46 protein-coding genes, 1 tRNA gene, 1 rRNA gene, 1 pseudogene and 1 riboswitch (1 of these 50 running past the window's edge) are annotated in these 57,671 nt (G+C 59.6%); of the genes and pseudogenes, 40 read left to right on the forward strand and 9 right to left on the reverse strand.

The window, feature by feature from the left end:
• The first annotated feature begins 19 nt into the window (after positions 1 to 19).
• From rrf to BLW36_RS00065, 13 genes are all read left to right on the forward strand, one after another.
• A 5S ribosomal RNA gene (gene rrf, locus BLW36_RS00005) occupies positions 20 to 135 on the forward strand.
• A gap of 477 nt (positions 136 to 612) precedes the next feature.
• Entirely contained in the window at positions 613 to 1,365 is a 753-nt protein-coding gene (locus BLW36_RS00010; RefSeq protein WP_170833066.1) for a sulfite exporter TauE/SafE family protein, read from the forward strand.
• A 10-nt stretch (positions 1,366 to 1,375) separates the two neighbouring features.
• A complete protein-coding gene (gene safD / locus BLW36_RS00015; protein WP_091383736.1) occupies positions 1,376 to 2,743 on the forward strand; it encodes a sulfoacetaldehyde dehydrogenase SafD in 1,368 nt (455 codons plus the stop codon).
• 82 nt (positions 2,744 to 2,825) lie between these two features.
• Positions 2,826 to 2,924, forward strand: a riboswitch (TPP riboswitch).
• A 157-nt stretch (positions 2,925 to 3,081) separates the two neighbouring features.
• Positions 3,082 to 5,007 carry a phosphomethylpyrimidine synthase ThiC gene (thiC, locus tag BLW36_RS00020; RefSeq protein ID WP_091383738.1) on the forward strand — a complete coding sequence of 642 codons (1,926 nt, stop codon included), beginning with the start codon at positions 3,082 to 3,084 and terminating at the stop codon, positions 5,005 to 5,007.
• A gap of 85 nt (positions 5,008 to 5,092) precedes the next feature.
• Positions 5,093 to 6,166 (forward strand): glycine oxidase ThiO, encoded by a 1,074-nt coding sequence (gene thiO, locus BLW36_RS00025; protein ID WP_091383740.1) that lies wholly within the window; start codon positions 5,093 to 5,095, stop codon positions 6,164 to 6,166.
• The gene (thiS, locus tag BLW36_RS00030; RefSeq protein ID WP_091383741.1) at positions 6,166 to 6,366 is read left to right on the forward strand and encodes a sulfur carrier protein ThiS; all 201 of its coding nucleotides are present in this window, start codon (positions 6,166 to 6,168) and stop codon (positions 6,364 to 6,366) included. The genes thiO and thiS overlap by 1 nt, the downstream gene beginning before the upstream one ends.
• Positions 6,367 to 6,382: 16 nt before the next feature.
• Entirely contained in the window at positions 6,383 to 7,192 is an 810-nt protein-coding gene (locus BLW36_RS00035; RefSeq protein WP_091383742.1) for a thiazole synthase, read from the forward strand.
• A 7-nt stretch (positions 7,193 to 7,199) separates the two neighbouring features.
• Positions 7,200 to 8,738 (forward strand): thiamine phosphate synthase, encoded by a 1,539-nt coding sequence (gene thiE / locus BLW36_RS00040; protein WP_091383743.1) that lies wholly within the window; start codon positions 7,200 to 7,202, stop codon positions 8,736 to 8,738.
• Positions 8,739 to 8,741: 3 nt separating this feature from the next.
• The gene (locus tag BLW36_RS00045; protein ID WP_091383744.1) at positions 8,742 to 9,494 is read left to right on the forward strand and encodes a HesA/MoeB/ThiF family protein; all 753 of its coding nucleotides are present in this window, start codon (positions 8,742 to 8,744) and stop codon (positions 9,492 to 9,494) included.
• Positions 9,495 to 9,499: 5 nt separating this feature from the next.
• A complete protein-coding gene (locus BLW36_RS00050; protein ID WP_211567107.1) occupies positions 9,500 to 9,886 on the forward strand; it encodes a c-type cytochrome in 387 nt (128 codons plus the stop codon).
• Positions 9,887 to 9,914: 28 nt separating this feature from the next.
• Positions 9,915 to 10,934, forward strand: a complete 1,020-nt coding sequence (locus BLW36_RS00055) for a Vgb family protein (protein ID WP_091383746.1) — start codon at positions 9,915 to 9,917, stop codon at positions 10,932 to 10,934.
• A 157-nt stretch (positions 10,935 to 11,091) separates the two neighbouring features.
• Positions 11,092 to 11,562, forward strand: coding sequence for a Dps family protein (locus BLW36_RS00060; RefSeq protein WP_091383747.1), 471 nt, complete (start codon positions 11,092 to 11,094; stop codon positions 11,560 to 11,562).
• A 174-nt stretch (positions 11,563 to 11,736) separates the two neighbouring features.
• On the forward strand, positions 11,737 to 13,314 hold the full coding sequence (locus BLW36_RS00065; protein ID WP_170833067.1) for a phytoene desaturase family protein: 1,578 nt from the start codon (positions 11,737 to 11,739) through the stop codon (positions 13,312 to 13,314).
• Between the two features lie 12 nt (positions 13,315 to 13,326).
• Here BLW36_RS00065 and BLW36_RS00070 read toward each other — a convergent pair whose 3' ends face one another.
• Positions 13,327 to 14,220, reverse strand: coding sequence for a LysR family transcriptional regulator (locus tag BLW36_RS00070; protein ID WP_091383749.1), 894 nt, complete (start codon positions 14,218 to 14,220; stop codon positions 13,327 to 13,329).
• Positions 14,221 to 14,426: 206 nt separating this feature from the next.
• On the opposite strand from BLW36_RS00070, the gene BLW36_RS00075 reads away from it, so the two are divergent.
• The 9 genes and pseudogenes from BLW36_RS00075 to BLW36_RS17440 all read left to right on the forward strand — a co-directional run.
• Positions 14,427 to 16,403 carry an acetoacetate--CoA ligase gene (locus BLW36_RS00075; protein ID WP_091383750.1) on the forward strand — a complete coding sequence of 659 codons (1,977 nt, stop codon included), beginning with the start codon at positions 14,427 to 14,429 and terminating at the stop codon, positions 16,401 to 16,403.
• A 158-nt stretch (positions 16,404 to 16,561) separates the two neighbouring features.
• Positions 16,562 to 16,936 (forward strand): hypothetical protein, encoded by a 375-nt coding sequence (locus BLW36_RS00080; protein ID WP_091383751.1) that lies wholly within the window; start codon positions 16,562 to 16,564, stop codon positions 16,934 to 16,936.
• A gap of 94 nt (positions 16,937 to 17,030) precedes the next feature.
• Complete coding sequence (locus BLW36_RS00085; protein WP_091383752.1) at positions 17,031 to 18,833, forward strand: autotransporter assembly complex protein TamA; 1,803 nt, start codon at positions 17,031 to 17,033, stop codon at positions 18,831 to 18,833.
• Positions 18,833 to 22,831: a translocation/assembly module TamB domain-containing protein gene (locus tag BLW36_RS00090; protein WP_091383753.1), complete on the forward strand. Its 3,999-nt coding sequence runs from the start codon at positions 18,833 to 18,835 to the stop codon at positions 22,829 to 22,831. The genes BLW36_RS00085 and BLW36_RS00090 overlap by 1 nt, the downstream gene beginning before the upstream one ends.
• 257 nt (positions 22,832 to 23,088) lie before the next feature.
• A complete protein-coding gene (locus BLW36_RS00095) occupies positions 23,089 to 24,156 on the forward strand; it encodes a polysaccharide deacetylase family protein (RefSeq protein ID WP_091383754.1) in 1,068 nt (355 codons plus the stop codon).
• On the forward strand, positions 24,153 to 25,070 hold the full coding sequence (locus BLW36_RS00100; protein ID WP_091383755.1) for a glycosyltransferase family 2 protein: 918 nt from the start codon (positions 24,153 to 24,155) through the stop codon (positions 25,068 to 25,070). Before BLW36_RS00095 ends, BLW36_RS00100 begins: the two co-directional genes overlap by 4 nt.
• Positions 25,067 to 26,140: a GNAT family N-acetyltransferase gene (locus BLW36_RS00105; RefSeq protein ID WP_091383757.1), complete on the forward strand. Its 1,074-nt coding sequence runs from the start codon at positions 25,067 to 25,069 to the stop codon at positions 26,138 to 26,140. The genes BLW36_RS00100 and BLW36_RS00105 overlap by 4 nt, the downstream gene beginning before the upstream one ends.
• Before the next feature lie 281 nt (positions 26,141 to 26,421).
• Complete coding sequence (locus BLW36_RS00110; RefSeq protein WP_170833068.1) at positions 26,422 to 28,608, forward strand: glycosyltransferase; 2,187 nt, start codon at positions 26,422 to 26,424, stop codon at positions 28,606 to 28,608.
• 43 nt (positions 28,609 to 28,651) lie between these two features.
• Positions 28,652 to 29,161, forward strand: a pseudogene (locus tag BLW36_RS17440) (nucleotidyltransferase family protein); the annotation flags it as partial.
• Positions 29,162 to 29,210: 49 nt separating this feature from the next.
• Here BLW36_RS17440 and BLW36_RS00120 read toward each other — a convergent pair.
• The gene (locus BLW36_RS00120) at positions 29,211 to 30,071 is read right to left on the reverse strand and encodes a M90 family metallopeptidase (protein WP_091383763.1); all 861 of its coding nucleotides are present in this window, start codon (positions 30,069 to 30,071) and stop codon (positions 29,211 to 29,213) included.
• 42 nt (positions 30,072 to 30,113) lie between these two features.
• Positions 30,114 to 30,797, reverse strand: a complete 684-nt coding sequence (locus BLW36_RS17045) for a hypothetical protein (RefSeq protein ID WP_139304775.1) — start codon at positions 30,795 to 30,797, stop codon at positions 30,114 to 30,116.
• Between the two features lie 210 nt (positions 30,798 to 31,007).
• Between BLW36_RS17045 and BLW36_RS00130 the strand changes: the two genes are divergently transcribed.
• From BLW36_RS00130 to ftsH, 3 genes are all read left to right on the forward strand, one after another.
• Positions 31,008 to 31,310, forward strand: a complete 303-nt coding sequence (locus BLW36_RS00130) for a hypothetical protein (RefSeq protein WP_091383766.1) — start codon at positions 31,008 to 31,010, stop codon at positions 31,308 to 31,310.
• Between the two features lie 301 nt (positions 31,311 to 31,611).
• Positions 31,612 to 31,688 (forward strand) — tRNA-Arg (locus tag BLW36_RS00135).
• A gap of 574 nt (positions 31,689 to 32,262) precedes the next feature.
• Entirely contained in the window at positions 32,263 to 34,170 is a 1,908-nt protein-coding gene (ftsH, locus tag BLW36_RS00140; protein WP_091383768.1) for an ATP-dependent zinc metalloprotease FtsH, read from the forward strand.
• Between the two features lie 147 nt (positions 34,171 to 34,317).
• On the opposite strand, the gene BLW36_RS00145 is transcribed toward ftsH, so the two are convergent.
• The 4 genes from BLW36_RS00145 to BLW36_RS00160 all read right to left on the reverse strand — a co-directional run bounded on the left by BLW36_RS00145 (position 34,318) and on the right by BLW36_RS00160 (position 40,459).
• The gene (locus BLW36_RS00145; RefSeq protein ID WP_091383769.1) at positions 34,318 to 35,103 is read right to left on the reverse strand and encodes an Fpg/Nei family DNA glycosylase; all 786 of its coding nucleotides are present in this window, start codon (positions 35,101 to 35,103) and stop codon (positions 34,318 to 34,320) included.
• Between the two features lie 3 nt (positions 35,104 to 35,106).
• Positions 35,107 to 36,825 carry a DNA polymerase/3'-5' exonuclease PolX gene (polX, locus tag BLW36_RS00150; protein ID WP_091383771.1) on the reverse strand — a complete coding sequence of 573 codons (1,719 nt, stop codon included), beginning with the start codon at positions 36,823 to 36,825 and terminating at the stop codon, positions 35,107 to 35,109.
• A 149-nt stretch (positions 36,826 to 36,974) separates the two neighbouring features.
• A complete protein-coding gene (gene ligA / locus BLW36_RS00155) occupies positions 36,975 to 39,065 on the reverse strand; it encodes an NAD-dependent DNA ligase LigA (RefSeq protein ID WP_091383773.1) in 2,091 nt (696 codons plus the stop codon).
• A 389-nt stretch (positions 39,066 to 39,454) separates the two neighbouring features.
• On the reverse strand, positions 39,455 to 40,459 hold the full coding sequence (locus tag BLW36_RS00160) for a tRNA dihydrouridine synthase (protein WP_091383774.1): 1,005 nt from the start codon (positions 40,457 to 40,459) through the stop codon (positions 39,455 to 39,457).
• A gap of 434 nt (positions 40,460 to 40,893) precedes the next feature.
• Here BLW36_RS00160 and BLW36_RS00165 point away from each other — a divergent pair, with 434 nt between their 5' ends.
• From BLW36_RS00165 to BLW36_RS00175, 3 genes are read left to right on the forward strand one after another with little or no spacing between them, the layout of a single operon-like run.
• Positions 40,894 to 41,127, forward strand: a complete 234-nt coding sequence (locus BLW36_RS00165; protein WP_091383776.1) for an OadG family protein — start codon at positions 40,894 to 40,896, stop codon at positions 41,125 to 41,127.
• A gap of 55 nt (positions 41,128 to 41,182) precedes the next feature.
• Positions 41,183 to 42,973 (forward strand): sodium-extruding oxaloacetate decarboxylase subunit alpha, encoded by a 1,791-nt coding sequence (gene oadA, locus BLW36_RS00170; protein ID WP_091383778.1) that lies wholly within the window; start codon positions 41,183 to 41,185, stop codon positions 42,971 to 42,973.
• Between the two features lie 20 nt (positions 42,974 to 42,993).
• Positions 42,994 to 44,307, forward strand: a complete 1,314-nt coding sequence (locus BLW36_RS00175) for a sodium ion-translocating decarboxylase subunit beta (protein ID WP_091383780.1) — start codon at positions 42,994 to 42,996, stop codon at positions 44,305 to 44,307.
• Positions 44,308 to 44,425: 118 nt separating this feature from the next.
• On the opposite strand, the gene BLW36_RS00180 is transcribed toward BLW36_RS00175, so the two are convergent.
• Together BLW36_RS00180 and BLW36_RS00185 are read right to left on the reverse strand one after the other, a co-directional pair.
• Positions 44,426 to 45,712 carry an alginate export family protein gene (locus BLW36_RS00180; protein ID WP_091383782.1) on the reverse strand — a complete coding sequence of 429 codons (1,287 nt, stop codon included), beginning with the start codon at positions 45,710 to 45,712 and terminating at the stop codon, positions 44,426 to 44,428.
• A 527-nt stretch (positions 45,713 to 46,239) separates the two neighbouring features.
• On the reverse strand, positions 46,240 to 46,941 hold the full coding sequence (locus BLW36_RS00185) for a type 1 glutamine amidotransferase (RefSeq protein WP_091383783.1): 702 nt from the start codon (positions 46,939 to 46,941) through the stop codon (positions 46,240 to 46,242).
• Positions 46,942 to 47,186: 245 nt separating this feature from the next.
• Between BLW36_RS00185 and BLW36_RS00190 the strand changes: the two genes are divergently transcribed.
• The 12 genes from BLW36_RS00190 to BLW36_RS00240 form a co-directional block, all read left to right on the forward strand.
• Positions 47,187 to 48,071 (forward strand): LysR family transcriptional regulator, encoded by an 885-nt coding sequence (locus BLW36_RS00190; protein WP_091383785.1) that lies wholly within the window; start codon positions 47,187 to 47,189, stop codon positions 48,069 to 48,071.
• A 294-nt stretch (positions 48,072 to 48,365) separates the two neighbouring features.
• Complete coding sequence (djlA, locus tag BLW36_RS00195; protein ID WP_091383787.1) at positions 48,366 to 49,148, forward strand: co-chaperone DjlA; 783 nt, start codon at positions 48,366 to 48,368, stop codon at positions 49,146 to 49,148.
• A 35-nt stretch (positions 49,149 to 49,183) separates the two neighbouring features.
• Complete coding sequence (locus BLW36_RS00200) at positions 49,184 to 49,489, forward strand: BolA family protein (RefSeq protein WP_091383788.1); 306 nt, start codon at positions 49,184 to 49,186, stop codon at positions 49,487 to 49,489.
• A gap of 310 nt (positions 49,490 to 49,799) precedes the next feature.
• Entirely contained in the window at positions 49,800 to 50,609 is an 810-nt protein-coding gene (locus BLW36_RS00205; RefSeq protein ID WP_091383790.1) for an OmpW/AlkL family protein, read from the forward strand.
• A 414-nt stretch (positions 50,610 to 51,023) separates the two neighbouring features.
• Positions 51,024 to 51,836 carry an OmpW/AlkL family protein gene (locus BLW36_RS00210; protein ID WP_425286745.1) on the forward strand — a complete coding sequence of 271 codons (813 nt, stop codon included), beginning with the start codon at positions 51,024 to 51,026 and terminating at the stop codon, positions 51,834 to 51,836.
• Positions 51,837 to 51,854: 18 nt separating this feature from the next.
• Positions 51,855 to 52,001 carry a hypothetical protein gene (locus BLW36_RS17295; protein WP_170833070.1) on the forward strand — a complete coding sequence of 49 codons (147 nt, stop codon included), beginning with the start codon at positions 51,855 to 51,857 and terminating at the stop codon, positions 51,999 to 52,001.
• Between the two features lie 175 nt (positions 52,002 to 52,176).
• A complete protein-coding gene (locus BLW36_RS00215; protein WP_170833071.1) occupies positions 52,177 to 52,983 on the forward strand; it encodes an OmpW/AlkL family protein in 807 nt (268 codons plus the stop codon).
• A 26-nt stretch (positions 52,984 to 53,009) separates the two neighbouring features.
• Entirely contained in the window at positions 53,010 to 53,411 is a 402-nt protein-coding gene (locus BLW36_RS00220) for a CDGSH iron-sulfur domain-containing protein (protein WP_211567152.1), read from the forward strand.
• A gap of 127 nt (positions 53,412 to 53,538) precedes the next feature.
• Complete coding sequence (locus BLW36_RS00225) at positions 53,539 to 55,266, forward strand: diguanylate cyclase (protein WP_091383796.1); 1,728 nt, start codon at positions 53,539 to 53,541, stop codon at positions 55,264 to 55,266.
• Positions 55,267 to 55,543: 277 nt separating this feature from the next.
• Positions 55,544 to 56,479 carry a hypothetical protein gene (locus BLW36_RS00230; RefSeq protein ID WP_091383798.1) on the forward strand — a complete coding sequence of 312 codons (936 nt, stop codon included), beginning with the start codon at positions 55,544 to 55,546 and terminating at the stop codon, positions 56,477 to 56,479.
• 70 nt (positions 56,480 to 56,549) lie between these two features.
• Positions 56,550 to 57,047 carry a nucleoside deaminase gene (locus BLW36_RS00235; protein WP_091383800.1) on the forward strand — a complete coding sequence of 166 codons (498 nt, stop codon included), beginning with the start codon at positions 56,550 to 56,552 and terminating at the stop codon, positions 57,045 to 57,047.
• Between the two features lie 245 nt (positions 57,048 to 57,292).
• On the forward strand, positions 57,293 to 57,671 hold the 5' portion of the coding sequence (locus BLW36_RS00240; RefSeq protein ID WP_170833072.1) for a hypothetical protein. The gene runs 302 nt beyond the window's last position; 379 of the gene's 681 nt are visible here — the first part of the coding sequence; it begins with the start codon at positions 57,293 to 57,295; the stop codon falls past the right edge of the window.

Here is a 57,671-nt window from a genome sequence, read left to right on the forward strand (position 1 = left end):
GCCAACCCAAGCCAGTTTGCCTGACGACAATAGAGTTGTGGAACCACCTGATCCCTTGCCGAACTCAGAAGTGAAACGCAACATCGCCGATGGTAGTGTGGGGTTTCCCCATGTGAGAGTAGGTCATCGTCAGGCTTCTATTCCAAAAGCCCTGATCGCTAACGCGGTCAGGGCTTTTTTCATTCCAGCCTGCCGATGACCTACCGCTGCGCGGTACGGTCATGGTGATTCGAGCCTACGGCTCTCCCCCTCCGGGCTGCCTGTGTCAGTCCAAACGGCGTAGCCGTTTGTCAGGCTGGAGCGCCAGCCCGGTTCAAATAAAAGAAAGGACCACTCAAATGGGTGGCCCCTTCTATTTTTTCTCTCCCGTGCCGTATCTTTAACTGCAAATGTCGATTCAGGACATTACTTTTCCTATTGAGTCTTGTTCATCTCATCCTTAGACAATGGGCCTATTTTTAAGAGGCCAGTTTGAGCATCCCCAATCGGTGTCCGGCAGCTCTTGCCTGTTATGACCTAAATTAACCGCCAACCGGCCGGTGGATACTAGGTCTCCGGAATCCTTCCAGCTAGACTGCCCTGAATAAAAATCCAACAGTAATGAGGTCTGGCTTGGCGGAGCTTGGGGAAATTTCCAGTCTGACACTGGCGCTACTGCTGTTGGTCTGTGTCGTCAGTGCATTTATCTCCGCCGTTACCGGCGGTGCCGGCGGTGTGCTGATGTTTGCGGCCCTGAACACGGCGATTCCGCTGCGTATGCTGGTGCCAATCCACGGTGCGGTGCAGCTGATGAACAATCTCGCGCGGATTTACTATGTGCGCGAATACATCCGCTGGGATTTGTGTGGCCCGTTTTTTGTTGGTTGTACCCTGGGTGCCACGGCCATGACCCTTGGCCTCGCCAGTATGAGTTGGCAGCAATTGCCGATGGCGCTACTGGTGCTGCTGATCTTTTACACTGTATTCAAGCCCAAGAGGTTGCCAGAAATTCGCCTGGCACCGCGTAGTTATTTCTGGGTCGGCCTGGCAACCGGTACGCTCGGCATTCTGGCCGGTGCTGTGGACCCTCTGCTGGCGGCTTTCTTTGTGCGAAAAGACCTGAGCCCCAAGGAAGTGGTTGCCAACAAGTCAGTGATGCAGGCCTGGTGCCACGCGCTGAAGATTCCTGCATTTATCTATCTTGGCTTCGCCTTTTCCGAGCACTTGGGGTTGATTTTGTTGCTGACACTGGCTGCGGTCATCGGCACCCGGGTCGGCGTGGCATTGTTGAACAAGCTGAACAACGAAGTGTTTTTCAAATTGATGCGGATAGCCCTGCTGATTGCCGGTCTGCGGCTTGTCTATCAGCTGGTTGTCGCACAGTAAGGTATATGAAATGGCTGACTACCAAATCCTGAATCCCTACAGCGGGGCCCTGATCGAGGAATATGATTTTGCCAGTCGTGAACAGGTCGAAAATTCGCTGGCACAGCTGGTGCAGGGCAGGGAGGTGCAGCAGGCTACACCGGCTTTTGAGCGCTCGAATGTTCTGTTGCGTCTTGCCCAGCTGTTACAGGAAAGAAAAGAGGAACTGGCCGCGCTGATAACCGAAGAGACCGGCAAGACGATCAGCGACAGCCGCGTGGAAATTGACCGTGCCTACAACACCGCCCTGGCGAGTGCGATGGAGGCGCGGGGGATCAGTGGGGAGGCGCTGGATTCCGATGCTTTCCCGCCGCAGCGGGAAAAGATTGGCGTGGTATTGTGGAAGCCGCTCGGCACGGTGCTGTGTATTACGCCGTTCAACTTTCCGATCAATATTGCGGTGCACAAGATAGGCCCGGCCTTCGCGGCCGGCAACACCATCTTGTTCAAGCCGGGCCCGCAAAACAAGCGATCGGCAGAATTGTTGGTGGAACTGTGTTACGCCGCAGGCATGGATTCATCGGTACTGCAGATGCTGATTCCTGACATAGACGCGACCAGCTTTGCGGTCGCACACCCGCAGGTGCACGCTGTCAACTTTACCGGGGGCACTGCGGCGGCCAACGCCATTGCGGCGCGGGCCGGCTACAAGAAGCTCTTGTTTGAGTTGGGGGGCAACGACCCGCTAATCGTAATGCCCGATGGCGATCTGGACGCCGCGGTCCACGCGGCGATCAATCAGCGCTTTGCGACCGCAGGCCAGCGCTGTACCGCAGCCAAGCGCTTGTTTGTGCACCGGGAAGTCTTCGATTCGTTTGCCGCAAAACTGGTGGCTGCGGCGGAAAAGCTGAAAGTCGGGAATCCGTCCGAGGACGATACCTTTGTCGGCCCGTTGATTCACGCTGCGGCAGCGGATGAGGTTGAGGAGCGCATCCACAGCGCCGTCGCCGGTGGTGCACGGGTGCTGCTGGGCAATCGGCGTGAAGGCAATATCATCTGGCCAACCATTCTCGATAATGTGCCCGACGAGGCCGCGCTGGTGGCCGAGGAGACTTTCGGCCCAGTCATGCCGTTGCGTGCCTTCGATACGGTCGACGAGCTGGTGAAGCTGGTCAACAACTCCCCGTTTGGCCTGCAGGCCGGTGTCTTCACTCAGAACTTGGCACTGGCCAAACAGCTGTTCAATCGGCTCGAAGTAGGCTTGTTGGCGGTCAACGATGGCCCTGGGTTTCGCGCCGAGCACTTCCCGTTCGGCGGGGTGAAAGAGAGCGGTGTCGGCCGGGAAGGGGTGCGCTACGCGATTCGGGAGATGAGCTACCAGAAGGCCCTGGTGATTTAGCACCCGCGAACGAAATGAGGTATTCCATCACAGATACGCGGCACATTCTTGTTCACAGCGGTGACCCTCGACTATACTCCGGCACAACTTGTCGGAGTGCCTGTGGGCTGAGATCGCTGTCGCGAGATCCGTTGAACCTGATCGGGGTAACCCCCGCGTAGGGAACAAGATCTGAAGTCGCCTGTGGACACCTCTAAAATCTACTACGCGTGCGCCTAGCGGCGTCCGCTCGCTACGATTTAAGAGGCGCCCACTCTCTATAGAAATTGTGCGACTTTTCTCTATTTTCCCGCCCTGGGCGCTGCGGCATCATTTTTCCGCAAGCTACAGGGATTAGCATGTCTGATATCACCGATCAGCCCAGCCGCACCGCGAAAGCACTCCGCACTTCCAGCCGTGACTCCGCCAAGTCGTTCCTCGACAACCTCACTGCACAGTCCTTTCCGAATTCCCGCAAGATCTATCTGCAGGGCGAGACACCGGACATACGTGTAGGGGTCCGGGAGATCTGTCTCGGCGACAGCGTTGTAGGTGGCGACGAAAACAATCCGCTGCTGGAGCCGAACGCGCCGCTGCGGATCTACGATACCGCCGGTCCCTATTCGGATCCCGACTACACGATCAATGTCCGCGAGGGACTGCCCAAGCTACGCCAGCCCTGGATCAACGCGCGCGGTGATACCGAGGAATTGACGTCCCGCCAGGCGGTTTACAGCCAGAAGCGTATGGCAGATCAGGGGCTGGATCATATCCGCTTCGAAAATCTGCCATCCCCACGCCGCGCCAGAGCGGGGCAGAACGTGTCGCAGATGCACTATGCGCGCCGCGGCATTATCACTCCGGAGATGGAATTTATTGCCATTCGCGAGAACATGGGGCGCGCGCGGCTCGTCGATGCGCTGACGGATTCTCACTATCAGAAGGCGCGCGACGGTATCTACATTCCGGAGCAGATCACACCGGAGTTCGTGCGTCGCGAAGTGGCCGAGGGCCGCGCGATCATCCCGGCCAATATCAATCACCCGGAGCTGGAGCCGATGATTATCGGCCGCAATTTCCTATGCAAGGTGAACGCCAATATCGGTAACTCGGCAGTGACCTCTTCCATCGAGGAGGAAGTGGAGAAGCTGGTCTGGTCCACCAAATGGGGCGCGGACACGGTGATGGACCTCTCTACAGGAGCGAATATTCACGAGACCCGCGAGTGGATTTTGCGTAATTCGCCGGTACCGATCGGCACCGTGCCCATTTACCAGGCGCTGGAGAAGGTAGATGGCATCGCCGAGGAACTCACCTGGGAGGTGTTCCGCGACACGCTGATCGAGCAGGCGGAGCAGGGAGTGGATTATTTCACCATTCACGCCGGGGTTTTGTTGCGCTATGTGCCGCTGACCGCGAAGCGGATGACCGGTATCGTCTCACGCGGCGGTTCCATCATGGCCAAGTGGTGCCTGGCGCATCATCGGGAGAATTTCCTCTACACCCACTTCGAGGAAATCTGCGAAATCATGAAAGCCTACGATGTGAGTTTCAGTCTCGGCGACGGGCTGCGTCCGGGATCCATTGCCGACGCCAACGATGAGGCGCAGTTCGGTGAGCTGCGCACCCTCGGCGAACTGACCGAGATCGCCTGGCAGCACGATGTGCAGACGATGATCGAAGGCCCCGGCCATGTGGCGATTCACAAGATCAAAGAGAACATGGACGAGCAGTTGCGACACTGTCACGGCGCGCCTTTCTACACGCTCGGGCCGTTGACCACGGATATTGCGCCCGGCTATGACCACATCACCTCCGGTATCGGCGCGGCGCTGATTGGCACCTATGGGTGTGCGATGCTTTGTTACGTGACGCCGAAGGAACATCTGGGCCTACCTAACAAGGAGGATGTCAAAGAAGGCCTGATGGCCTATAAGATCGCAGCACATGCGGCGGATCTGGCCAAGGGCCACCCGCGTGCACAGCAGCGTGATGATGCGCTGTCCAAAGCGCGTTTCGAGTTCCGCTGGGAAGACCAGTTCAATCTGGGCCTGGACCCCGAGCGCGCGCGCGCCTACCACGACGAAACCCTGCCCAAGGAATCCGGCAAAGTTGCGCATTTCTGCTCCATGTGTGGTCCAAAGTTCTGTTCCATGAAAATTACCCAGGACGTGCGCGCCTATTCGGCAGAGTTGGAGGCGGCGAAGCAGGAAGCGGAACAGGGCATGGAAGAGATGGCCATCAAGTTCAAGGACATGGGCAGTGAGATCTACCACAAGGGTTAAGGTCCCCGCCGGACAGTTCCACCGGCTGCCCGGTAGCATATTGCTCCCTCATGGATTCGTAGCGGAAAGTTAAGAAAAAGTGCCAGTGACTAGCGAAATAAAGCCAAGCGTCGCCATCGCCGGCGGCGGCCTGATTGGCCGCCTGCTGGCGTGGCGGCTGTCGTTGCAACAGTTTGATGTCACCCTGTACGAGGCAGGCGATCTGTCGACACCCGGCGGCGCCTGTTGGGCCGCTGCCGGTATGATCTCGCCACTGTCGGAGCTGGTGCACAGCGAAGCGGAAATCTATCGGTTGGGAGTGCAAAGCCTGGCCCTGTGGCCAAGTTGGGCGGAACAACTCGAGCAGCAGAGTGGCCGCCAAGTGCAATTTCGCCATGCGGGGAGTCTGCTGGTGGCGCATGCCCAGGACAAGAGCGAATTGTTGCAGTTCCAACGGGAGCTGCAGGGCAAGCTCAACGACGATATTTCGGCCCACGTTCAGGCGCTCGATGGCGAACAGCTGCGACAACTTGAGCCGGCGCTGGAAAATTTTGAGCAGGGCCTCTACCTGCGCGATGAAGGCGATATCAACAATCGCCGCTTGTTGCCGGTATTGCTCAGCGTCCTGCGTCAACAGGACGTTGCCCTCAGAGAGCGCACCCCCGTGTCCTGTAGCGGTTACCAGGTGGAACATCAGGAGGGCAGGGTGCGATTCGACTGCGTGATCGATTGTCGCGGCCTGGGTGCGCAACAGCAAATCCAGGGGCTGCGCGGTGTACGCGGCGAAGTGCTGGTGGTGCAGACCCGCGAGGTGGAGCTGCAGCGGCCGGTGCGCCTGCTGCACCCGCGCTACAAACTCTACGCGGTGCCGCGCCCCGACGGTCGCACCGTGATCGGGGCGACGGAAATAGAGAGCGAGGATATGTCGCCGATCTCGGTGCGCTCGACGATGGAACTCTCATCGGCCCTCTATTCGCTGCACCCGGCATTCGCCGAAGCGCGCATCGTGGAGACCCGCGTGCACTGTCGCCCGGCGACCATGGACAATATGCCCTATATCCACAGCGAGCCAGGTTTAGTACGCGTCAACGGCCTGCACCGGCACGGTTATCTGCTGGCGCCGGCGCTCGCGGAAAAGGTTGAAAAACTGGTGACCAAACAAGTTTTACAGGTGGCTTAATGCAGATCTTCGTCAACGGCCAGGCGCAGAGTGTCGAGTGCCCGAATGACCTCAAAAGTCTGCTACAGCAACTGGGTTACCGTGGTGAAACCTTCGCTGTAGCGCTGAATGGGGATTTTGTCCCGCGGGAAAACTATTTGCACATTGAGCTCAAGGACGGCGACGCCCTGGATGTGGTGGCGCCGGTGGTCGGTGGATGACAGCAAACGGTTAATAATGAACGAACAATTGAACCTTTACGGCAAGAATTTCAATAGCCGGTTGCTGGTCGGCACCGCTCTCTATCCATCCCCGGCGATTATGCGGGAGTCGGTCGAGGCATCCGGTGCAGAAATCATCACCCTCTCCCTGCGCCGCCAGAGTCCCGAACAACAGCAGGGCAAGATGATCTGGGACTATATCCGCGAGTCGGGCTGTCAGCTGCTGCCGAATACTGCCGGCTGCAGGACGCCGCGGGAAGTAATTGCGCTGGCAGAAATGTCGCGGGAAATTTTCCAGACCGACTGGCTCAAGCTGGAAGTGATCGGCGACGATTACAATCTGCAGCCGGACCCCTACGGGCTGATCGAGGCGGCGCGGGAGCTGGTCAAGCGCGGTTTCAAGGTGTTGCCCTATTGCACCGACGACCTGGTGGTGTGTCGCAGGCTGCTCGATGTCGGCTGTGAAGTGTTGATGCCCTGGGGCGCGCCCATTGGCACCGGTCAGGGACTGCTGAACAAATACAACCTGCAGACATTGCGCGAGCGCCTGCCGGATGTCCCGCTGATCATCGATGCCGGTATCGGAGCCCCTTCGCAGGCGGCGGAGGCAATGGAAATGGGCTTCGATGCCGTGCTGCTGAACACCGCCATTGCCAAAGCACAGAATCCGGTGGTGATGGCGCAGTCATTCAGGTTGGCCGTCGAGGCGGGGCGCAGTGCCCATGCCGCCGGTCTGATGGTGAAGCGCCAGACCGCCAGCCCCAGTACGCCGACGCTCGACATGCCTTTCTGGCAGCAATCCAGCTCCAAGGCTCTGCAGGACTAGATCATTGATGCAAGACGATTCTTCCAGCCGCAAGCCAATAGCCTGGTCGATCGCGGGCAGCGATTCCGGTGGTGGCGCGGGCATTCAGGCGGATCTGCTGACCTTTGCCGATCTCGGCTGTCACGGCTGTACCGCAATCACCGCCAATACCGCACAGAACACGATGGAAGTGGCAGCCATTAATGCGGTACCGGTGGGTGTACTCACTTCGCAACTGCAGGCACTGCAGCGGGATCTGTTCCCGGCCGCCATCAAGATTGGCCTGCTGGCCAACGCCGAACAGGTCGATACGGTAGCGGAATTCCTGCGTGCGCTGCGGCAGATCGAAAAGGTCCCCGTCGTGTACGACCCTGTCGCGGTGGCCTCCAGCGGTGCCGTGCTCACCGAGGGCAGTACTGCTGAGGCAGTGATCGAAAAGTTATTGCCGCTTTGCGACCTGGTAACGCCCAACCTGCACGAACTGGAATGGCTCGCCCGCGCCCCGGTGAACAGTGGCGGGCAGATTGCCGATGCGGCACAGCAGCTGTGTGGGGCCGGCTGTAACGCGGTGCTGGTCACCGGCGGGCACGCGGAACTGGCCGCGGGCGAGATCGCCGATTTTCTGTGGGATGGCTACAGGGGCGACTGGTTTGTCGGCCGAAAAGTGTCCAGTGCGAATAACCACGGTACTGGCTGCACCCTGTCGTCGGCAACTGCTGCCTGCCTGGCTCTGGGCTATCCGTTGCGCGATGCCTGCGTCGTGGCAAAAGCCTACGTGCAGCGTGGCCTGCGCCTCGGCAGTGATAGAATGGTGGGGGCCGGCGCAGGACCGGTAGGGCACCGCGGCTGGCCGACGGAGCTGGAGGATTTTCCCGAGATACTGTTGCCCGGCGAGAAACGGGCAGCTGCTTACGACTATTTGCCGACGGCAAGCGGCAGTTCTTTTGTGCAGGGTTTTGCCGCGCCCGACTCTGTCTCGCTGGGGCTCTATCCGGTGGTGGATTCGGTGGAGTGGTTGCAGAAGCTGGCCGAGTTGGGCGTGCGCACGCTACAGTTGCGTATCAAGAATCCCGGCAGCGACCTTCGCCAGCAGATAGCACGGGCCGTCACAGTCGGCGAGAAGTACGATCTGCGCCTGTTTATCAACGACTACTGGCAACTCGCGATAGAATGCGGCGCCTATGGTGTGCACCTGGGGCAGGAAGATCTGCAGTCCGCCGATCTGGATGCGATCAAAAATGCTGGCCTGAAGCTGGGCATCAGCACTCATGGCTTCTATGAGTTACTGCGCGCCTACCGCTACCGCCCCAGCTACCTGGCCATCGGTGCTATTTTTGCCACCGACACCAAAGACATGCGCGATCAGTTGCAGGGCACGGCAAAGCTAGCGCGAATGGCCGCGCTGCTGCCGGAATATCCGCTGGTTGCCATAGGCGGTATCAACCTGGAGCGTGCGCCGGCCGTGGCGGCCACCGGCGTGGGCAGTATTGCCGTAGTCAGTGCCATTACCAAGGCCGGCGACTGTGCAGCAGCCGTCGGCGAGTTTAAGCGAATACTGGAAAACTGATACATGCTGAGCCGTAAAGAACTACAGCGCTATAGTCGCCAGATCATGTTGCCCCAAGTCGGTGAGGAGGGGCAGGAAAAACTGGCGGCGGCGCGTGTGATGATCGTCGGCCTTGGCGGGCTTGGCAGTCCCGTCGCACTTTACCTGGCTGCGGCGGGCATTGGCGAACTGCATCTGGTAGATGGAGATCAGGTCGACATTTCCAATCTGCAACGGCAGATTCTCTATAAGACTAATCATCGCGACAAATCCAAGGCACAGGTGGCTGCGCAGCAACTGACCGCTGCCAACCCGGAGATCCGCGTCCACGCCCACCCGTGTATGGCGGAGGAGTCCTGGCTGCGGGACCAGGTGCCGGAAGTGGATCTCGTGCTCGACTGCACCGACAACCTGGAAATTCGCCATGCCATCAACCGCGTGTGCCGTGAGGTGCAGCGGCCGGTGGTCATGGCCTCCGTACTGGGATTTTCCGGGCAGTTGATCAGTTTCGATTTTTCCTCGCAGCAATCCCCCTGTTATGCCTGCCTGTTTCCGCCGGGGCAGCAGCGCGAAGTGCAGAACTGTTCCACCGCGGGCGTAATCGGCCCGGCACTGGGGGTTATTGGCAGTATGCAGGCGCTCGAGGGTATCAAGATATTGCTGGGGCTGCCTGTAGCTAGTCGCGGAAAATTACACTTGTTCGAGGCGGAGACCCTGGAGTTGCGGGCGCTGCAATTGCAGGGTAATAATGGCTGTCCGGTTTGTGGCCATGAATAATAAGAATGCAGGCAGCTAAAGCGATTTCAGTGCCGGCAGCGATGCTGGCAGCAGTATTAACGGCGGCGTGCTCGCCGAATGATCCGGCGCAACACACGGCGGCTGACACCAGCGCGGACGCGGTTGCCGATCCGCTGAGTGCGGAGGCAATCGAGCAGATTTACTGGCGCAGTTGTCACAGTTGTCACGGCGGCGGGGTCAACGGCGCTCCGCGCACCGGGGACAGCGCGGCCTGGGCGCCGCGATTGGCAAAGGGCATGGATACCCTGGTGGCTAACGCGATCAACGGCTATAAAGCGATGCCGCCGCGCGGTCTGTGCTTTGATTGTAGTGAAGCGCAGTTTGCCGGTTTGATTCGTTATATGGCAGCGGAGCAGCCAAAGCCCGAGTAAACAGGCAGCAGAATACTGGAGTCAGCCGATGCGCGCTTTTCCCCAGTGGTACCGTCTCGTTTTTTCCGTCTTCTTTCTATCTATTTTTCTACTGTCTTCTGCGGCCGGCGCTGTGGCGCAGCAGATTTCCCTGCCGGACAAACTGTCCCTAAACGAATGGAGAGTACCCTGGCAGGGACGGCCGCGGGATCCTCACGTGGACGGCAAGGGCGACGTGTGGTTTTGCGGTCAGGCCGGCAACTATATCGGCCGCTTTGCGCCGGTCAGCGGCATCTTCAAGCAGTTCTCGCTGCCGGCGGGCACGCACCCACACAATCTGATTGTCGACCGCAGAAACCGCGTCTGGTACGCGGGCAACCGCAATGCGCATATCGGTCGCCTGCATCCGACCAGTGGCGAGATCAAACAGTTTGCGCTGCCGGACGACGTGAAGGACCCGCATACGCTGGTGTTCAACAGCGTCGGCAATATCTGGTTCACCGCCCAGAACAGCAACCGTATCGGCCTGCTGGACATTAGCAGTGGCAGTGTGCGCGTGGCGGTGCCGGAAACACCCGACGCGCGCCCTTATGGCATCAAGATGGATGCCGAGGACCGCCCCTGGATAGCGCTATTCGGCACCAACAAGCTGGCCTGGGTGGATCCGCAGAGCATGGCGGTGACGGAAATAGCGCTACCGCGCGCCGACGCCCGCCCGCGCCGGCTGGAGATCGATGCTGCCGGCAATATATGGTATGTGGACTACCCCGGAGGTTATCTGGGGCGCTATGTGCCGGCGTCCGGAAAATTCACCGAGTGGAAGCTCCCCGGCGAGTCGCCGCGCCCCTACGGCACGGCGCTGGACGACAAGCGGCGGCTGTGGGTCGCGGACACCGGTATTATCCCCAATCGCATCATGGCTTTTGATCTGGCGCAGGAAAAGTTTGTCAGTGCGAGTGAGGTGCCGAGCGGTGGCAATATACGGCATATGTACTTCAACGACGAGGACGGCAGTTTCTGGTTCGGTGTCGATACGGGATTTCTGGCGCAGGGAATACCCGGGCAATAAACTGCCCGCTACCGCACGGGTGGCCTTTGCTATAGTCTTTTTCAATGTTTTCAATTTACTAAATAAATTTTAAATCCAGTGCAGTGAACTTATGGTGATTGGCAGGAAGTTATTCTGACTTCAGAAAATTTCGTAAAACAAAAGGATGAGGTTATCTATGAGCAAGATTGATATCGGTATCGGCGAGAAGGATCGAGAGAAAATTGCCGGTGGGCTCAAGCACCTGCTGGCAGACAGTTACACGCTGTACCTGCAGACTCATAATTTCCACTGGAATGTCACCGGCCCACTGTTTCGCGAGCTGCACCTGATGTTTGAAGAGCAGTACATGGAGCTGGCAGAGGCGGTGGACGATATCGCCGAACGGATTCGCACCCTGGGGGTTCCCGCGCCCGGTACCTATCAGGCGTTTGCTCAGCTCAGCTCCATCAAGGAAGTGGTCGAGATTCCACCCGCGGAAGATATGGTGGAGATACTGACGCGCGGTCACGAGCAGGTAGTCAAGACCTGCCGCGATGTACTCAAGGCGGCTCAGGAAGGGGACGATGAGTCCACCGTGGCGCTGGTGTCCGACCGCATGCGGGTCCACGAAAAAACCGCTTGGATGCTGCGGGCGACCTCCCGCTAACCCTTTCGGGCCAGCCACACTTGAGCGGCCCGCGTGAGTGGCGCCATAGCGGCGCCGCTCACCCGCAATCCCCCCGCCCGTATACAGCACTTGTTTCGACACTGTGGCGCTTATATTCTACTGCCTTCACCTGCCTCCAGTGCAGTCAAGCAGTAGTACATAATAAGAATTCCCATGTCCCACAACATCATTATCGGCGGCGGCCACAACGGCCTGGTCTGCGCCTGTTACCTGGCCCGCGCTGGCAAACAAGTCACAGTTCTGGAGCGGCGTTCGATTGTCGGCGGTGCTGCGGTCACCGAAGAGTTCCACCCCGGCTTCCGCAACTCGGTGGCCAGCTACACCGTCAGCCTGCTGAATCCGAAAATCATCGACGACCTGAATCTGCGCGATCACGGCCTGCGGGTGAAACTGCGTCCGCAATCGAATTTTTTCCCGCTCTCCGACAGCGAGAGCCTTTCATTCCACCGCGACTTTGCCGCAACACAGGCGGAAATCGCCCGCTTTTCCACGACGGACGCCGCCGCATTGCCGGAATTCTACGCAATGCTGGAAGATGTGGCGGATATATTGCGCGGAGAGTTGCTGCGTACACCGCCCAATGTCGGTGGCGGGCTGGCCGACCTGATTCGCGCCGGCAGCTTCGGTCTGCGCGCGAAAAAGCTGACGATGAGCCAGCGGCGCGACGCGCTGGACCTGTTCACCAAGAGTGCCACCGACGTGCTGGACGCCTGGTTTGAAAACGACCATGTGAAAGCCGCGTTTGCGTTCGATTCCATTGTCGGTAATTACGGTGCACCGAGTACGCCGGGCTCTGCCTACGTTTTGCTGCACCATGTGTTTGGCGAGGTGAACGGTGAGAAGGGTGCCTGGGGGCACGCGATCGGCGGCATGGGCGCCATCACCCAGGCCATGCTGAAGGAGGCCGAACGGCTGGGGGTGGATGTACGCACCGATGCCGAGGTGGAGGAAGTGCTGGTCGAGAACGGGCGGGCCGTCGGCGTTCGCCTGGCAGATGGTGAGCGCCTCAGCGGCGACAAGGTGATTTCCAACGTCGGTCCCAAGCTACTATACACCAAGCTGGTCGCTGCACAGCACCTGAGCGACGAGTTCCAGCGTCGCGTGCGCGGCTACAAAGTGGGGTCCGGTACCTTCCGCATGAATGTGGCGCTGTCCGAGCTGCCGGATTTCACCTGCCGCCCGGGCACGGAGCTGCAGCGACACCACCAGTCGGGAATCGTGATCGGCCCGACGATGGACTACCTGGAACAGGCCTATCTGGATGCCAAGCAGTTCGGCTGGTCGCGGCAGCCCATCGTGGAGATTCTGATTCCATCCACCGTCGACGATTCACTGGCGCCGGCCGGACAGCATGTGGCGAGCCTGTTCTGCCAGCAGTTTGCGCCGCAGTTGCCCGATGGTGCCAGCTGGGATGAACACCGCGAAGCGGCGGCAGATGCGATCATCGACACGGTCACGCGCTATGCGCCCAATTTCAAAGATGCGGTGATTGCCCGGCAGATTCACTCGCCGCTGGACCTGGAGCGGAAGTTCGGGCTGATGGGCGGCGATATCTTTCACGGCGCCCTGGGGCTGGACCAGCTCTGGAGCAATCGACCCTTCATGGGCCACGCCGACTACCGCACCCCCGTCGCAGGGCTCTATATCTGCGGCTCTGGCACCCATCCCGGCGGTGGCGTTACCGGTGTGCCCGGGCACAACGCCGCGCGGGAAATTCTCAAGGACCGCTGACGGGCGAGAGGCTCAGGATTCCAGGGCATCCGGAGCCATCAGGGCGAGAAATGCCCGGGCGGGCGCGGACAGTCCGCCCCGGCCTTTCACCAGCGCCCCCACATCCTGCGCCACCACCGGCGTTGTCAGCGGCAGGCACCTGAGCCCCTGGTCGCGCATCTGCGGCTCACACAGGCTGGGCACCGCGCTGACCCCCAGTCCCACCTTTACCAGCTGGCCGATGGTGCTGAGCTGATTCGCCTCGCACAGCTTGCGCACGGGTTTACTGCACTGGGCGAAGGCCTTGTCGGTCCAGCGGCGCACTGCCGATCCGCGGTTCATGGAAATAAAGGGCTCTGCGGCCAGGTCGCTCCAGCGCAGGGATTTCCTCTGCGCCAGCGGGTGATCCGGCGCTACCACGGCAACAAAGCGGTCCCGGTCGAACGGCAGGAAATCGAGTCCGGCGAGGTCGTCCGGGCGGAAGCTGATGCCCAGCTCCGCGCGCCCATCCTGGACCGCCTGCATGACCCTCTCCATGACGATATCTTCCAGCGCGATATTGATTTCCGGGTGTGCACGGTGGAATTCCGCCAGCAGGACCGGCAGGCGATTGAGGGCAAAGGCCGGAATTACCGCCAGCGACAGCTGCCCGCGCTGCAGCCGGAAGCGCTGCTGTATCGCGTCGAGGGACTGGTCCCAGCTGTGCAGTAGTTGTTCGGCGCGGGCGAGAAACTCGCGCCCCTCCGGGGTCAGAACCAGCTGGCGGCCGTCGCGGCTGAACAGCGGGCCGCCGGCAGCGGTCTCCAGGTTGCGGATCGCCACGGATAGCGCCGGTTGGGAGATATGCAGCTGGGCGCTGGCCTCCGCGAGGCTGCGTGTGCGCGCTACGGCAACGAAGGCGCGGAATTGTTTGATAGTGGCGCTCAATGGGGCTCCGCTAAGTTGTCGGGCGTTCAGTATCCGACTTCGTCGGAGATGCTTATATTAACTAAAATTTAATAAATATAAGAAAGTTTAAAATAGTTTAAAGTGTCCGACCAAGGCATTATTGCCCAGATCGCGCTTACGCGAATAATGGTCAACCATTGAGAACAATAACCATCGAGTACCAGCCAAGTACAAGGTCAGCCGAGATGAGCAATAACAACGCCCAGCCCCTGTGGCAGCCCACCCCCGAGGCCATCGCCGCCACCCAGATGGACCAGTTCCGCCGCCGGGTCAACGACCGGCACCAGCTGAATCTGGCGGACTACGCCGAGCTTTATCAGTGGTCCGTGGATCAGCGCGAGCAATTCTGGAGCGATCTGTGGGATTACGCCGAGGTGATCGCCAGTGAGCGCGGTGAACAGGTTCTGGGCAAGGACACCATGCCGGGCGCCGAGTGGTTCCCGGGCGCGCGCCTGAACTTTGCCGAAAACCTGCTGCGCTACCGCGACGACAAGGTCGCGCTGGTGGAGCGCCTGGAGAACGGCAGTCGTCGCCAGCTCAGCTATGCCGAACTCTACGCCCGGGTTGAGCGTGTCGCCGCGGCACTCGTTGCCGAAGGCGTGGAGCAGGGCGACCGCGTCGCCGGCTTTATGCCCAATATCATCGACACGGTGGTGGCCATGCTGGCGACCACCAGCATCGGTGCCATCTGGACTTCCTGCTCGCCGGATTTCGGTATCAACGGTGTGTTTGACCGCTTCGGCCAGGTGCAGCCCAAGGTGCTGTTCGCCTGCGAGGGCTATTTCTACAACGGCAAGACCATCGACTCGCTGCCGCGCCTGCAGGAGATTGTCGCGCGTATCGAGTCCATCGAAAAAATGGTGGTGGTACCGGTGGCGCGCTCGGCGGAAGACACCCGGGCGGCCATTGCCTCGCTGGACAAGGCGGTGACCCTCGATGACTTCGTGCGCACGGCTCCTGAGCGGGCGCTCAGCTTTGCCCAGACGGAATTCAACCATCCCCTCTACATCATGTATTCGTCCGGCACGACCGGTGTGCCCAAGTGCATAGTGCACGGCGTCGGCGGCACGCTGCTGCAGCACCTGAAAGAGCACCGGCTGCACTGCGACCTGAAACGGGACGACACACTGTTCTATTTCACCACCTGCGGCTGGATGATGTGGAACTGGCTGGTGAGTGGCCTTGCCTGCGGCGCCACCCTGGTACTGTTCGACGGCTCACCGTTTTATCCGGCGGCGGAGAGCCTGTGGGATATGGCCGACGAAGAGGGCATCAGCGTATTCGGCACCAGCGCCAAATATATCGCCGCGCTGGAAAAGTCCGGGCGCAAGCCGCGCGAGAGCCACAAGCTGGAGAAGCTCCGCGCGGTGCTGTCCACCGGTTCCCCGCTCGCGCACGAGGGCTTCCGCTACGTGTATCGGGATATTAAGGAAGACGTCTGCCTGTCATCGATATCCGGCGGTACCGATATCGTCTCCTGCTTCGCGCTGGGTAACCCGACCTTACCGGTGTACGCCGGCGAGCTGCAGTGTCGCGGCCTGGGCATGGCTGTGGAGGTGTGGAACGACGATGGCCAGGCGGTAGTCGGTGAAAAAGGCGAACTGGTGTGCGCCAAGTCATTCCCCTGCATGCCGATCGGCTTCTGGAACGATGACGACGGCGCCAAATACCGCGGCGCCTATTTCGAAAACTGGCCCGGGGTCTGGGCGCACGGCGACTATGCGGAGGTGACCGAGCACGGCGGCGTGATCATCTACGGTCGCTCGGATGCGGTGCTGAATCCCGGCGGCGTGCGCATCGGCACTGCCGAGATCTACCGCCAGGTCGAGAAAGTGGAAGAGGTGCTGGACAGTATCTGTATTGGGCAGGATTGGCGCGACGATGTGCGGGTGGTGCTGTTCGTGGTATTGCGCGAGGGGGTGGAGCTGGACGACGCCCTGATACAGAAGATCCGCGCCACCATCCGTGCCAATACGACGCCGCGCCATGTGCCGGCCAAGGTGATCCAGGTGGCGGATATTCCCCGTACGATCAGCGGCAAAATTGTCGAACTGGCGGTGCGCAATGTGGTGCACGGCAAGCCGGTGAAGAACCAGGAGGCGCTGGCCAACCCGGAAGCGCTCAAACTCTACGAAAACCTGCCGGAACTGGCGGAGGACTGACCTTAGCGGACATCCTTACGCCTGCCGGCAATCCTCCCGGGCGAACTTCCGTTTCGCCCGGGTACCTCCCCTGAACATCCAAACGCCATTTAGTTGACGGTCAATCTGCGCTACCCTTTCCAGTCACAAGCTTTAATAATTGTCACGGAAGAGCACGCATGGTTACTTACCTCTACTGGGCGGCAGTGATCGCCCTGGTCGTTTTATCCCTCTTTGTTGGCAGCCGCCTCGGCAGTCTCAAGCTGGGCGCCATTGCCGCCGCCATTTTCTTCGTGACCGGCTGGCTGGCTTACTACTTCCACTACGAACAGGTGTTCGTAAAGCGCTTCGGCGGCGTTATGCGCATTTCGGTGCCGGATGGCCATCGCCATATCGGCGCCACCTGGAAGGAGGACAACCTGTGGATCGAGAATTACGATCCGCAGACCAACCAATGTATTTTCACCGAGTACTCCAAGGGCAATTTGCTGGAGGGCCGGGTGATTATTCGCGACTGTAACCCACTGCAGGGGCAGTCGGCTCCACGCCCTTAGGCCTCCATCTGGCAACTTATATCAAAAGAAGGGATCGGAGTTGGTGCCCGGTCCCCTAAGGCTGGGCACCAGTCGCTGACAACGGATAACTCCTTTGCGCATTTTCATCGGTATCCTGCTGGCCGCCTTGTTACTGTCGCCATTACCCAGGGCACAGGCCATTCCTTTTTTTGATCAGCTGCCCGACTTCAAGGTGCGGGTTGAGGACGACCGCCAGCTGCAGGACTGGCTGCGCGAGCAGATGAAGGAACAACGGAAGGGCAGCAGCGTACTGAAAAGCTACGATGATCCGCGCGATGTCGCCCGCTACGAGCGCGGTACGCTGGAGAAACTGTTGCGCTCGCGCGGTTACTACGACGCCAGCGTGCGCCAGACTGTGACCGATGACGAGATTCTCTATCGCGTCAGTCCCGGCCCCCAATACCATATCAAGAGCATTTTTCTCGACATGCCGGAGTACCTGCGCCAGGGGTTTAGCGGCCTACCGTTGCGTGTCGGGGACCCCCTGATCGCAAGTAAGGTGCTCGATGGCGTGAAGGTGATTGAGAAATACCTGAACGAGAACGCCTGCCTGCTAAATGTCGATGTCAGCTATGAGGCGACGGCGATTCACAGCGAAGCCGCTGCGCGGCTGGAATACCGAGTAGCGCCCAGCCCGGAAGTCAATGTCGGCGAAGTGCGTATGGAGGGACTCACCACTATTGAGGCGGACTACCTGCAGGACAAGCTGAAGATAAACACCGGTGATTGCTTCAGTCGCGAGAAAATAGATGCTGCGCGACTGCGGCTGCTGCGCACCAACCTGATTGCCAGCGCCAACAGCGAAGTGTCGGAGCCGTATCAGGGGTTGGTCGATATTACTTTCGTGGTACAGGAACGCAGCCACCGCACCGTGAAGCTGGGGGTAGGGTACACCTCCGACCAGGGCGCCGGTGTCTCCGCTGGCTGGGAGCACCGCAATGTCTTCCATCGCGGCGAGAAAGTCGAAGTCGAAAGCAAGGTGAACCCGGCGCTGCAATCGCTCAAAGGCAAATTGCTCATACCGCGCTTCCTGAGTGCCAAGCAGAGCTTATCCGGGAGTGTCGAACTGGCCAACGAAGACCGCGATTCCTACCGCGCTAAGTCCCTGAAACTGGGAGCTACCGTTCAGCGCGAATTGAGCCGCAATCGGACGGCCAGTGCCGGTGTCGAACTGAAGTTCAGCCGCGTCGACGAGGAAGTGGATGTCTTGCAGGATGAGAACAAGAACAAGAACTTCAACCTGCTGGCTTTCCCGCTGGGCCTGAAATGGGATACCACGGACAATCCACTCGACGCGCGGCGCGGGGCGACGATAGCGCTGGAGGTAAAACCCTACGTCGACCTGAAAAATTCCAATACCTCGTTTGTCAGGAACACCCTGGTACTGACCGGATACAAGACGGCCAGCCAGATGCGTTACGAGCCCACCGTGGCGCTGCGCGTCAAGGCAGGTGCCATCTCCGGCGTGCCCAATCTGGAATTGCCGGCAGACGAGCGCTTTTACGCCGGTGGTGGCGGCTCGGTGCGCGGCTACGGCTATCAGGAGCTGGGACCGCGGGTGCTGGTGCCGCCGACGGAGCCGGGTGAGGCGCCGACCCTGTCCGACTCGATCGGTGGACGCGGGCTCGGTGAAATATCGCTGGAGGGCCGCTTTCGTTTCACCGACACCTGGGGCGGTGTGTTGTTTGTCGATGGCGGCAACGCCTATGTAGACCCCCGGCCGAAATTCTCCGATCTCTTTTGGGGCGCCGGGATCGGCGTGCGCTATTTCACTTCCTTTGCGCCCCTGCGCCTGGATATCGCTGTTCCGCTCGACAAGCGGGAGGGTATCGACAGCAACTACCAGATCTACGTCAGTCTGGGGCAGGCCTTCTGATGAAAGCATTGGCCGATCTCGCCGCTGGATATGTGCGCGCGCTGGGTGTCGTGCTGAAGAGCCTGTGGCATTCATTGAGTGGGCGCGGATCTCTGCTGTTCAGTCTGTTTCTCGTCATCCTGCTGGCGCTGTTATATCTGCTCGGCACCGAGCAGGGGCGGATAAACCTGACCCGTGGTGCGATTTACGGTGCAGAGCGGTTTGTGCCGGATCTGGCGATTCAGGCAGAGGGTATCGGCAGCGAGCATCTGGGAGCCTGGTATTTTTCCCACCTGAAAATCGATTACGGAGCCAGCACCCTGGCGCAGGGTCGCGACTTCGCCGTCGATGTCGACCTCGGGGCCCTGCTGGGCAACCGCATCGATATCGAGACGATTAATGCTGCGGAGCTGATCGTCAGTATCGACGTGCTGAACGAAATGATCGAAGCCCAGGCCCAGGCGGCAGCGGACGCCGCGGACAAGCCGCAGGAACCCCTGTCGATGCCGCAAACGCGGCTCGGCTCCCTGCGCGTCGATCGCCTGCAAGTCGTCGACAAGCGCGTACCGGACTTGCCCATTGTGGCGGTGACGTCGAACGTCCGCTATCTGTGGCCCGGTGAGGCGGCACAGTTATTTCTGGAAATCCGCGAACTCGATGGTGCGGGACTGCACCTGCGGCTCGACGGCAATGAGGTGGACAGCGGCCGCTTCGTGCTGGAACTCTCCGCCAGTGAAAAAGCGGCGGGCTTCGCCGGAAACTACCTGCAGCTGCCCGAGGGACAGGCGCTGGATGCGCGTGGCAAGATTTCTCTGCAGCAGCCGGAGGACAACCGGTTACTGGTGGATATCGAGAGTCTTTCCCTGCCGTTGGTACAGCATCAATTTTCACTCTCCGGGCGCGCCACCGTCACACTGTCACCCTGGCAGGTGGTCACGGACGGACTGGTGCTCGAAGTGGATGACAGCCGTCATCAGATCTCCGGGTCGGTCAGCGCCGACGAGGTCGATGCGGAAATCGACTTCAACCGGCTGCCGGTTGCCATTTCCCAGCCCTGGCAGGACTTCCTCGTCGGCGGCTGGCTCAGTGCCGACCTGAGCGTGCGCGGCCCGCTGTCGTTGCCTTCGGTGTCGGGCATTGTCGATCTCAACAGCACCTATCGCGAGCGGCCGCTGCGCTTGCAGGGCCGCGTGCAGACCCGCGACCAGGTGATACAGATAGAGTCCGCCAGTCTCGACTACGCAGACAGCCGCCTGGATGCCGAGGGCAGTGTCGATATCGGCGGCGAGGCGATCGATCTGCATGGCGAAATACAACACATGTCCGTCGATGATATCCGCAGTCTGCTCAAGGCCCTGCCCGGTACCGGCGATGTCGAGATACCGGAAGACCTGCAGGGGACCGTAGACAGGCTCCAGGTTGTCGCCAAGGGGCCGTGGAACAATCCCGGGTTGAACGCGACCCTGCAAGCCAGTCCCAGCTACCGGCAGCTGGATGCCAGCCTGAATGCCGCCGTCAAAGGAAATCTGAAAAACCTGACCATTTCCGAATTCCGGCTGCACAGCGAGCGCCTCAGTGTCAGCGGTGTCGGCGCGGTGGCCATTGCGAAGGAATCGCTGGATCTGCAACTGGACGTCGACGCTCAGGACTTCCGCCCAGCGCGGGAACTGGGGGTGGCCGCTGCCGAGGGCGTGGTTGTGGATCTGCAGGCGGCGGTGGGTGTCAGTGGCCCCTGGGCGAATCCGCTGCTGGATGCGCAGATTCAATCCGGTGGCAGCTATCGCGACCAGCACTTCACCCTGCGCGGTGGCGCCGCCGGCAATCTGGACAAGATCACCCTCGATCAACTGCGCCTGGAACTGTCGGCCGACAAGGGTCCCGGCCAGTTCGATCTGCAGCAGTTGCGTGGCCCCCAGTCGTTGATTCCGCGAAAGGATACCCGCGACGGCAAGCCGCGGCCGCAGCAGAATGGCAGCCGCGCGGCGGAACTGGCCGAGGAAGCCCGGCGCCTCGCTCGCCGCGGCGGCGCCTGGCTCGAAGTCGACGGCATAATAGAGCCGAAGGCAGGCAGGGCTCAGGGCAAGGTGGCCGGACGCAATATTCCGCTGTCGCTGGCAGAAATGGCCGGCGTGCAGTTGCCGCCGACGCTGGAGGGGGAAATCAGTATTGACGGGGAATTCTCCGGGCCCTTTGCCAGTCCCCGGGCGAAGGCAAACCTGTTGGCTGTGGGCAATTTCCGCGGCGAGCCCTGGCAACTGATGGGCGATGTCGGTTATGGCGGTGGCCGAGTGGATCTGGCCGGCGTGGAGTTGGTGTGGGCGGAGCGCAACCAGTTGTCGGCCCACGGCAGCCTGAATCCACAGCAACTCGACCTGGAAATACGCGGCCGGGCCAGGCTGGCGGATCTCGATATCGGTTTGCCGGCGGATATTGCCGAGCGCGGGGAGATCACGCTGCGCGCCACGGCGGCGGGAAGTCCGGAACGGCCGCAGCTGGAGGGCGAACTGAAAATTACCAGCGAGGCGCCGGGACTCGCGCGCCAGCGGGTTGAAATCAAGCCCCTCAGCCTGGTGCTGGACTGGCACACCCAGCAACGGGACCTGCAAATTTCCCTGGCCGCCCATCACGGCGCACGCCAGGCCGTCGATGCCAGTGCAATCCTGGCGATAGCGCCGATCCTGGAGCAACTGTTTGCCGAGCGCGCCGAGGGCGAACAGGTACCGCCATTACCGCTACAGCTGCGCAGCCGCGGCAGCGCCGACCTGGCAGTGGTCGCGGAATTTGTCGATCCGGAAATCCACGCCATGCGCGGCCAGCTGAATTTTGCCGTCGATGCTGACGGCACGCTGGCAAAGCCGGTGTTCGATGGCCGTATCGAATTGCAGGGTGGTAGCTACGAGCACCGGCCGAGCAACACCCGTCTGCGCCGTATCGACTTCCTGGCGCGCCTTACCCCGTCGGAGTGGCGTATTGAACGCGCGCGCGCGGACGACGGTGAGCGTGGCACGCTCAATCTCAGCGGCGCGGTTCGGTTTGCCCCGCAGGCGCCGCCGTCGTTGAACTTCGAATTACGCGTCGACAAGGCCCACCTGCTCAGCACCCCGGCGGTGCGCGGTGCCATCTCCGGCGCCATTGCCCTGACCGGAACCACCGAGGACGCAAAGCTGGCCGGCAAGCTGACGCTGCGGCCGCTGGCCGTGCAGATAGAGCAGCTGTTCGGCAGCAGCGTGCCAGAAATAGAAGTGACCGAGGTGGATGTGGACGGTCCGCAGGTTGAGCGGGCGCCGCCACTACTGCAAAAGATGGCCCTGGATGTCGAAGTGGTGCTGGACAAACAGTCCTACGTGCGCGGACTCGGGCTCAACTCCCAGCTGCGCGGCCAGGTGGATATCGGTGGCACCGCGGCCAAACCCGATGCTTCCGGCAAGCTGCGCATCATTCGCGGTAGCTTCGACCTGCTCGGCAAGAAATTCGAACTGCAGGAAGGCGAAGTGCAATTCGAGAACAACAAGGCTGCCATTTACGTCAAGGGATTGCACGAGTACAGCGAAGGCGAGATTACCGCGGAAATATCCGGCACCACCGACGATCTGGACGTCACCTTCAGTTCGTCGCCGGCGGCGGCCCAGGACGAAATTTTCGCCCAGCTGCTGTTCGGCAAGTCGCTGTCGGACATTTCACCGTTACAGGCGGTGCGTATGGTCAGTGTGGTCAGGAGCCTGCAGGGCGGCGGTTCGGCGTTCGATCCCGTGGCCAAGACCCGGGAGCTTCTCGGTGTCGACACGCTGGATATCGAGACGGAAGAGTCGGACGAAGGCGACAGGTATGCCCTCAGCCTGGGTAAATACATTACCAATCGTATCTACATCGAGTTACAGCGCAGCACGGATCCGCTCAATCCCTGGCAGGCGGAAATGCAGATAGAGCTGCGCCGCAACCTGAACCTGCAAATCAAGTCTGCCCAAGAAGGCGAAAGCGGCGCCGGCAGTGTGGAGCTGCAGTGGAAGAAAGACTATTAATAGAGAACCTTGATTCCACCTTGCGCATTCACGCTGGAGCGCCGGCCGCGACGAGACCGGCGCCCAGGCCATATTTGACTGTTGAGCAGAAACTTGTTGGTTCGGTTGTGATCTGGTCTGCTCCTTTTCCCAAACCGAGTCATTCGTTACTGTCCAGATGTCACTGCTGGCGGCTGCGCTGAATTTAATTTTCCCGGGCCGGCATTCGCGAGCGAAGAGCAGCTTTGTCCGAGCTTTGCGGCCGGGGAGGGCAGTAGATGCACGACACCACTTTCTCTCGCCCGCTGACGTTTGCGCCGATGCGCCTGCGCCGGCAAGTGCTTGCCGCCCTGCAGTGCGGCATGGCGCTTTCCGGAATCGGAGCGGCTTACGTTCGCATGCGCGGCGTCAGCGGCGCCGTCATTCTGATGTATCACGGCATCACCGACCGGGAAGACGAAAACTGGATAGACCCCCGGTTTGCCGTCCCCGTTTCAGTATTCGAGCGCCAGATGCGTTTCCTCGCGAGACATCGCCGGGTTATCTCGCTGGATGAACTGTTGTCACTGATCGCCGCGGGCAGCTCGCCCCCGCCAGGCACGGTGGTGATAACATTTGACGACGGCTATCGCGGCGTTTTTACCAAGGCCGCGCCGATTCTCAAGCGCTATAACCTGCCCGCAACCCTGTACCTGGCAACCGGACAGGTGACCCGGGTCGAAGCACAGTGGATTGATACTCTCTACTCGCTATTTAACGCGCGCAGTTGCGACCTGCTCCATCTAGCGGAGGAAAATTTGGGGCCGGTTAATCTGGCCGATCCCGGGAACGCCCGAGCTAGCTACCTGGCGCTGGCAGATCGGCTGTTGCCGGCCTCCCAGGGCCAGCGTGAAAAAATATTGACGGAAATCGCGCAGCAGCTGCGTCCGCTACGCGCACCGCCACCGCTTACCCTGTCGTGGGAGGAGGTGCGGCAGTTGCGCCGGCTCTTCCCCGGCATCGAAATCGGCGTGCACACCCGGGATCATATCGATCTTACCGCCTGCGAGCCGCAGGTTGCCGTTGAAGAAGTCGCGGCATCGGTCGCCGATGTACGACAGGCACTCGACCTGGTGCCTAAGCATTTCTCCTTCCCCTATGGCCGCTCGAATTCCGCGGCCCGCAGCGCCGTAATCGCGGCGAATCTCAGCTCGGCAGCGGTTACCGATCCTGCGGTACTCGTGGATTCCGACGGGGATCCTTACGCAATGCCACGACTCTCGGCGCCGTCGAGTATGGCTCTGTTTCCGTTCTATACCAGTGGTGCTTATCCGCAGGCGTCGCTCGAGGTCTTTGGTCGCGCATGAACAATTCCAATGTCAGTGTCGTTATCGTCACCCACAACTCCATAGGCGTGCTGCCGCGGGCGCTGAATTCAATCAGGCCATCCTATGAGTCGGGTCTGGTTGCCGAATGCCTGGTGGTCGACAACGCGAGTATCGATGGCACCGCCGAATGGGTGCGCAAGCAGCATCCCTGGTGTCGTCTGATTGCTGACGGTCGTAATGTCGGATTCGGCCGTGGCTGCAATATTGGTATCGAGCGCACGAGGAGCGAGCATATCCTGCTGTTGAATCCGGACGCGACACTGGCGAGCGGGGACTTGCAGCGGATGGTCGACTTTCTCGACGGGACGCCACGCGCCGGCGTCGTCGCGCCCGCGATCCGCGAGCCGGACGGTGGCCTGCAGGCGGCGGGTGGCTTGCTGACGCCGACATCGCTGGTGCAGAGTGTCCTCGGCGCCGGTGCGGACGAGGATCTGCGGCCAATCCATCCGGGCGATCCCCCATTCAAAACCTGTTGGGTCTGCGGCGCGGTGGTATTGCTGAAGCGGCAGATGCTGGAGCAGATCGGCAACTTCGATCCACGCTTTTTCCTGTACTTCGAGGAAACGGACCTCTGGTTGCGGGCGCGCAATGCCGGTTGGCAGATCTGGGCACTGGGAGAAGCGGTGGCGACCCACGAAAATGCCGCCAGTGCAAAAACCACCGGCAAAAAGCTCTACGCCGATTGCATAGCTCAGCACTATTTCGAAAGCCGTTTCTATTATCTGTGTAAACATTTCGGCTGGCCCGCCGCCGCTCTGGCGGAACTGGCTGAAATCGGCGTCCTTGCGGCCAAGGCCGGCGCCCGATTGTTGCAGCGGCGGCCCGATGACACCCTGCGAGCGCGAATCAAAGCACCGATCCTGCGTACACCAGCGAGAGGTACGGCGCAGTGAAATACTCGCTGATCGAGGTGGCCGATCTGACTGCCGAGCACCGCGAAACCTGGCGGACATTGCAGCGAAGCACCGCCTGTCTGCGGAGCCCGTACTTTTGCCTGGAATTCACCCTCGCCGCCGCGGCCGTGAGAAATGACGTGCGGGTTGTCGTATTGGAGGAAGGCGCCGAGGCGGTGGGCTTTTTCCCTTTCCAGCGGGGGCGCTTCGGTGGAGGCCGGCCAGTCGGCGGCGCACTGTCAGATTACCACGGGGTGATAGTGGCGCCCGGTGCCATCTGGGATGTCGAAACACTGCTACGGTCCTGCGGACTCGCCTACTGGGAATTCGATCACCTGATCGCGGAGCAGGCGCCGCTCGACCAGTACCACAGTCGCTGGGCACTGTCGCCGGCACTCGATCTGTCCCAGGGTTTCGGCGCATATCGCGCGCGGCGCCGCGCCGCGGGGGCGGGGCGCTTTTTCCAGCTGGAGCGCAAGGCGCGCAAACTTGCGCGGGAAGTGGGGCCGCTCCGCTTTGTTGCGCACACGCACGACAGGGAGATTCTGCAGCAGGTTTTTCAGTGGAAGTCAGAGCAGTGCCGGCGCAGCGGTGTCGTGGACTTCTTCGAACACGAGTGGGCCAGAGCGCTGGTAGAGCAGCTGTGGACAACGGAAACCGGCTATTTTTCCGGGCGTCTGTCGGCACTCTATGCGGGCGAGAAACTGGTTGCCGCTCATATGGGTATGTGTTCGGGGAGCGTCTGGCACTGGTGGTTTCCGGGTTACGACCGCAGTTTCGGCAAATATTCGCCCGGAGGAATCCTGTTGTGCAAGGTGGCCGAAGAGGCGGCTGCGCAGGGGCTGCAGCAACTGGATCTGGGTAAGGGTGACGATCCCTACAAAAACAGTTTTGCCGACTGCGCCAATCCGGTGGCCGAAGGTTGTGCATGGCGCCCCTCGGCCGGCAACGCTTTCCGCCGGTTGGCGAACGGCAGCGAAAACCTGTTGCGGCAGAGCCGCTTGATTGAGCCGGTGCGGCCGATTCTGCGCATGGCAAAGCGCTGGACGTACCGACAGCGCTTTGCCTGATCAGCAATAGCTGCAAATGCATTGGCACGTGAAATCCCAATGCCAGAGACACCCTGTATGGGCGGGGAAGCATACACAGGTAGTCGCAGTAGCTGATGCGAGTTTTTACCGGTTTTCTTCCTGCTATCCCAGTGGCGAACTTGGCCTGCGCTATGCTTTAGCGGAACAATAACAGCGTTAATTTCTCCAAAGCCATGCGTATCGCATTCCTGACCAGTCAATATCCCGCGACGTCTCACACTTTCATTCGGCGAGAGGTATCCGCGTTGCGCAGCTGCGGCTTGGATATCTGCACTTACTCGGTACGACAACCGGAGCCCGCTGAGCGAAACGCCGAAGAGGAACAGGCAGAGTTCGCCTCTACCTGGTATGTCGTTCCCCCACGGATTGACCTGCTGTGGGCGCATTTGCGTGGAGTGGGGCTGCATCCAATCGCCTACGCCCGTACATTCGCTGCGGCCCTGCGTCACCGGGTACCCGGTTATGTCGCGCTGTCGCGTGCGGTCCTCTATTTTGGCGAGGCTGTCTACCTGGCGGAGCGTATGCGCGCTGAAAAGGTTGGTCATATTCACAATCACTTCGCCAATCCCGCGGCGACGGTAGGGCTGCTCGCGTCCCGCTATCTGGACCTGCCCTGGAGCCTCACGCTGCACGGTATCAGCGAGTTCGATTATCCCGCCGGACAACTTCTGCCGGACAAGCTTCGCCATGCGGATTTCGTCGCCTGCGTGGCGCACTTCACGCGGGCGCAGGCGATGCGCATGGTGGAACCGGAACACTGGCCGAAGATGTTTATCAATCGCTGCGGGGTCGACGTCGACAGAATCCGTGCGACAGAACCAGTGACAAACTCTAGCGGCCGCGTACGTATTCTGTGCGTGGCGAGGCTGTCGCCAGAGAAGGGGCTGGCCGGCCTGATTCACGCTCTGCAGTTGTTGCTGGAGCGCGGCGTGGACGCCGAACTGCGGTTGGTCGGTGACGGGCCAGATCTACAGCGACTTCGCGTGCAGGTGGAGGGTCTGGGGCTCGGCGAGCGGGTGTCGTTGCCGGGCCGTGTGCCCGAGTCGGACGTCCCGCAGGAGCTTGCCCGCGCAGATATATTTGCCATGGGCAGCTTTATGGAAGGATTGCCGGTGGTATTGATGGAGGCGCTCGCGCTCGGTGTCGCCTGTGTTGCCCCCCGCGTGGCGGGCATTCCCGAGCTGCTGGAAGACAATGTGAGTGGGCTGCTGTACAGCCCCGGCAACTGGCCGGAACTGGCCGATCGGCTGGAGGCCCTCGCGCAAGACGCGAAGCTGCGCAGGCGCCTCGCGGAAGCCGGACGCGCGCGTGTGGCTGCTGAGTTCGATATTCACGCGGCCGTGCGGCCTGTCGCCAGCCGCCTGTCGCTGCTGGCGGCCCGGGAACAGCTGGTGCCGCGGGAAAAGCGGGGCGCACTGGGTACCGCAAAGAGATTGGCGCGGGATGCGATAGGGCGGGTACTCGCCCTCAGTGGCCAGAGTCGCGCGGCGGTTCGTCACGGGGACAATCTTACCGTAGTGACTTTCCATCGGGTTTTGCCCGAATCGTTGCGCCGCCAGTATCCGTTTCCAAGGTTGGCGGTGACACCGGAAGAACTGCGCTGGTTCCTGGATTACTTTGCCCGCCACTATAGCTGCGGCAGCCTGGCGGAGTGTCACCGCCGTTTTGCCGCCGGCGAGAGACCGCAAAAGCCGCTGCTGGCGATTACCTTTGACGATGGCCAGCGGGATAACTTCGAATACGCACTGCCGGAGTTGCAAAGGGCCGGGCTCAACGCTTCATTTTTCGTTCCCACCGGTCACGTCGCGCGGGGGGATGCGATTTGGCACGACGCCCTGGGCTTTGCTGCGCTGGCCGCGGCCAGGTCTGTGAAAGCCCGGAAAGCCTTCGAGCAGCGACTAAGCCAATGGTCATTGCAGTTGCCTGCGGGGCCGCGCCCACTGGATCGGCTGGTGGAGTCGGTCAAGACTCTGCCACCGAGCGATCGCCGCGAACTGATCGACGACCTGCGCTGCGCCGTTCCCGATGCAACAGTACCGCCCTGGGCGCTGCTGATGAACGAACGCCAGCTGCGTTGTGTGTGCGATGTCGGCCATGAGGTCGGTTCCCACACGATCAACCATGTGATGTTGCCGCAGTGCGATGCCGACGAGCGGCGGCGTGAGCTGGCGGAATCCCGTAATGTGCTGGAGAGCTGGCTCGACCAGTCCGTGGATTCCTTCTGCTATCCCAACGGTGATTGTGACGACGCCAGTGCACAGGCGGTTGCGGAGGCGGGCTATAGCCGAGCCGTCACCACAGCATCGGGAGTGAATACGTCGGCGACCGATCCGACGCGCTTGCACCGCCATGATCTCGATGCCTTCGCGGTGCGCGATCAGCTTACGCAAAAGTTGTCGGCGCCGCTGCTCGCCTTTCGGCTCAGCGGCTGGTTTCCGGGTGTGTGACGGCGAGCGCGATAGGTCAGTGACGAGAAACAGGGGAGCCATTATGCGATACGCAGCGATAGTGCTGGCCGCCGGATTTTCACGCCGCTTCGGCGGTGACAAACGCCTGGCCTGTATCGACGGCGAGCCGATGTTACTGGCGACGCTGCGCAATCTGCAGTTGGCACTGGCCGGTAACTGTCGGGCTGATCTGCAGGTTGTCCTGCGCGCGCGGGACGCGGTTGTTGGCTCGATGCTGATGGGGCTGGTCCGCGAGCAGCCGGGCTGTCTGGCGCGCGCGCCGGTCTGGCCGGTGGGAATGGGGGTGAGTATTGCCGCAGGGCTGGACGTGCTGTTAGAGCGCGGCTGCCGGCCGGATGCCGTGGCAGTCTGCCTCGCCGATATGCCGTTTGTCCGGCCGGAGACGTTGCGCTATTTACTGCTCGCAGCGACCGCGGAGACTATCTGCCTGCCGGTGTACGGCGGTCGCCGCGGTCACCCGGTAGTGTTCGGCAAGGCGTTCTTTGCCGAGTTGTCAAAACTCCGCGGCAGGCGCGGCGCGGAGAAGATTCTGCGTGCACATCCACAAGCGGTGCGGGAGCTGGTCGTGGAAGATCCCGGCGTTAGCCTGGATATCGATCGGCCTGAGGATTTCCATGCGGCAGCGCGGCGGGATCCAGCCGGTAGAACTGGCACAGCTCTCGATACAGCAGAGGATGTGCTTCTCGCACCGCCCTGGGGGTAGTGAAAAAACTCTCTGTCGCCACCGCGAAAAATTCGGCTGGTGATTCGGCGCCATAGAGATCGAGCACTGCCGGCTCCGCTTGGACCGAAGTTCCCGCAACTGCGCGCTGGCGCAAACGCGCGAACTCTGTGCCGAGTACTGCGGCCCAGTTCTTTCCTTCGCCAGCGTTCTCGAATAGCGGGCGCCCATCGTAGTAGCCGTCCTCTTCATCGATTTTGTGCGCAAACTCGTGCAGCGCTACATTGCGCCCATTCTCCGGGTGTAGAAGATCCTCTTCCAGGTCGGCCCACGACAGGACCACCGGACCGCGGTAGTGCGCCTCGCCCTCCCGGGCGCTGTGGCCGGTCGTTTCGATATAACCATCGCGATGGGTTTCGGGGGCGACATAGGTATCGGGGTAGAGCAAGACGGTGTAGAGATTGGGGTAGCATCGATTTTCTCGGCCCAGCAGTAACAGGCAGGCATGGGCCGCTACGGCAATGCGCATCCGTTCAGAGACTCGCAGCCCTTCACAGCCGACGAACTCCTTGTCGTGCAGAAAGAAGGCGATATTGGCCTGCAACTCCCGTTGTTGCGCCACCGGAAGGTGTGGGTACAGGTGCAGGCTTTCCTGCAGTAATTGCTGCTGCTGCGGGTTCAGGGTTTTCGAGCGCAGGTAACGGCTGCGCCAGGTTCGGTAGTAGTGGGGGACCAGCCAGAGCAGGATTGCGAGCAGGATAATGGCCAGAAACGTCGTCATCAGTTGGCAGCAGTCACTTGCGAAGGAATCGGTTCGACGATTCTAGGGAATTCCGTACTCGCGCGCGAGCCGGTCTATATCTTCCTGCGGGCGCCGCCTCTTGGTGCACTTGATCCTGAAATGTTGGCTGACATTGCTGTCGATATCGCTCGGTATCAGCCGCCTGATTTCCGCACAGTAGTCGCCCTTGCGGATAAAGGTACCGTTTGCAGTCATCAATTCAGTATTACCCGATACAAATTTCTGCACCTGGTTGCGCTCGTGCGAGAGCTTCGCGGCCAGGCGTGGATCGAAAACGGTGGAGCGGGATCTGGCCCCGCCCTCCAGAGGGTGCATTTCAATCGGTTGTTGGGATGACACTGGTTTATCTCGGTGGGAAATGTCGGCTTCCTGTTGTCTTTGGATTGATTCTGCCGGCTTGGTGGGGCGCTGTTTCGCATCGGCTGAATCCGTTCTCCTTGCAGGCGATGAGGGCTTGGGTGCTGATTCCAGGGGCGTGGGCTCTCCGACCTCTGCTTGTGGCACCGTTGTTGGCCCTGGCTCCGGCAGTTGTGTAATCGTCAATCGGAGCGTTGTGTGGCGGGCAGCGTGATCCTGTAGCAGGGGAGAGGGTAGTGCCAGCAGGGTGACGTGCAGGGCAACGGCGATCAACAGTGCGCCACGTGTGCGCCATGCCTGGGAGTGGATCAGCGGGGCGTTGGCAGTTAACTGAATGCTCTGTGACACGGCTGGGGTGCTGCTTTCCGTAGCGAGAGAGTCCTGTTTATTTCGAGTAATAGTGAAGGTGGTTGGTTCCCCGTAGCGGACGATTGTCTTCCGCTTCCAACGGCCGAAGATGAGATTTGGCCACAAAAAAATGTCCGGTGGTAATATGCGCAAGTCGCGGTTAGCCGTAACGGCGCGCGAAGTCTTATCAGGAACACACGGAGAAGTAAGTTGAAACAAGAATTGGTGGAGATCTTCCTGTCCCATCAGTGGGTCACGATACCGATATTTATTTTGCTCGTGATCGGTGTGACCCTGTGCTGGTTTGGGGGCTTAGTGGCCGCCTTGACTGCACTGGGGAACAAGAGGTGGCTGTGGGGCATAGCCTCGATTGTATTGGGCCCGATCACCGGACTCCCCTACGCACTGATTCACCGGGAAGCCGAATACGCGAGATCTCTGATGGTGAAAGGGCTCGCGCTATTCCTGGCAGGACTGCTGGCGGCCGCTATCGTGTGGCTTGCATTCCGCTAGTGACGGCGCTTTGCCGAGTGCGCTAGCCGCGGGCGAGAGCAGGTGGCCGGCCTCCGGGGTATTCACCTGCGGCGGGCGGTGTCCCGGGGCCCGCCGGAATCGAAATATGGCTATCTTGAAGATAGGGCTTGCAAAGCGCCGCAAGGCGCGGCAGAATGCGCGCCCTATCGAGCTTCACCGGCATTCCCCGGGAGGCCCAGAAGCTCGGTAAGCTGCGGATTTCTAAGGCATTTTTTCTCAAAGAGGCCTGAAAAAAGAGTTGACTCCGCCAAGCCAACTCACTATAGTTCGCAACCACAACGCGCTCGTAGCTCAGCTGGATAGAGTACCTGGCTACGAACCAGGCGGTCGGAGGTTCGAATCCTCCCGAGCGCGCCATACAAAAAAAGCCCCATCCGCAAGGATGGGGCTTTTTTTGTATGGCCTGCTCGGTCGGTGAACGAACCTCCCAGGTTCGACAAGCTCGCGCCAGCGAGCTTGGACCGAGCGCAGCGAGCCCGCAGGGGCAAAACACGCCCAAGCGTGTTTTGAGTCAATCCTCCCCGTCCGCCGAACGAGAAAGTGACCACGCAAGGATGGGGCTTTTTTTGTATGGCCTGCTCGGTCGGTGAACGAACCTCCCAGGTTCGACAAGCTCGCGCTCGCGAGCTTGGACCGAGCGCAGCGAGCCCGCAGGGGCAAAACACGCCCAGCGTGTTTTGAGTCAATCCTCCCCGTCCACTGAACGATAAAGCGTCCAATCCCGGGTCGGACTTTTTTGTTCGTGTATCCGAACGTTCGAAACCTCCTCACGCCCGAAAGCCGCCAAACCTAACCCTGCCTCCCCATCCGGCGCCGACACTGGGGAAACTATACTGGTCCCAGTTGAACTGCACCTATACGGAGTGCGGGCTCCAGCGGTCCGGGCTCTAACTAGCCGACAGTTTCCCGCCACAGGCACAGCGAACCACATATGGCAGACGAGCAGGGCGAAGACAGAAAACCAGACGAAGAGGGCCCGCCGCCCCGGCCGCAGCGGCCACCGCCTGCATTCGGCTGGGGGCAATACCTGATCTGGATCTTTTTTGTCATCCTGATAGCCCAGTATTGGTCCAGCACCCTGCAGAATCAGGAGCGGGAAACGCTCTCCTATACCGAATTCAAGGAGAAGGTGCGCAGCGGTCAGGTGGCCAGCGTGATACTGCAGGGCGACCGCATTTCCGGTTCGTTCGAGAGGTCGGCGGAGGGGCAGATTCCTTCCGGTGAACCCCGTGCCAGCCGCTTTGTCACCATATTGCCGCCGGTGGAGGATCCGGAGCTGATGCCGTTGCTGGAAGAGCAGCAGGTGGAGATCCGTGCCGAGTCGGCGCAGGCGGACCTGTGGACCCGAGTGCTGATCGGTTTTCTGCCGTGGATATTGATCATCGGCCTGTTTATCTGGGCCAGCCGCAGGATGCAGGAACGTATGGGCGGCGTCGGCGGTGGTGGGGCCTTCGGCTTTGGCCGCTCCCGGGCCAAGCGCTTCGAGCGCGGCGAATCGAATGTGACTTTCGACGATGTGGCCGGCCTGGCCAATGCCAAGCGCGATCTGCAGGAAATTGCCGGTTACCTTAAAAACCCGGAGCACTACCGCAAGCTGGGGGCGAAGATTCCCAAGGGCATTCTGCTGATGGGCCCGCCGGGTACCGGCAAGACACTGCTGGCCAAGGCGCTGGCCGGCGAGAGCGACGTACCCTTCTTCAGTATCAGTGGTTCCGAATTTATCGAGATGTTCGTCGGCGTTGGCGCGTCGCGGGTGCGGGATATGTTTGCCAGTGCCAAGAAAGAGGCGCCGTCGATCATCTTCATCGATGAAATCGATTCGGTGGGCCGCGCCCGCGGCACCGGCCTCGGCGGTGGTCACGACGAGCGCGAACAGACACTGAACCAGATTCTCGGCGAGATGGACGGCTTCGATCCACACGAGGCAGTCGTAGTGATCGCCGCCACCAACCGACCGGATGTGCTCGATGCGGCGCTGATGCGCCCCGGTCGCTTCGACCGCAAGATCACCCTGGACCTGCCGGACAAGCACGCGCGCAAGGCGATCCTGGAGATCCACTCGCGCGAGGTGCCGCTGGCCGACGACGTCGACTTTGAGCGGCTGGCGGCGCTGACGGTGGGCTTTGCCGGCGCCGATCTGGAAAACCTGATCAACGAGGCCGCGCTGCTCGCCGGGCGCGAGGACAAATCTTCGGTGGACATGACGTGCATGCTGCTGGCGCGCGACAAGGTGGTGCTGGGCAGCGAGCGGGAGATGGTGATCGGTGATGAGGACAAGAAAACCATTGCCTACCACGAGGCCGGGCACGCACTGGCGGCGAGCCTGCTGCCGAATGCCGATCCCCTCGACAAGGCCACGATCATTCCCCGCGGCCGCAGCCTCGGTGCCACCGAGCAGATTCCGGAGGAAGAGCACCACAGCCTGCGCGCCAGTTACCTGCGCGACCGCATCGGCGTGATGCTCGGCGGGCGGGTGTCGGAGCAGGTGGTGTTCCACGAGCTCAGCTCCGGCGCCGAGGAGGATTTGAAACAGGCCACCCGTCTGGCGCAGCACATGGTGACGCACTGGGGCATGAGTGAGAAGCTGGGACCGGTGGCTTTCCGCCGTGGGGAGGAGCATATTTTCCTCGGCCGCGAGATGGCACAGCAGAAGGATTTCAGCGAGCACACGGCGGAGATTATCGACGAGGAAGTCGTCGACCTGATTCGCGGTATCGAGACGGAGGTGCGGGAATTGCTGGAGAAACACCGCGACAAGCTGGATGCGCTGGCGCAGGCGCTACTGGAGAAGGAGACGTTGGAAGCGGGGGAGATCCAGCAGATTATTCACGCCAAATAACCACCGCCGCCTTTCTTCTCTGACGGTACCGGACCATAAGACATGCCCGTGATTTCGTGGCGGCCCTGCGCATTACGGGCTCTGCGCCCGTCAGTAAAATTTGTGAAATCCTTGACGCCGGTATCCAGTGTTGGCGCTGATAGTCAATCAGCGGCCCTGGCATTGTGGGCAGAACCAGGCAGTGCGCCCGGATACCTCAACGGTTTTAAGTTGTGTATCGCAGCCGGGGCAGTGGCCGCCTTGTTTGCGGTGTGGTAGCAGGAATGACGGCGGTAGTTCTTCCGGATCGGCTTTCTTCTCGATCGCCGTTTGCAGGATTGATCGAAGGTTTTTGTGCAGTCGCTCGAGGCCCTTACGGTCCAGCGCGTCCAATTCACGTTTTGGGTGTATGCCGCACTGAAAGAGTATTTCATCGGAGTACTCGTTGCCGATACCGGCGATGCTGTGCTGGTCCATCAGCCAGGATTTGATACGGCCATGCCGCTCATTGCCCATGCGAACAAACTCGTCCTCGCTGATTGCCAGCGCATCGGGTCCCAGGTCCTGCTGCCTCACCCAGGCTTCGGGGGAGTCGCTGAGTGCGATGCGTCCCAGCTTGCGCGGTGCCACATAGTCGAGTTGGTAGCCGTTTTCGAATTCGACAGCCAGCTGGGTATACTCGGGTGGTTCGCCACTGCGCTTTCCATAGTCCAGTCGACCACTCATACCGAAGTGCAGTACCAGCCACTTGCCGCTGCTCAGTTCGGCAAACAGGTACTTACCGTGTCGCTGGGTTGATTCAAAGCGGTTGTGCTTCAGCGCGCGCCCCAGGCCCTGGGGCGAGGTTTTGACCAGCAGCGAGGGGGACTGCACATGAGTGCCAGCAATACATTGATGCAGCGAGGTCGCGTTGAAGTAGTGGCGAAAATATTCGACGTCGGGCAGCTCTGGCATCGGCTATCTGTCAAACAACTTGAGCAGTTTCTTTAGCGGCAGACAGTTGATCACATCCTTCGCTTCCAGCCAGCCGCGGCGCGCCTGGTCTATGCCAAAGCGCATATGTTCGAGGTTGGAGGTGCTGTGCGCGTCGGTAGCGATAGATATCTTGACCCCAAGTTCCTTCGCCATGATGCACCCCTCGTCGGTCAGGTCCAGCCGTTGCGGTTGCGCGTTGAGTTCGACAAAGCAGTCGCGTTCCTTGGCCGCTTCGAGGATTTTCTCCAGGTCGGTTTCGTAGGGGTCGCGCTTGTTGATCAGGCGACCGCTGGGGTGGGCGAGAATATTGAAGTAGGGATTGTCCATCGCGCGCAGTATTCGCTCGGTTTGCTTCTTGCGCGACAGGTCGAATTTCTGGTGCACGGCACAGACGGTGAAGTCGAGCTCCTTCAGCACGTCGTCGGGATAGTCCAGCGAGCCGTCCTCGAGGATATCTACTTCACTGGACTTCAGCAGCACAATGTCGTCGAGCTGCTCATTCAATTTTTCGATCTGCTCAAAATGGGCCAGCAGTTGCTTTTTATCCAGACCGCTGGCGACGGCCAGGCTCTTTGAGTGCTCGGTAATAGCGAGGTACTCGTATCCTAGTTTCGCTGCTGCCTCGGCCATTTCTTTCAGGGTATTGTGGCCGTCGCTGGCCTTGGTATGGGCGTGCAGGTTGCCGCGGATATCTTCCAGTGTGATCAGTTTTGGCAGTTTGCCCTTTCTGGCTGCCTCCAGTTCGCCGCGGTTCTCCCGTAATTCCGGCGGGATATACGGCAGGCCGACTTTATCGTAGACAGACTTCTCGGTTTCACCGGCGATGCGCTTGTCCCCCTCGAAAACGCCATATTCATTGATCTTGTAGCCCCGCTTGATGCCCAGTTTGCGCACGGCGATATTGTGCGCCTTGGAACCGGTAAAATAGTGTTGCGCCGCGCCGTAACTGACCTGGGGCACCACTCGCAGGTCTACCTGCATTCCGGAGCGCAGGTGGACCGTGGAACGAGTTTTGCCCTTGGAAACGACTTCTTCCACTTCCTCGTAGTTGGTGAAGTGATCCATGATCTCGGCACCTTGTTTGGCCGTGATCAGGATATCCAGATCGCCAACAGTCTCCTTGCGTCGGCGGTAGCTGCCGGCAATCATCACATCCTTGATGCCTTCGGCCTTTTGTAGATATTCGAGCAGCGGTTTGGCGATCTCTTCGGCGTCGATCAGCATGGTGCGGGGTGCTTCGCCGGAAAATTTCTCCACCCGCTCTTTGATTTTTTCTTCGCTCTTGTCACCGAAGCCGGCGACCTCGTGGATCTTGCCGCTTTCCGCCGCTTCCTTGAGATCGTCGAGCGTCTTGATATTCAATTCCAGGAACAGGGCCCGGACCCGCTTGGGGCCGAGGCCCTCGATTTTCATCAGCTCGCTGAGCGCGGGCGGGGTGCGCTCTTCCACTTCTTCCAACAGTGGCAGCCTGCCGGTCTCCACCAGCGTCTGAATTTTCTTTGCCAGATCATCGCCAATATCCGGCAGCTCCGTCAGGTCGATTCCGTCTTCCAGCAGGTCCGACATACTGCGCGGATATCCGCGCACGGTGCGCGCGGCATTGCGGTAGGCGCGCACGCGGAAGGGGTTGGCGTCTTCAATTTCCAGCAGGTCGGCGAGCCTGTCGAATTTGTCGGCGATTTCTCTGTTGTGGACGGCCATAGTGTTGTGGCATTGCTGGCGGTAAGCTGATTCAGTATAGGCGAGAGGCTGGTTGCGATTTTCCGCGAGGCTCCGATAGCCCGTGAACGGCCAGTTAATAGGCGCGTTGTGGGCGGGGCCTGTAGTGACTGATAGTGGCCAGCCGGTGACTAGGACTCGTCGAGCAGCTTCCTGAACTCTTTTTCATTGATGACCCGTACGCCCCGCTCCCTGGCCTCGTCGAGCTTGCTTCCGGGATTACTGCCCACTACCAGATAATCTGTCTCGCCACTAACGCTGGAAGTGGCATGCGCGCCCAGAGATTCGACCTTTTCTTTGGCTTGGTCGCGGGTAAGGTCTTCCAGCCCACCGCTAAAAACAAAGGTCTTTCCCTCTAGTGTTTTCTTATCACGCCTGGGCATCGGTTGTACTTCAATGCCACTTGTGTGCATGCGCTCGAGTACCTTGCGGTTGTCTTTTTCGGCAAAAAAACTGGCGATGGCTGACGCAATTTCACTGCCGATGCCGGGTATCTTTTCGATCTCTCGCCGATCGGCAGCCATTACCTTTTGCAGAGTGTGAAATTCTTCCGCCAGCTGTCGCGCCACCCGACGACCCACCAGCGGGATGCCGAGCGCGAACAGAAAACGGTCCAGGCGAGGTGATTTTGCTCCCTGAATGGCTTCATATAGATTTTTGGCTGAGCGCTCGGCAAAGCCGTCCAATTGTTCCAGGTCCTCTGGCTTGAGTGTATAGAGGTCGGCGAGATTGTTAATCAAGTCGCGCTGCACCAGCTGCTCTGCCGCCTTCTCGCCAAGGTGGTCAATATCCATGGCATCGCGGCCTGCGTAGTGTTGTATGCGGCCGATCAGTTGAGCGGCGCAGGACAATCCGGCGGTGCACAGGTAATAGGCGCCATCTTTCACGACCTTGGCTTCGCAAACCGGGCAGTGCTCGGGCATATCGAAGGGAGCGCTGCGTTTCCTGCCCGGCGTCTTGACCCGTTCCTCCACCTCCGGGATCACGTCGCCGGCGCGGATAATGCGCACCCGGTCACCGACGCGGATATCCTTGCTGTGTACCTCGTGCGCATTGTGGAGGGTAGCGCGGCTGACGGTGACGCCTCCCACGTCCACCGGTTGCAGCAGCGCAACCGGGGTGAGTATTCCGGTGCGCCCCACCTGAACCACGATATCCTGCACCTCCGTGATTTCTTTGCGCGGCTCAAATTTCCATGCGAGCGCCCAGCGCGGACTGCGATCGCGATTCCCGAGGCGCTCGCGGAGTTGGTGTTCGTCCACTTTGATGACGATGCCGTCGATTTCGTAGTCCAGGTCGTCGCGCTTGTCGCCTAGTTTGCGGTGGTAATCTTCGATATCCTCTATCGAAGTGGCGGTTTCGTTCAGTGGACTGGTTTTCAGCCCCCAGTCGGCTAGCTGCTTGAGCACCTTGTGGTGGTTAGCCGGCATCTCGCCTTCGAGAGCCAGTATTTCGTAAAAATACACACTCAATGGTTTGCCGGCGGCCTGGCGAGATTCGTACTGGCGCATCAGGCCGGCGGCGGCATTGCGGGGATTGGCAAACGGGTCCTCACCGCGCTCCACCCTTTGGCGGTTCAGTTCGGTAAAGCCCTTCTTTGGCATGAAGACTTCGCCTCGAACCGCGAGGGAGCCTGGCGCGTCGTTGCAGTTTTGCAGTGACAAGGGCAGGGTATGGATGGTCTTCAGATTGCGGGAGATATCTTCGCCGACCTCGCCGTTACCTCTAGTCGCTCCGTACTTGAACCTACCGTGCTCGTAGACGACTTCCACTGACAGACCGTCGAATTTCGGTTCCAGATTAAGCCGGATCGATTGCTTGCCGGCCCTGTCGCGCGCGGTTTTTAGAAAGGCCCGAACATCGGTGTCGTCGAGTGTGGCTTGTAGGCTCTGCAGTGGCGCTTGGTGTTTGATCTTTTCCAGTTGGCTGACCGGCTCGGTGCCGACCCGCTGGGTGGGGGAATCTTCGGTTTTTAATTTTGGAAAGGCGGCTTCCAGATCCTGCAGCCTCTGGAATAGCTTGTCGTAAATCGCATCCGAAATCTTCGGTGAGTCTTTTACGTAGTACAGGTAGTCGTGGTAGTGAATGCCTTCACGCAGCGCACTGGCTTCCTCATCAGCCTCTTCTATATCGACTTGGTCGAGTGAGCGGAAGTTGGTGTCTGGTTTGTCTTTGAAGTTCATACGGGAATTCAGGATTGCCGGGTGACTGTAGTCCTGCATTTACCAACTATAACTACTAAATTGTTCAGCCCTCTCGACCGAAGGAGCTTATCTCGTGAAGAAAGTTGTCTACGCCATCATCATTGTACTTTTGATACTTGCGTTCGGCCGATTGTTCATCAGATCTGCTGATGCACAAGGAGACAGTCTGGATCCAACTTCGCCGAACACGCCGTATTTGCTGCAGCACTGAAGAAATGCGGGGGGGCAGGGATGAGATCAAGGGCCGAGTCTGCGCAGATCCTGTAAGCAGACAGAGGGGCAGGAGCATCCACAATTTTAAATATGGCGCTAATTATAGGGTGCGATCTAGGAGTGTGATCAGCGTAAGCAGGCAAAGCTCAAGATTTGGGAGTGGCAGTTTTGGCGTCACAATCTCTAGCGGATGGTTACGCCGCCTCGGTCTCCGGCGTCGCGGCCATCAGTTCCCGGGCGAAAGCCGCCTCGATCAGCTCCGCCTCCCGGTGGCGCTTGATGCGCTCGAAGAACACCTGGGCCTCGGGGAAGGCCAGCTTCAGGTAGGCGAGCCACTGCTTGATGCGGTTGCCCAGGTACTTGGCCGGGTAGACTTCACGGGTGGTCTGGTAGTAGTCCCACAGCAACTCCGCCACCTGTCGCCACGCCATCGGTGTGTAGTCGTGGCCGGCGCACAGGGCCTTGATCTGCAGCCCCAGATCCGGCCGCGCCAGCAGGCTGCGGCCAAACATAAAGGCACTGCAGCCGGTCACTTCCCGACAGCGCTGGAATTCGGCCACCGTCCAGATATCGCCGTTGGCGATCACCGGGATAGCCAGACGCTGGCGTATCTCCCCGATATATTCCCAGTAGGCCGGCGGCCGGTAGCCGTCCACCTTGGAACGGGCGTGGACCGCCAGCTCATTGGCGCCACCGGCCTCGGCGGCGCGGGCGTTGTCCAGGTAGCTGGACCTGTCGGTATAGCCGAGGCGGATCTTGGCGGTCACCGGGATCTCGTCCGGCACTGCGCGGCGCACTGCGCCGACGATCGCCTCGACGCGGTGCGGGCTCTGCAGCAGGCAGGCGCCGCCGTCGCTGTTGTTGACCGACTTGGCCGGGCAGCCGAAGTTCAGGTCGATGGCCTTGGCGCCGGCGGCGACCGCCCGGATGGCGTTATCGGCCATGGGCTCGGGATTGCCGCCGAGTAGCTGCAGGCGCACGGGTACGCCGCTGGCGGTGGCGGCACCGGTTTCCAGCTCCGGGCACAGGCGAGTGAATACCCGTCGGGGTAACTTGGTATCGGTGACGCGCACGAATTCGGTGACACAGATATCCACGCCGCCGAGCGCAGACAGCAGCGCGCGCAGGTGATGATCAATCACGCCTTCCATCGGGGCCTGGTAGATTCTGGGTAGCAACGAATCTGTCTCTGCGGTCATAAATTGGTGCCTGGGGGCTCTGGCCGAATAGTGGGCGCGTATTCTATCAGTTTGCGGCCGGAGTGGTGTAAAAGTGATCAGATTTACCGTTCAAGTTAAGCCGTCGATATCGCTGTCGTTTAGGCGCAAATTACATCGCCTGTAACAAATAAATTAACCCGTCATTTATATTGTTATCGTTGCGGCTGAAACTAATAAGTGTTTGATTTTAAAAGCAAGTTGTATTGATAATAGCGCCCGCTGTGTACGGATACCCGCCATAAGAATTTGTCAGGAAAATTAATCGAATCGGGTATTGTGGCAGCCGGCTGCGGGCCGATAAACAACCGTAACGCGTATATAAAATCGCATAGCGATACCATTGTGTTGCGGGTGCAAATAAAACCGTTCAGGATGGTCGGTTTTATTGCCTGAATACTTAGGGGAATAAAACAGTGCAAGACACGCTACTTCAACAGGGGCTGGACATCACGCTGTTCGGCATGGGAATTGTATTTTCATTCCTGCTTTTGCTGGTGATCGGCACCGGCATTATGTCCCGCATTATTACCCGCAACTTTCCCGAAGCGGAGCCGGCGGCTCCGACACCCAGCAGCTCAGCCGGTGATGACGCGCGCCTGCGCGCCATTATCAAGGCGGCGATCGAACAGCATCGCAAGAGACGCTAACAACAGCGCAATACTGCTGACCTTCCTCCATTAATTTTGCCGAGAGAGACGACCCATGACTGAGGTTAAAAAGCCACTGGGGATTACCGACGTAGTCCTGCGGGACGCCCACCAGTCACTGTTTGCGACCCGCATGCGACTGGACGACATGCTGCCGATTGCAGAGAAACTCGACAAAGTCGGATTCTGGTCCCTGGAATCCTGGGGCGGTGCCACCTTCGACGCCTGCATTCGTTATCTCGGCGAAGACCCCTGGGAGCGTATTCGCGAACTGAAAAAAGCCATGCCGAATACGCCGCAGCAGATGCTGTTCCGCGGCCAGAATATTCTCGGTTACCGCCATTACGCCGATGACGTGGTGGAGAAATTTGTCGAGCGCGCGGCGGAAAACGGCGTGGACGTATTCCGCGTGTTTGACGCGATGAACGATATGCGCAACCTGCAGACGGCACTGCGCGCCGTGAAGAAGCAGGGCAAACACGCCCAGGGCACCATTTCCTATACCGTCAGCCCGGTGCACACCATGGACCTGTGGGTGGACCTCGGCCGCCAGATCGAAGACATGGGGGCGGACTCCATCGCGATCAAAGATATGGCCGGCCTGCTGCGCCCCTACGAGGGTTACGAGCTGGTGAAAAAGCTGAAGGCTGCGGTGGACATTCCGATCCACATGCAGTGCCACGCTACCACTGGCCTTTCCACTGCCACCGCGCTGAAGTGCGTCGAGGCTGGTATCGACAATATCGATACCGCGATTTCCTCCATGTCGATGACCTACGGCCACAGCCCCACCGAGGCGATGGTGGCGATTCTCGAAGGCACCGACCGCGATACCGGACTGAATATCGAGTTGCTGGAAGAGATCGCGGCCTACTTCCGCGAGGTGCGCAAGAAGTACGCGAAGTTCGAGGGCTCGCTGCGCGGCGTCGACTCGCGCATCCTGGTGGCCCAGGTACCCGGTGGCATGCTGACCAATATGGAAAACCAGCTGCGTGAACAGGGTGCCGGCGATCGCCTGGATGAAGTACTGGAAGAAATTCCGCGGGTACGCGAGGACCTTGGCTTTATTCCGCTGGTGACACCGACCTCCCAGATCGTCGGCACCCAGGCGGTACTGAATGTGCTCACCGGTGAGCGCTACAAGTCCATCTCCAAGGAGACCGCCGCGGTGCTGAAAGGCGAGTACGGTGCGACGCCGGCGGAGGTCAACAAAGAATTGCAGGCGCGCGTGCTGGAAGGCGCAGAGCCCGTCACTTGCCGCCCGGCGGATCTGCTGGAGCCGGAACTCGACAAGCTGACAGCAGAACTGCAGCAAAAGGCCAGCGATGAAAATATCGAGCTGGAAGAGGGTGACCGGGAAATAGATGACGTACTGACTTACGCGCTCTTCCCGCAAATTGGCCTCAAGTTCCTGAAGAACCGCGACAACCCGGATGCCTTCGAACCGGTGCCCACCGGCAATGAGGGCAGTGCGGTGAAGAACGAACAGGGCGAGGAAGTGTATACGGTCACAGTCGAAGGGCAGAAATATACCGTCACGGTTGCCGACGGTGGCGACCTGACCGGCATCGCTCCGGTCAGCGGTTCTGCCACTGCGCCGGCGGCCGCGGGCGCTGCGCCTGCGGCCAGCGGTGGCGAGCCGGTGAAGGCGCCGCTCGCGGGCAATATCTTCAAGGTTCTGGTCAAACCCGGTGACCAGGTCACCGAGGGCCAGACCATTATCGTGCTGGAAGCCATGAAGATGGAAACCGCGGTCAGCGCGCCCCGCGCCGGCAGCGTCACCAGTGTCGCGATCAAAGAAGGCGATTCCGTGGCGGTAGGCGATGCCCTGCTGTCTATCGCGTAACGCAGGGGTAGGAGTCGCACGTGGATAATTTACTAAATCTATGGCAGTCGTCCGGCGCCTATCAGATGGCGCCCGGTCAGTTCGTGATGATTCTTGTCGGCCTTGTCTTGCTGTTCCTGGCCATCCGCAAGAATTTCGAGCCGCTGCTGCTGGTGCCTATCGGTTTCGGCGGCATCCTCGCCAATATACCCGGTGCCGATCTGGCGCTGTCGGCGGCGGAGACGGCACTGGCGTCCGGCGATGCAACCGTACTGGCGCAGCTGGCCCAGATCCTCGGTGTCGAAGGCGCGGATTCCGTATACGCGCTGAAAGAGGCACTGGCCAATGCGTCGGCGGCGGTGCAGACCCAGGCGACCCAGTACGCGCTGGACGCCGGCTTCAACAACGGCATGCTGTATAACTTCTACAACGTCGCCATCGCCTCCGGCGTTGCGCCGCTGGTGATCTTTATGGGCGTCGGTGCCATGACGGATTTCGGTCCGCTGCTGGCCAACCCACGCACGCTGTTCCTCGGTGCGGCGGCTCAGTTTGGTATCTTCGCTACAGTACTCGGTGCGGTGGGTCTGTCCGTGGCGGGCATTATGGATTTCTCCATCGCCGACGCGGCCGCCATCGGTATTATCGGCGGCGCCGACGGCCCCACGGCGATCTACGTTTCCAGCCTGCTGGCCCCAGACCTGCTCGGTGCCATTGCGGTGGCGGCCTACTCCTATATGGCACTGGTGCCGCTGATTCAGCCGCCGATTATGCGTGCGCTGACTACTCCGGAAGAGCGCAAGATCGAGATGGTGCAGCTGCGCCACGTGAGCAAGCGCGAGAAGATCACCTTCCCGCTGTTGCTGCTGATCCTGGTGGCGCTGTTCCTGCCGGACGCGGCACCGCTGCTGGGTATGTTCTGTTTCGGCAACCTGATGCGTGAGTGCGGCGTCGTAGCGCGCCTGTCCGATACGGCGCAGAACGCCCTGATCAACATCACGACCATCTTCCTCGGCCTGTCCGTGGGTTCCAAGCTGGCGGCGGACAAGTTCCTGGACCCGAAGACGCTCGGTATTCTGGCACTGGGTATCGTCGCCTTTGCTATCGGTACCGCTGCCGGTGTACTGATGGCGAAACTGCTGAATGCGGTCAGCAAGCAGAAGATCAACCCGCTGATCGGTTCCGCCGGCGTATCCGCGGTGCCGATGGCGGCACGGGTTTCGAACAAGATCGGCCTGGAGGCCAACCCGCACAACTTCCTGCTGATGCACGCGATGGGCCCGAATGTGGCCGGTGTGATCGGCTCGGCGGTGGCCGCCGGTGTCATGATCACGATGGTGCGCACGATGACCGGCTGATAACCTCAGCGGCCTTGAGTCAATCAAAAAGGGCGAACCGCAGGGTTCGCCCTTTTTTATGTTCGGGAGCAAGTCGGTAAATGCCAGGGTATCTTCCCCTGAAGATAAGGTGCAGAAATTACTTGGGCGCGGAGGGATTGATCAATATGGAAAACCAGAATTTTTCCGTGTCCTGGCTGAACTCATCGGCCCGGTAATCCGCGTATTTCGCCTGCAGTTTCAGCCAGCGGTTAACCTTGAATTCGGCCACTGCGTCGGTTTCATTACCGTAGTCCAGGCCCCCCGTGGTCGAGCGGAAGTTGTGATAGATCAGACCAAAATTGAAGCTGCCCCATTTGAAGCCGCCCTTCACATAGGCGTCGCCGACGCCATCAACGGGAGTGTTGAGGAACTGGTCGGCCCAGCCCTGGAACTTGTGCAGCGTTGCCAGCGGCGTGATGAATGCGGCTTTACCGGTGCCCCCCAGATACTCGTAGCCGCCACCGAAACTGAAGTGTTCAAATTTGACATTGGATTCGGCCAGGAAATAGCGCTCGGTGTAATCCTTGGGGTTATTTTCAATGTCTTTCTGTATGGCCGCCGACAGCCACCAGTCCCAGGCAAAGGATCTTTGTCCACGCGGGCAGGAGCCGTGATAGTGCAGGCCCAGTGTACCAGTGGAAAAGTTTTCGCCGTTGGAGTTGTTGCGCCCACTGTCAAAATCGAACCAGTAGAGATAGGGCACCAGTTCGTGGTTTTCTACCGGTGTATAGGGCAGGCGGACGGGAATAACCGTACCCCTGAGGTCTGCATTGGGGCCATCGGGTCCGAAAACGCGGTTGACGTTCCCTATCCACGCCACGTCGCCACGCCAGCCCTTGGCGTAGTAGCCCATTGAGAACTCCGCGCGCCCGCCATCAAAGGTCTGCTCGTTCTGGCGCCAGCCGACACCGCCGACGAAGCGCTGATTGTCCTGGTTGATACGCTGCCGACCGAGTGTGCCGGTAAACGGTTTGGTCTTGTACTGCACCTGTATCCGGTTCAGGTCCGTATCCGTCGGGTCTGCCACCACCGGGTACTGGGTTTTGCCGTTGACGGTAGAGTTGTAACGCTCGGAGCCGATCGCTGCGATATTGTCCACTTCGACCAGCCCGACCCAGTTGTGCAGCGTGGCAGTGTGCCAGGTCAGGCGGCTGCGCAGGGTGCTGGCATTGGCGTTTTTGGAGAAGTTTTCCTGGTCGACCCGTTCATACCGGTAGCGAAAATCGACGTCCGCGCAGCTGTGCATTATCGCGTCGTTCAGGTCGGTGGCAGTGGCGTGATCGGACCAGGCCGGTTGGCAGAAACAAAACACGCTGAGCACCGGCAGTGTTCCGGTGAGCGCCATCGAGCGGCCGCGGGTAAGACAATTGCGACGGTAATCCATAAACTTGCATCCGCTTCAAGGGCGACCTGGTGCACGGGATCATTCCGAGGCCGTGTTTCGATGACGTGCAGAACTTTCCCAGCAGTGAACGTAACGGGAGTGGCGGGAATTTCGAAGGCAGTGATAGTGTCGAGCAGTATCGGCTGCGCCCGACGGTATTCACCACTCGGGCAACACCCGCTGAGGTAAAAATCTAGTAGTGAAATTCAGTGTTTGCCAGATAGGAACCGCGCGCCAAGCGAAGGCTGACGCCAGTATGGCGGGCCGCCTGGCATGGCCGCTGACTGTTTGCGGGCGATGCAGGAGAAGTCTAACGGCAAGCGGACAGGAATTTAGGATTTCCGGCCGTACTGGTGCGCGAGCCGCCAATGGTGCGTTGAATCGGCCCGCGGCCCTAAAACGCGGCAATCAAGGAGGCGCGGTTCCCTCGCAGCGGGCTGCCATTGCCGGTTATGGTGCCGCGCAATATTTTCATACATGGCATCCGGCCTGAATGGCTACCTTACAGCTTATCTAAACGTAGTTGCTTAAAGATGCAGCCGCTGGACGAAGCGCAGTAGCGGGGAGGGGGGGCGGCATGGGGCGCCGGCGCTGACCAGTGGGCTGAAATGACGGTCGAGTATTTCGAACAGGGCGCGCCGGCTGGCTTCGTGAAATATTTCCGGCGAACCGTGTCTGGTGAAATAATGCGGGAACAGGCGCTCAATATCCTCTGCCGTCCACTCGAGGTGAAACTGCAGGCCGAGAATGTTATCGCCGGCGGAGAATGCCTGGTGAGGGCAGAGCTTGGATTCGGCCAGGCAGCGGGCACCGGCGGGAATGGCGAAGCGGTATCTGTGTGCGTGAAACACCAAGCCGGTTCCCAGCGTCCAGTCCCGCACCGAGGTGACGGGCAACCAGCCGAGCTCCTCTTGCGGCATCTCGATAAGTTCGGCACCGAGGGCGTGGGCAAGAAGTTGTGAGCCGAGGCAGATCCCCAGTACCGGCACGGATTGCTGCAGGACCCGGCCTAACCAGTCGATTTCCCCGGCGAGCCAGGGAAATTCGTCGCAATCGCGCACGTCCATCAGCCCGCCGAGAATTACCAGGCCATCGTAACCACCGCCCGGAAGGATTTCTTTTTTCGGGTCGACAACTACCAGCTCAATATTGCGCGCAGCAGCCCAGTCGGCGATATAGCCGGGGCCCTCGTGCTTTTCGTGTTGTATGACCAGTAGCCGGTTACCCATGGCTATTGCATATCCCCGGTCCTATGAAACTGCATCCTTTCCGTCCTCTTGCGTGGGCCATGGTCGCAGCCCGCTATCTGATCCTGACAGTCATCTTGCCGCTGGGACGCCGGTAGTAGATCCGGTGCTGGTTCCCTCGTGGCCTCACCCGGGTAGCACTTGTCGATAGCAGCCCTTGTCAGGCGCCGATTCTAGCCATACATTAGTGACCAATCGATTCTTGACCGTACGGTATTGATTCCAAAATGGAAATAGAGGATCTGGAGAAGTTCCTGGTTATCGCTGCCACCGAGAACCTGCAGCGCGCGGCAGATCGCCTGGATACCACGGCGGGTGGCCTGAGCAAGTCGTTGCGCCGGCTGGAGACGGCGCTGGACACGCGCCTGTTCGACCGGGTCGGCAAGCAGATCCGGGTCAACGACGCAGGGCGCCGCCTGCAGCGGCGCGCGGCGGAAATCGTCGCCATGGCGCAGCAGACCCGGGCCGAATTTGGTGGCCTGGCCCGCACTCTGGAGTGCCGTGTGGCGGCGCCGGCGATGTTGCAGTTGCAGTGGGCGCGGCGCATTCAGCAGGTGCTGGCGCAGCAACACGAAAACGCGCGCCTCTCCATGACATCGGCTTACGAGTCGCTGGCACTGAAGATGCTGGTGCGCGGCGAAGCGGATTTCGCCTTGGTGACCGACGCCATGACCGCACAGATCCCGAGCGGCATGTCGGTGCGGGCCATCGGTTCCACCACCATGCGCGTTGCCGCGGCGCCATCACATCCACTGGTGGCGGGGCGGAAAGAAAGACCGGTCGAGGTGACCACGACAACGATTCTGCAGTATCCGTTCGCAGCGCCGACGGTTTCCCCGTTTTGTGGCGAAGAACGCGGCATCGGCAGCGACGGCTGGCGCGAGGATGCGCTGCCGCGCAGGATCGGCGCGGTGGTAAATGACTACGGTGTGCTGTGCAGTATGGTGATGGACGGTGAGTTGCTCGCCTACCTGCCGGAACAGTTGCTTGGCGAGATCGGCGCCGTGCGAATCAAGGTGGTTGATTGCCCCTATCATTGCACCGAAAACCTGATCGTCGTCTGGCGTGGCGGCCGCGAGAGCTGGCTGGATCGACTGGTGCCGGCCATCTGAGTGTCTCCCATACTGTTCGGCCTGAATGATTCGGAGGATTTAAGCAATTAATAGATACGCTCGCCCGGTGACCGCGGCTATCGCCAGTTCACTGCAGGTACCAGCGGCGCTACCCAGCGCTCGCCGAGTCCGGTCGGTAGTGGGGATTAGTCGAATGCCTGCTGCCGGCAATTGTGCCTTGTAAAAGCCTGACCGCGCAGTCTAGATATTCCGTTTAGGCGGCGGTGCGCGTGTTATGATAGGCGCGCTTTTTTTCACGTTTTGGGGCGCGGTGCGGCGCTCGGAGGAGTAGATATGTCCTGGCTGGGCGCGGGTATTGGAGCCGGTATCGGTTTGATGTTTGGTGGCCCGATTGGTGCTGCCCTGGGCGCCTGGATCGGCAGTTCTTTCAGCTCCGGATTGCAGCGGGTCGGCGCGGCGGCTGCCGGTCTGAACCGCGACGGGGCGCAGACCATTTTTATCGTCACGCTATTTTCGATGTTGGCCAAGATGGCCAAAGCCGACGGGCAGGTATCGAAGGCGGAAGTCCAGCTGATCGAAGACTTCATGCAGAACAACCTGCGCCTGAGTGCCGAGGATCGCAAGCAGGCGATCAAGATTTTCCAGAATGCCAAGAACGACGGCTACAGCATCTACGACTACGCGCGCCAGTATCAGCAACTGGTGCGCAATCAGGCGATGCGGGAAATGGTGTATCGACTGCTGTTTGCCGTCGCTTACGCGGATGGCGAGCTGCATACCGCGGAAGAGGAAATCCTGCGCCGCATTCCCGCCGATCTGGGCCTGCACGAGTCGATATTTTCCGCTATGCAGGGCGAGTTCGATCACCGCGCGCCGGCATCGTCCAGCAGCCTCAAGCAGCATTACGATGTGCTCGAGTGCACGCCCGAGACCAGCGATCGCGACCTCAAGCTCGCATACCGCCGCAAGGCGGCGGAATTCCACCCGGACAAGATTGCCTCCAAGGGACTTCCGGAAGAGTTTATGCGTTACGCGGAAGACCAGATGAAAAGCGTCACTGTTGCCTACGATACTATCGTCGAAGCGCGCAAGCGCAAGGCGACTGTGGCGTCCTGAGCCGTTTGAAGAGCTGAATTTGCCGAGAGTTTTTTATGAGCCTTGCAGAAAAAATTGAAGAGAAACTGACCGCTGCATTTGCCCCGCAGCATATAGAAGTACAGTGCGAGAGCCATATGCACAATGTGCCGGCGGGATCGGAAATGCATTTTCGCGTAGTGCTGGTCAGCGATGCGTTTAGCTCACTGCGCAAGGTTCAGCGCCACCAGAAGGTCTATGCGGCGCTTGCCGAGGAAATGGCCGGTCCGATCCATGCGCTCGCACTACACACCTTCAGCCCTGATGAATGGCAAGGTGCGGCAGCGCAGAGCCCGCAATGTCTTGGCGGTGGTAAAAAATAATTTCTCCCGGTCGGTTATTGCGCCGATTTATTCCCCCTCAAAAAAGCTCGCCGAATTCTCGGCGGGCCTCCCAGACGCGCAGTCTATCTGCTATCGCAGTATTCATTCTCCTACGGTCGCGCAATTTCCCTGCGCAGTAAGAGAGCTCTGCCGCCAAAACAATAATTAGCGTGCCGAACTCGCAGGAAGGTTCTTTTTTTACGCCAATAATTGGTTTTTTTTTCTACAACGGATATTTCACGCGACTAGACTGATCAATGATTGAGCAGGTTGCTGTTTGACCTGCTGAATGTCTAAATGGAGTTAGCAAATGAAGATGACGCGTGTTTTAGTCCCCGCTTTGGCGCCTCTGGCTCTGGCGGTATCTGGTGTAGCGTCCGCAGGGCCTTCTGGATATGCCCCGCCTCCGCCTCCGCCCGAGAAACAGGAATTCATTGTCCGTGTGGGCGGTTCCTATGTCAGTCCGAGACAGGATCAAGTTACCTTTACGGATGAGCGCCTCGATTTCTTTGATATTCGTTCATTCCGGGGAAACATCGATCCCGATGAAGAGTGGGGTTGGTTTGTCAACTTTGAGTGGAAGGCAACAGATCACTGGGGCGTTGAGCTCAACTATACCGACGGTGGCACCCATAGTGGCGGCAGAGCTCGGCGGGCACTTGAGTTTTTGTTGCCCGGTGTAACGATAGGAAACCTCGCCGAATTCGAGCCCGAAATTACCACGTTAATGATGAAGTGGTATCCGCTGGATCCGTCCTGCCTGATACAGCCCTATGCCGGTTTTGGTATCAACTATACGGATTTCGGCAGTGAAAAATTCAAGGGCTGGAGACGCAGTGCGCTGCGGGAAGCTGGCTTCAGAAGTAGGCTGAACATGGGGTACTCCTGGGGCTACGCCGCGCAGTTCGGTGTGGACTTCAATTTTGGCCACGACAGCAGCTGGCTGGTGAATGCCGCAGCAATCTATACACAATCGCAATCTGATGTGCGATTCGAGCTTATCGAAATAGAGCCTGTGGCGGTACCACTGGACGATCGGATTGTAGAAGCCTTCTCCGGCGACTATATGTATGATCCGTGGATCTTTAACCTGGGTGTCGGTTACAAATTCTCTTTCTGAATTGTTAAATCGATACTCGTTAGAGGGCGCTTCGGCGCCCTTTTTTATTGCGCGATTGATGAGCCAAAGATTTCGTGACTTTGCAGAATTTTTCACTGCGTTAGTTCTGGCGGCAAAAGTGTGTATTCGTGCTTGATATAGGTGCAGCAAACAGTGGGGAAATTTCGCCGGAGTAGATGGTTGTTTGTCCCGCCGCTGATGTCTCTTTTTGCGCCTGACAAATTACGCGCCAATAAAAAATATCACGCGCCAAATTTACGCAAAAGTTCCAAATTACAGGTCCGGATCTGGGTGTTTTTTCTACAAGCGTTTCTCTTCGTGTCTAGACTGAAAAATGATTGGGTTGATTGCTGTTGAATTAGCCGAATATCAATGGAGTTATGACTTATGAAAATGACGCGCATTCTGGCACCTATGGCACTAGCAGTTTCCTCTGCTGTAGTTTCCGTCGCGGCATCCGCCGGTCCATCCGGCTATGCCCCGCCTCCGCCTGCCGCAACGCCGGCAGTCTATGAGGCAGGCACCGTGATGCTGCGGCTCGGTGCGTCTTGGGTAGATCCGGATGACGACTCCGGCCGCTGGAGATACAACCGGGATCTGTTCCCGGAGTTCGAGGGGCTCGGATACCGCATCGATGATGATACCGGCTGGAACTTCTCCGTGGGTTTCATGCCGATAGACCACTTCTCGATTGAGCTGGGGTATATCGGTACCACCGAGCACGATGTCGACTGGACCGGCTTGTTACAGCCTGTGCTTCCGGCAATCGGACCGGAGTTTGAACCCTTGGACGGCAGGCTCCGTGTCGGTAGTGTCGATCGCCAGACCGGTACTCTGTTCCTGAACTGGTTCCCGGTGTGCAAGGAGTCCTGGATACAGCCGTATGTTGGTCTTGGAGCCATTTACACCGACTTCGACAACCTCAGATTCAGAACCACCGCCAATGACTATTTGTCGGATCTGAATGAGGTGATTACCGGGCCGGCCACGATGTACTTCGAGGACGACTGGGGCTGGGGTGCCCAGTTCGGTGTTGACATCATGTTCGGACGCGACAGCAACTGGCTGGTTAACCTCGCGGGCCAATACCATGACGTGGATACGGTAACGGATCTGCATTATGCATTTCCCCGTGAACTAGAGCCGGGAACTTTCGTCCGTGCCGCGCGCAGACAGCTTGATCTGGATGCCTGGGTATGGAACCTCGGTATCGGTTACAAGTTCTGATCGCCGGATAATCTGTCCGTGGAAAAAGGCGCTTCGGCGCCTTTTTTCATGGGCCAGAGCGACATCGGCAAGGTAGCTGTCGGCTTCCCGTTTTTCCGCCGGTTGGTAATTTTCTGCTGGTCAATGGCGATTGAAGCTGGTTGCCAGTATCTTTTTGGGGAGTGAACGCTGGGCTGTCTCTTAATAAATCTCATGGCCGGTTTTGTGCCACTTTTTCGAAGTTTACCCACTATCCATATCGTCTTTTCAGTCTTTTCTCGAATCCGCCATCTCTCAATGTCTAGAATGAAATGTGACGAGTTGCTGTTGGATGTTCGCTCAATAAATGGATTTCTCGGTTATGGAAAGGACGCAAATACTGGTACCTCTGGCATTGACTGCGCTCTCTGCCTCGCTGCCTGTTACCGGAGTGGCGCAACCTGCCGATGTTGGCGTGTCATCGCCGGAGGTGCTTCCGGCTGTCTATAGCGCTGGAACCGTGATGGTGCGTGTTGGCGCCTCGTATATCGAGCCCGATGACGATACCGGCAAGTGGCGCTTCAATCGGAATGTCTACCCATTTCTGGATGGGCTCAGATACGACATCGACAGCGAAACCACCTGGAACGTGACGGCCGGCTTCATGCCGATCGACCACTTCTCGGTGGAGGTCGGCTATATCGGCAATTCCGAACACGATGTGGATTTATTTGGCCTGCAAAGTCCTTTCGAACGAGACAGAATCAAGGCAGGAGATATCGAACGGCGTACCGGGCTGCTGATGTTCAACTGGTTTCCAGTCTGTATCGAATCCTGGGTGCAGCCATACGTGGGTATCGGCGGCCACTACACGGACTTCGATAATGTGAGATTCAGTTTCGACGCCAATGATTACTTTGCCCTGGTGTCGGACGGCATTGGTCAGGCGAGATTGTTTGTCGAAGATACCTGGGGATGGGCGGGTCAGCTCGGTGTTGACGTCATGTTCGGGCGCGACAGCAACTGGCTGGTCAATGTCGCAGTTCAGTATCTGGATGTCGAGTTCGATGCCGACCTGCATTTTACGGTTCCCAGTGAAATCGATCCCAGGCTCTTCGTTAATGCGGCCAGAACAGATGTGGAGTTCGACCCGTGGATCTACAACCTCGGTATCGGCTATAAGTTCTGATTGCCAGTCATTCGCTGACAGAATCCATGCGTGAATATCAGGTTCGCGCGCACTCGAATGGTCCGGCGCGCGCTTCGGTTGCGTGGCTGAACTTCTTTGCGCCCCGCATGGGGGAATACACCGTACCGAATAGTCCAGGATTCCAGGCCCTAAACATGACCTCACCCGTCGTCGCCAATAACCTGCCCAAGCGTGTGCACCTGGAGGCGGGCAAAGCCTACTTCTTCTGTGTCTGTGGTCGCTCCGCCACACAGCCATTCTGCGACGGCAGCCACAAGGACACGGACCTGAAACCGCTGAGGTTCACCGTGGAGGAGAGCGGTGATTTCTGGCTGTGTTGCTGCAAGCACACCGAGAACCGCCCCTTCTGCGACGGTCACCACAACCAGTTCACGCCGGCGGATGTGGGGCAGGAGAGGGCGCTGTAATAAGCGGTAATCGGACTGCAGTCGCCTCCCGCCACACTTGTGATACCATCGTCCCTTGCCGCGCCACGCACGGAAGCAGTGGTAGTGCTTGCCAATAACGATATAACGATGACACGGGCTATTAGGGATGAAACGGGCATTTACCTTCTGGGGACTGCTGTGGCTCTGCCTGTGCGGCAGCGTCTACGGGGAAACCCTCACAGTCACCCCGGATCTGCAACCAACATCACTGACACCGGTCCTGCGCCTGCTGGAAGACAGTAGCGGCGAGCTGGATTTTGCCCAGCTGCAGACACCGGAATACCAGGCCAGGCTGACAGCCTGGGACCAGCCCGCGGCCAACTTCGGCTACTCCCGCTCCGCCTACTGGGTGTCCTTCACCCTGCGCAACCCCACCGAACAGCCGCTGACACTGCTGATCCGGCAGGATTACCCGCTGATCGATTACCTGGATTTTTGGGCCCGGGACGACAGCGGCAACTGGGTCAAGACCGCCACCGGCGACCGTCTGCCCTTTGCCAGTCGGCCGCTGAATCTGCGGGAATTCATGTTCCCGGTCACACTGCCCGCGCAGAGCGAGCGCAGCTTTTACCTGCGCTTTGCCTCCCAGGGCGCGTTGAATATCGGCTTGTCCGTCAGTAGCGAGACTGCCTACCTATCCAAACTGGAAGTCGAACAGCTGTTCCTGGGTATCTACTACGGCGGCTTCCTGGTGCTGGTGATCTACAACCTGTTCCTGTTTATGGCGGTGCGGGACCGGGCCTATGTCTATTACATGGGCTATGTGCTCAGCTACGGCCTCTACTTCGGTGCGCTGAACGGTGTCTCTTTCCAGTTTGTCTGGCCTGACAATCCCTGGCTCGCCAATGAAAGCCTGGTGTTCATGCTGGGGCTGACGCTGATATCGGGCGTCCAGTTCGGGCGCGAGATCTGTGCCGGCAGACAGCTGGCGCCGCGCACTGACCGGCTTGCGCGCCTGCTGCTGTACATCATGATACCGCTGACGGTTATTGCCCCCTTCGTCAGTTATCGGTTGATGGTCACCGCCTTCACGATATTCGCGCTGATTACCAGTGTGCTGCTGATGGTGATGGGGGCGATCAGTCTGCTGCGGGGTTCAATCTCGGCGCGCTACTTTATGGTGGGCTGGGTCGCGCTGCTCGCCAGTGTCGTTGTTTATGTATTCAAGACCTTCGGCTGGCTGCCCCACAACCCTTTCACCCACAACGCGTTTCAGGTGGCCGCGCTGATCGAGATGGTGCTGCTGTCGCTGGCACTGGGGGCGCGGGTCAACGAGATCCGCAAGCGCGGCTACATCGACGAGCTGTCCCACCTGTACAACCGTCGTTATTTCGAGGAACAGCTGCCGCGGGAATTCAGCTTCGCCGTGCACTCGTCGACGCCGCTGTCGCTGTTGATGCTCGACCTGGACCACTTCAAGGCCATCAATGACCATTACGGCCACCGCCAGGGCGACCGCGCCATCCGCGCCATCGGCGACCTGGTGCTGAAGCAGGTACGCAAACCGGTGCTGCCCTGCCGCTACGGCGGCGAGGAATTCGCGATATTGCTGCCGCGCACCAGCGAGGAGCAGGCGGCGGTCATTGCGCAGCGCCTGGTGCGCAGGGTGGCGGAGCTGGATCTGTACGAGATGCCACTGACAGTCAGTATCGGCGTAGCCAGCCTGGAGCGCGGCAACTTCGATGCGGCACTGCAGCTGTTCGAGGCCGCGGATATGGCGCTGTACCGGGCCAAGCAGCAGGGCCGTAACCGGGTCGTGGTGAGTGCGCCGGAGGTCGGGCAGGCAGATGCCGGCGCAGTGACAAAAAGGCGGGAACCCGCGCAGGTTCAATAATCGCGGTTATCCAAAATTGCGTGACGTGGCGCTACCCGAACGCTCGCTTTCCTTTCTGTTATTTTTCGGGCTCCGGCACATTCTCCGAAGAAAAGTTACACGCCAATTTATCCCTATTGTTCTACTCAAGCTATGGCATTAATCGCTCGAAGCGGAGATAGTTACTCCGCCCTTATTGGCGCCAAAGGAATAGCGCCATCGTCGAAATTTCTCGGTTTTTTAACTGCAAAATCGGGGTTTTGACGCGTTTAAAAAAAACAAACAGAGGAATGTTGCCGTGCCCATCTTTGCCTACCAGTCCCTGAACTCCAACTCCAGTACCGAACACGGCATCAGCGCCTCGAACTCGCAGCATTTCACCCGTATGACCCACGACTCCATCGCCGCGAACAGCAGCCGCTGGATGCTGAGCATGCCCACCGCCGACGGCGTTGCGCCGCATGTGCCGGTGCACGGCCCCGCCGAGCTGTTGTCGACAGCCCAGCAGGGTTACATGGCCAAGGGGCGGCACGACGATGCCAGCTTCCTGGCGATGGTACAGGGCAAGGCTCGCCAGACCCACCAGCAGCTGATCCGCGCGCTGGGCGGTTGCGATCTGCTCGTGTACGGCGAACTGGACGGTAGCCACAGTGCGTGGAACTCCATGCAGCAGAACGCCGGCCAGCTGTTTTCCGTCTCCTCGGCCAGCAAGGCGTGCAACTGTTTCAGCGTGCACGCCGCCAACAACAGCCAGCACCGCGCCCTGGGTGAGGGCTTTGGCTGGGTTGCCATCAGGACCGGTAACGTCAATGCGGTATTCGTTCATGTGCCCAATGCCATCGCCAAGAGTGAATCCGCCGCGGTGGATTTCTACAAGGGGATCAACAACCACCTGCTGCACCTGGGGGCGGGGCAGATCGATATCATTATGGGCGATACCAACCAGCCGAGTAACGGCTTCACCCAGCGGATCCTCGGCAGGGCGGTGGGGCAGGCCTTCGCCGATGCGCACCCGGGCGCCACCATCCAGCCCTATGATTCCTACCAGCGCAGCTTCGGCGGGACTAACAGTACCGGCAGTCGCAAGTACGATGTGGCCGTGTACAACACCGCGACCGTGGGGGTGGACAACATGGTCTACCTATCCCAGTGCACGCCGGTATCCGGCCAGAACGGCAGCAGTGCCGCGGCGGTTACCGATCACATGGGCATTGGTATCGAGGTGGTGAAATGATCCACCGGAATCATCACGCTTGATGGCTTATCCTGTTCGCCGAGTAAATGGATAGCAGGGCAGGCAAGTGATGAGTCATACGGCGGATCAAGATCCTCAGGCGGCACAGCACCGCAAATTCCTCGCCCGCGCACTGGAGCTGGCGCGCGACAATGTCGTGCACGAGGGCGGTCGCCCGTTCGGCGCGGTGCTGGTGCGCGATGGCGAAATTATCGCCGAGGGCGTCAACACCATTCATATCAACGGCGACCTCACCGGCCACGCGGAACTCGAAGCCATGCGCCGCGCCACCATCGAGGCGGGCGAACCGCGCCTTGATGGCTGCACTATCTACGCCAGCGGCCACCCGTGCCCGATGTGCCTGTCGGCCATGTATCTGGCTGGCGTCAGCGCCGTCTACTACGCCTGCTCACAGGAAGACGGCGAGCCCTACGGCCTCTCCAGCGCCGACATCTACCGTGAACTCACGCTGCCGGCGCCGCAGCGCCAATTACAAATGGAATATCTACCGCTCGCCGAAGGGCCTGCGCTGTACCGGGACTGGCAGGCGCGCAAGGATCGAGAATAAGTACCCGGTAATGTGCAGTGTGAATAGCCGTTTTGGTTACTGAATATTGAAAGTCGTTAGGGGTAACAGGGCGTCAGTCACAAGCTGGTATATGTTGATAGAGCAACTGGCCCATTCTAATTGTGCAATACGGTTGGAAGCTTGTCGTATTGTGCGTTTTCTCGGAGAACGCGTTGCCGGTTATTGTGTAAATAATAAATAATACGCAGTTTGCTATTGTGCCATTTGATAGTTTGAGAGGCAGCATGGCTATGCTGGTTATCGTCGTTTCCGTTGTTTTTTTTATCGTGGTTTCTACAGTGAGTGGAGCCTTGGTCCTTAGGGCCGCGGGTATCGGTATCCCTGCGATTCAGCTTGGTGTGTGGGGTCCTAAGGTAAAGGGCCGCATAGGAGAATCAACTGTATCGCTGAGCCCTTGGCTTTTCAGCGGTAGTGTGACCTTCAAGGATGCCGGCAATATCGACAATTACGGCAATGTGCCCGGCGAGCTATTCAGTTCTCTCGGTCGCCTTCCAAGGGCATTTATGATGCTGGTCGGCCCTGCCGTGATCCTATTCTGCTCAGTGCTGATCATCGGCAGCGAAGCCGTGCAGGCCTTCACTGCGGCGTTTTATCAGATCCCGC

The sequence above is a fragment of the Microbulbifer marinus genome, assembly GCF_900107725.1.
GTDB classification, from domain to species: domain Bacteria; phylum Pseudomonadota; class Gammaproteobacteria; order Pseudomonadales; family Cellvibrionaceae; genus Microbulbifer; species Microbulbifer marinus.

What these genes read in the sequence shown, in the direction of transcription:
- safD (WP_091383736.1), top strand. Translation starts at nt 1,376, where the DNA reads ATGGCTGACTACCAAATCCTGAATCCCTACAGCGGGGCCCTGATCGAG.
- thiC (WP_091383738.1), top strand. Translation starts at nt 3,082, where the DNA reads ATGTCTGATATCACCGATCAGCCCAGCCGCACCGCGAAAGCACTCCGC.
- thiS (WP_091383741.1), top strand. Translation starts at nt 6,166, where the DNA reads ATGCAGATCTTCGTCAACGGCCAGGCGCAGAGTGTCGAGTGCCCGAAT.
- BLW36_RS00035 (WP_091383742.1), top strand. Translation starts at nt 6,383, where the DNA reads ATGAACGAACAATTGAACCTTTACGGCAAGAATTTCAATAGCCGGTTG.
- thiE (WP_091383743.1), top strand. Translation starts at nt 7,200, where the DNA reads ATGCAAGACGATTCTTCCAGCCGCAAGCCAATAGCCTGGTCGATCGCG.
- BLW36_RS00045 (WP_091383744.1), top strand. Translation starts at nt 8,742, where the DNA reads ATGCTGAGCCGTAAAGAACTACAGCGCTATAGTCGCCAGATCATGTTG.
- BLW36_RS00050 (WP_211567107.1), top strand. Translation starts at nt 9,500, where the DNA reads ATGCAGGCAGCTAAAGCGATTTCAGTGCCGGCAGCGATGCTGGCAGCA.
- BLW36_RS00055 (WP_091383746.1), top strand. Translation starts at nt 9,915, where the DNA reads ATGCGCGCTTTTCCCCAGTGGTACCGTCTCGTTTTTTCCGTCTTCTTT.
- BLW36_RS00060 (WP_091383747.1), top strand. Translation starts at nt 11,092, where the DNA reads ATGAGCAAGATTGATATCGGTATCGGCGAGAAGGATCGAGAGAAAATT.
- BLW36_RS00065 (WP_170833067.1), top strand. Translation starts at nt 11,737, where the DNA reads ATGTCCCACAACATCATTATCGGCGGCGGCCACAACGGCCTGGTCTGC.
- BLW36_RS00075 (WP_091383750.1), top strand. Translation starts at nt 14,427, where the DNA reads ATGAGCAATAACAACGCCCAGCCCCTGTGGCAGCCCACCCCCGAGGCC.
- BLW36_RS00080 (WP_091383751.1), top strand. Translation starts at nt 16,562, where the DNA reads ATGGTTACTTACCTCTACTGGGCGGCAGTGATCGCCCTGGTCGTTTTA.
- BLW36_RS00090 (WP_091383753.1), top strand. Translation starts at nt 18,833, where the DNA reads ATGAAAGCATTGGCCGATCTCGCCGCTGGATATGTGCGCGCGCTGGGT.
- BLW36_RS00095 (WP_091383754.1), top strand. Translation starts at nt 23,089, where the DNA reads ATGCACGACACCACTTTCTCTCGCCCGCTGACGTTTGCGCCGATGCGC.
- BLW36_RS00100 (WP_091383755.1), top strand. Translation starts at nt 24,153, where the DNA reads ATGAACAATTCCAATGTCAGTGTCGTTATCGTCACCCACAACTCCATA.
- BLW36_RS00120 (WP_091383763.1), bottom strand. Translation starts at nt 30,071, where the DNA reads ATGACGACGTTTCTGGCCATTATCCTGCTCGCAATCCTGCTCTGGCTG.
- ftsH (WP_091383768.1), top strand. Translation starts at nt 32,263, where the DNA reads ATGGCAGACGAGCAGGGCGAAGACAGAAAACCAGACGAAGAGGGCCCG.
- BLW36_RS00145 (WP_091383769.1), bottom strand. Translation starts at nt 35,103, where the DNA reads ATGCCAGAGCTGCCCGACGTCGAATATTTTCGCCACTACTTCAACGCG.
- polX (WP_091383771.1), bottom strand. Translation starts at nt 36,825, where the DNA reads ATGGCCGTCCACAACAGAGAAATCGCCGACAAATTCGACAGGCTCGCC.
- ligA (WP_091383773.1), bottom strand. Translation starts at nt 39,065, where the DNA reads ATGCAGGACTACAGTCACCCGGCAATCCTGAATTCCCGTATGAACTTC.
- BLW36_RS00160 (WP_091383774.1), bottom strand. Translation starts at nt 40,459, where the DNA reads ATGACCGCAGAGACAGATTCGTTGCTACCCAGAATCTACCAGGCCCCG.
- oadA (WP_091383778.1), top strand. Translation starts at nt 41,183, where the DNA reads ATGACTGAGGTTAAAAAGCCACTGGGGATTACCGACGTAGTCCTGCGG.
- BLW36_RS00180 (WP_091383782.1), bottom strand. Translation starts at nt 45,712, where the DNA reads ATGGATTACCGTCGCAATTGTCTTACCCGCGGCCGCTCGATGGCGCTC.
- BLW36_RS00185 (WP_091383783.1), bottom strand. Translation starts at nt 46,941, where the DNA reads ATGGGTAACCGGCTACTGGTCATACAACACGAAAAGCACGAGGGCCCC.
- BLW36_RS00190 (WP_091383785.1), top strand. Translation starts at nt 47,187, where the DNA reads ATGGAAATAGAGGATCTGGAGAAGTTCCTGGTTATCGCTGCCACCGAG.
- djlA (WP_091383787.1), top strand. Translation starts at nt 48,366, where the DNA reads ATGTCCTGGCTGGGCGCGGGTATTGGAGCCGGTATCGGTTTGATGTTT.
- BLW36_RS00200 (WP_091383788.1), top strand. Translation starts at nt 49,184, where the DNA reads ATGAGCCTTGCAGAAAAAATTGAAGAGAAACTGACCGCTGCATTTGCC.
- BLW36_RS00205 (WP_091383790.1), top strand. Translation starts at nt 49,800, where the DNA reads ATGAAGATGACGCGTGTTTTAGTCCCCGCTTTGGCGCCTCTGGCTCTG.
- BLW36_RS00210 (WP_425286745.1), top strand. Translation starts at nt 51,024, where the DNA reads ATGGCACTAGCAGTTTCCTCTGCTGTAGTTTCCGTCGCGGCATCCGCC.
- BLW36_RS00215 (WP_170833071.1), top strand. Translation starts at nt 52,177, where the DNA reads ATGGAAAGGACGCAAATACTGGTACCTCTGGCATTGACTGCGCTCTCT.
- BLW36_RS00220 (WP_211567152.1), top strand. Translation starts at nt 53,010, where the DNA reads ATGCGTGAATATCAGGTTCGCGCGCACTCGAATGGTCCGGCGCGCGCT.
- BLW36_RS00225 (WP_091383796.1), top strand. Translation starts at nt 53,539, where the DNA reads ATGAAACGGGCATTTACCTTCTGGGGACTGCTGTGGCTCTGCCTGTGC.
- BLW36_RS00235 (WP_091383800.1), top strand. Translation starts at nt 56,550, where the DNA reads ATGAGTCATACGGCGGATCAAGATCCTCAGGCGGCACAGCACCGCAAA.